51 protein-coding genes, 2 tRNA genes and 1 riboswitch (2 of these 54 running past the window's edge) are annotated in these 54,840 nt (G+C 69.7%); of the genes, 22 read left to right on the top strand and 31 right to left on the bottom strand.

The window, feature by feature from the left end:
* Positions 1-945, bottom strand: partial view of an SPFH domain-containing protein gene (locus ACZ6MZ_RS18945; RefSeq protein ID WP_469353091.1) — the 5' portion only. The gene continues 1,317 nt to the left of window position 1, outside the view; the window shows 945 of its 2,262 coding nt (coding positions 1-945); it begins with the start codon at positions 943-945; its stop codon lies beyond the left edge, outside the window.
* 377 nt (positions 946-1,322) lie between these two features.
* Positions 1,323-2,852: a peptidoglycan-binding protein gene (locus ACZ6MZ_RS18940; protein ID WP_469353089.1), complete on the bottom strand. Its 1,530-nt coding sequence runs from the start codon at positions 2,850-2,852 to the stop codon at positions 1,323-1,325.
* 183 nt (positions 2,853-3,035) lie between these two features.
* Here ACZ6MZ_RS18940 and ACZ6MZ_RS18935 point away from each other — a divergent pair.
* From ACZ6MZ_RS18935 to glxA, 3 genes are all read left to right on the top strand, one after another.
* A tRNA-Lys gene (locus tag ACZ6MZ_RS18935) sits at positions 3,036-3,109 on the top strand.
* 382 nt (positions 3,110-3,491) lie between these two features.
* The gene (locus tag ACZ6MZ_RS18930; RefSeq protein ID WP_469353087.1) at positions 3,492-5,435 is read left to right on the top strand and encodes a glycosyltransferase family 2 protein; all 1,944 of its coding nucleotides are present in this window, start codon (positions 3,492-3,494) and stop codon (positions 5,433-5,435) included.
* Entirely contained in the window at positions 5,432-7,384 is a 1,953-nt protein-coding gene (gene glxA, locus ACZ6MZ_RS18925; protein WP_469353085.1) for a radical copper oxidase GlxA, read from the top strand. The genes ACZ6MZ_RS18930 and glxA overlap by 4 nt, the downstream gene beginning before the upstream one ends.
* 11 nt (positions 7,385-7,395) lie before the next feature.
* Here the strand turns inward: glxA and ACZ6MZ_RS18920 are convergent, their stop codons facing one another.
* From ACZ6MZ_RS18920 to ACZ6MZ_RS18895, 6 genes are all read right to left on the bottom strand, one after another.
* Positions 7,396-8,427, bottom strand: a complete 1,032-nt coding sequence (locus ACZ6MZ_RS18920; RefSeq protein WP_469353083.1) for a glycoside hydrolase family 6 protein — start codon at positions 8,425-8,427, stop codon at positions 7,396-7,398.
* Between the two features lie 163 nt (positions 8,428-8,590).
* Positions 8,591-9,274, bottom strand: coding sequence for a sortase domain-containing protein (locus tag ACZ6MZ_RS18915; RefSeq protein WP_469353337.1), 684 nt, complete (start codon positions 9,272-9,274; stop codon positions 8,591-8,593).
* Position 9,275: 1 nt separating this feature from the next.
* Positions 9,276-9,635, bottom strand: coding sequence for a hypothetical protein (locus ACZ6MZ_RS18910; RefSeq protein ID WP_469353081.1), 360 nt, complete (start codon positions 9,633-9,635; stop codon positions 9,276-9,278).
* A 90-nt stretch (positions 9,636-9,725) separates the two neighbouring features.
* On the bottom strand, positions 9,726-10,505 hold the full coding sequence (locus tag ACZ6MZ_RS18905) for an HAD-IIA family hydrolase (RefSeq protein WP_384332785.1): 780 nt from the start codon (positions 10,503-10,505) through the stop codon (positions 9,726-9,728).
* A gap of 165 nt (positions 10,506-10,670) precedes the next feature.
* Positions 10,671-11,486: a hypothetical protein gene (locus tag ACZ6MZ_RS18900; RefSeq protein ID WP_469353078.1), complete on the bottom strand. Its 816-nt coding sequence runs from the start codon at positions 11,484-11,486 to the stop codon at positions 10,671-10,673.
* 163 nt (positions 11,487-11,649) lie between these two features.
* Complete coding sequence (locus tag ACZ6MZ_RS18895) at positions 11,650-12,834, bottom strand: ROK family transcriptional regulator (RefSeq protein ID WP_469353076.1); 1,185 nt, start codon at positions 12,832-12,834, stop codon at positions 11,650-11,652.
* A 47-nt stretch (positions 12,835-12,881) separates the two neighbouring features.
* Here ACZ6MZ_RS18895 and ACZ6MZ_RS18890 point away from each other — a divergent pair, with 47 nt between their 5' ends.
* Together ACZ6MZ_RS18890 and ACZ6MZ_RS18885 are read left to right on the top strand one after the other, a co-directional pair.
* The gene (locus ACZ6MZ_RS18890) at positions 12,882-13,973 is read left to right on the top strand and encodes a Gfo/Idh/MocA family oxidoreductase (protein WP_469353074.1); all 1,092 of its coding nucleotides are present in this window, start codon (positions 12,882-12,884) and stop codon (positions 13,971-13,973) included.
* Complete coding sequence (locus tag ACZ6MZ_RS18885) at positions 13,970-14,509, top strand: heme-degrading domain-containing protein (RefSeq protein WP_389783250.1); 540 nt, start codon at positions 13,970-13,972, stop codon at positions 14,507-14,509. Before ACZ6MZ_RS18890 ends, ACZ6MZ_RS18885 begins: the two co-directional genes overlap by 4 nt.
* 162 nt (positions 14,510-14,671) lie before the next feature.
* On the opposite strand, the gene ACZ6MZ_RS18880 is transcribed toward ACZ6MZ_RS18885, so the two are convergent.
* The 3 genes from ACZ6MZ_RS18880 to ACZ6MZ_RS18870 all read right to left on the bottom strand — a co-directional run bounded on the left by ACZ6MZ_RS18880 (position 14,672) and on the right by ACZ6MZ_RS18870 (position 16,948).
* Entirely contained in the window at positions 14,672-15,532 is an 861-nt protein-coding gene (locus ACZ6MZ_RS18880; RefSeq protein WP_389783249.1) for a fumarylacetoacetate hydrolase family protein, read from the bottom strand.
* 210 nt (positions 15,533-15,742) lie between these two features.
* Positions 15,743-16,507, bottom strand: a complete 765-nt coding sequence (locus ACZ6MZ_RS18875; RefSeq protein ID WP_469353072.1) for a YidC/Oxa1 family membrane protein insertase — start codon at positions 16,505-16,507, stop codon at positions 15,743-15,745.
* 114 nt (positions 16,508-16,621) lie between these two features.
* Positions 16,622-16,948, bottom strand: a complete 327-nt coding sequence (locus ACZ6MZ_RS18870) for a DUF6412 domain-containing protein (protein WP_384332764.1) — start codon at positions 16,946-16,948, stop codon at positions 16,622-16,624.
* A 298-nt stretch (positions 16,949-17,246) separates the two neighbouring features.
* On the opposite strand from ACZ6MZ_RS18870, the gene ACZ6MZ_RS18865 reads away from it, so the two are divergent.
* Together ACZ6MZ_RS18865 and ACZ6MZ_RS18860 are read left to right on the top strand one after the other, a co-directional pair.
* Positions 17,247-18,245 carry an SEC-C metal-binding domain-containing protein gene (locus ACZ6MZ_RS18865; RefSeq protein ID WP_469353070.1) on the top strand — a complete coding sequence of 333 codons (999 nt, stop codon included), beginning with the start codon at positions 17,247-17,249 and terminating at the stop codon, positions 18,243-18,245.
* A gap of 103 nt (positions 18,246-18,348) precedes the next feature.
* The gene (locus tag ACZ6MZ_RS18860) at positions 18,349-21,486 is read left to right on the top strand and encodes a DEAD/DEAH box helicase (protein WP_469353068.1); all 3,138 of its coding nucleotides are present in this window, start codon (positions 18,349-18,351) and stop codon (positions 21,484-21,486) included.
* Here the strand turns inward: ACZ6MZ_RS18860 and ACZ6MZ_RS18855 are convergent.
* A complete protein-coding gene (locus ACZ6MZ_RS18855; protein ID WP_389783239.1) occupies positions 21,483-22,424 on the bottom strand; it encodes a YDG/SRA domain-containing protein in 942 nt (313 codons plus the stop codon). The genes ACZ6MZ_RS18860 and ACZ6MZ_RS18855 overlap by 4 nt on opposite strands.
* A gap of 95 nt (positions 22,425-22,519) precedes the next feature.
* The gene (locus ACZ6MZ_RS18850) at positions 22,520-23,182 is read right to left on the bottom strand and encodes an ATP-binding protein (protein ID WP_469353066.1); all 663 of its coding nucleotides are present in this window, start codon (positions 23,180-23,182) and stop codon (positions 22,520-22,522) included.
* A gap of 200 nt (positions 23,183-23,382) precedes the next feature.
* Between ACZ6MZ_RS18850 and ACZ6MZ_RS18845 the strand changes: the two genes are divergently transcribed.
* Positions 23,383-24,231, top strand: coding sequence for a helix-turn-helix domain-containing protein (locus ACZ6MZ_RS18845; protein WP_389783235.1), 849 nt, complete (start codon positions 23,383-23,385; stop codon positions 24,229-24,231).
* A complete protein-coding gene (locus ACZ6MZ_RS18840; RefSeq protein ID WP_469353063.1) occupies positions 24,228-24,428 on the top strand; it encodes a DUF397 domain-containing protein in 201 nt (66 codons plus the stop codon). The genes ACZ6MZ_RS18845 and ACZ6MZ_RS18840 overlap by 4 nt, the downstream gene beginning before the upstream one ends.
* An 18-nt stretch (positions 24,429-24,446) precedes the next feature.
* On the opposite strand, the gene ACZ6MZ_RS18835 is transcribed toward ACZ6MZ_RS18840, so the two are convergent.
* Positions 24,447-25,430, bottom strand: a complete 984-nt coding sequence (locus ACZ6MZ_RS18835; RefSeq protein ID WP_469353062.1) for a hypothetical protein — start codon at positions 25,428-25,430, stop codon at positions 24,447-24,449.
* Between the two features lie 109 nt (positions 25,431-25,539).
* Positions 25,540-26,412, bottom strand: coding sequence for an alpha/beta fold hydrolase (locus ACZ6MZ_RS18830; protein WP_469353061.1), 873 nt, complete (start codon positions 26,410-26,412; stop codon positions 25,540-25,542).
* Between the two features lie 173 nt (positions 26,413-26,585).
* Here ACZ6MZ_RS18830 and ACZ6MZ_RS18825 point away from each other — a divergent pair, with 173 nt between their 5' ends.
* Positions 26,586-26,891, top strand: a complete 306-nt coding sequence (locus ACZ6MZ_RS18825) for a hypothetical protein (RefSeq protein WP_389783378.1) — start codon at positions 26,586-26,588, stop codon at positions 26,889-26,891.
* Between the two features lie 110 nt (positions 26,892-27,001).
* Here the strand turns inward: ACZ6MZ_RS18825 and ACZ6MZ_RS18820 are convergent, their stop codons facing one another.
* Complete coding sequence (locus ACZ6MZ_RS18820; protein ID WP_469353059.1) at positions 27,002-27,808, bottom strand: class I SAM-dependent methyltransferase; 807 nt, start codon at positions 27,806-27,808, stop codon at positions 27,002-27,004.
* A gap of 259 nt (positions 27,809-28,067) precedes the next feature.
* On the opposite strand from ACZ6MZ_RS18820, the gene ACZ6MZ_RS18815 reads away from it, so the two are divergent.
* Together ACZ6MZ_RS18815 and ACZ6MZ_RS18810 are read left to right on the top strand one after the other, a co-directional pair.
* On the top strand, positions 28,068-30,797 hold the full coding sequence (locus ACZ6MZ_RS18815) for a hypothetical protein (RefSeq protein ID WP_469353056.1): 2,730 nt from the start codon (positions 28,068-28,070) through the stop codon (positions 30,795-30,797).
* A complete protein-coding gene (locus ACZ6MZ_RS18810) occupies positions 30,794-31,450 on the top strand; it encodes a hypothetical protein (protein ID WP_389783224.1) in 657 nt (218 codons plus the stop codon). The genes ACZ6MZ_RS18815 and ACZ6MZ_RS18810 overlap by 4 nt, the downstream gene beginning before the upstream one ends.
* A 65-nt stretch (positions 31,451-31,515) precedes the next feature.
* Here the strand turns inward: ACZ6MZ_RS18810 and ACZ6MZ_RS18805 are convergent, their stop codons facing one another.
* Positions 31,516-32,217: a type 1 glutamine amidotransferase domain-containing protein gene (locus ACZ6MZ_RS18805; RefSeq protein ID WP_469353054.1), complete on the bottom strand. Its 702-nt coding sequence runs from the start codon at positions 32,215-32,217 to the stop codon at positions 31,516-31,518.
* A 155-nt stretch (positions 32,218-32,372) separates the two neighbouring features.
* Here ACZ6MZ_RS18805 and ACZ6MZ_RS18800 point away from each other — a divergent pair, with 155 nt between their 5' ends.
* Positions 32,373-33,278: a LysR family transcriptional regulator gene (locus ACZ6MZ_RS18800; RefSeq protein ID WP_469353052.1), complete on the top strand. Its 906-nt coding sequence runs from the start codon at positions 32,373-32,375 to the stop codon at positions 33,276-33,278.
* A 40-nt stretch (positions 33,279-33,318) separates the two neighbouring features.
* On the opposite strand, the gene ACZ6MZ_RS18795 is transcribed toward ACZ6MZ_RS18800, so the two are convergent.
* Complete coding sequence (locus tag ACZ6MZ_RS18795) at positions 33,319-34,779, bottom strand: DUF445 domain-containing protein (RefSeq protein WP_469353051.1); 1,461 nt, start codon at positions 34,777-34,779, stop codon at positions 33,319-33,321.
* 145 nt (positions 34,780-34,924) lie between these two features.
* Between ACZ6MZ_RS18795 and ACZ6MZ_RS18790 the strand changes: the two genes are divergently transcribed.
* The gene (locus tag ACZ6MZ_RS18790) at positions 34,925-36,334 is read left to right on the top strand and encodes an SGNH/GDSL hydrolase family protein (protein WP_469353049.1); all 1,410 of its coding nucleotides are present in this window, start codon (positions 34,925-34,927) and stop codon (positions 36,332-36,334) included.
* Positions 36,335-36,417: 83 nt separating this feature from the next.
* On the opposite strand, the gene ACZ6MZ_RS18785 is transcribed toward ACZ6MZ_RS18790, so the two are convergent.
* From ACZ6MZ_RS18785 to ACZ6MZ_RS18770, 4 genes are all read right to left on the bottom strand, one after another.
* Positions 36,418-37,092, bottom strand: coding sequence for a DUF1707 SHOCT-like domain-containing protein (locus ACZ6MZ_RS18785; protein WP_469353047.1), 675 nt, complete (start codon positions 37,090-37,092; stop codon positions 36,418-36,420).
* Between the two features lie 31 nt (positions 37,093-37,123).
* Positions 37,124-38,128 carry an ABC transporter ATP-binding protein gene (locus tag ACZ6MZ_RS18780; RefSeq protein ID WP_469353046.1) on the bottom strand — a complete coding sequence of 335 codons (1,005 nt, stop codon included), beginning with the start codon at positions 38,126-38,128 and terminating at the stop codon, positions 37,124-37,126.
* Between the two features lie 100 nt (positions 38,129-38,228).
* Positions 38,229-39,101 (bottom strand): ABC transporter permease, encoded by an 873-nt coding sequence (locus ACZ6MZ_RS18775; RefSeq protein WP_389783212.1) that lies wholly within the window; start codon positions 39,099-39,101, stop codon positions 38,229-38,231.
* A gap of 46 nt (positions 39,102-39,147) precedes the next feature.
* Entirely contained in the window at positions 39,148-39,948 is an 801-nt protein-coding gene (locus ACZ6MZ_RS18770) for an ABC transporter permease (RefSeq protein ID WP_384184977.1), read from the bottom strand.
* 249 nt (positions 39,949-40,197) lie between these two features.
* Between ACZ6MZ_RS18770 and ACZ6MZ_RS18765 the strand changes: the two genes are divergently transcribed.
* Entirely contained in the window at positions 40,198-42,681 is a 2,484-nt protein-coding gene (locus ACZ6MZ_RS18765; protein WP_469353045.1) for a transglycosylase domain-containing protein, read from the top strand.
* 63 nt (positions 42,682-42,744) lie between these two features.
* On the opposite strand, the gene ACZ6MZ_RS18760 is transcribed toward ACZ6MZ_RS18765, so the two are convergent.
* The 3 genes from ACZ6MZ_RS18760 to ACZ6MZ_RS18750 form a co-directional block, all read right to left on the bottom strand.
* A complete protein-coding gene (locus ACZ6MZ_RS18760) occupies positions 42,745-43,065 on the bottom strand; it encodes a DMT family transporter (RefSeq protein ID WP_384184983.1) in 321 nt (106 codons plus the stop codon).
* A gap of 36 nt (positions 43,066-43,101) precedes the next feature.
* A riboswitch (guanidine-III (ykkC-III) riboswitch) is annotated at positions 43,102-43,167 on the bottom strand.
* An 88-nt stretch (positions 43,168-43,255) separates the two neighbouring features.
* Positions 43,256-43,558 carry a GroES family chaperonin gene (locus ACZ6MZ_RS18755; protein WP_384185071.1) on the bottom strand — a complete coding sequence of 101 codons (303 nt, stop codon included), beginning with the start codon at positions 43,556-43,558 and terminating at the stop codon, positions 43,256-43,258.
* A gap of 122 nt (positions 43,559-43,680) precedes the next feature.
* Positions 43,681-44,001, bottom strand: a complete 321-nt coding sequence (locus ACZ6MZ_RS18750) for a DUF3618 domain-containing protein (protein ID WP_384184986.1) — start codon at positions 43,999-44,001, stop codon at positions 43,681-43,683.
* A 139-nt stretch (positions 44,002-44,140) separates the two neighbouring features.
* Between ACZ6MZ_RS18750 and bcp the strand changes: the two genes are divergently transcribed.
* Positions 44,141-44,608 carry a thioredoxin-dependent thiol peroxidase gene (gene bcp, locus ACZ6MZ_RS18745; protein ID WP_389678653.1) on the top strand — a complete coding sequence of 156 codons (468 nt, stop codon included), beginning with the start codon at positions 44,141-44,143 and terminating at the stop codon, positions 44,606-44,608.
* Positions 44,609-44,761: 153 nt separating this feature from the next.
* Entirely contained in the window at positions 44,762-46,177 is a 1,416-nt protein-coding gene (gene proP, locus ACZ6MZ_RS18740; RefSeq protein WP_469353043.1) for a glycine betaine/L-proline transporter ProP, read from the top strand.
* Here the strand turns inward: proP and ACZ6MZ_RS18735 are convergent.
* Positions 46,172-47,005, bottom strand: a complete 834-nt coding sequence (locus ACZ6MZ_RS18735; protein WP_386877673.1) for a helix-turn-helix transcriptional regulator — start codon at positions 47,003-47,005, stop codon at positions 46,172-46,174. The genes proP and ACZ6MZ_RS18735 overlap by 6 nt on opposite strands.
* Before the next feature lie 159 nt (positions 47,006-47,164).
* Here ACZ6MZ_RS18735 and ACZ6MZ_RS18730 point away from each other — a divergent pair, with 159 nt between their 5' ends.
* On the top strand, positions 47,165-47,917 hold the full coding sequence (locus ACZ6MZ_RS18730) for an SDR family oxidoreductase (protein WP_469353041.1): 753 nt from the start codon (positions 47,165-47,167) through the stop codon (positions 47,915-47,917).
* A gap of 67 nt (positions 47,918-47,984) precedes the next feature.
* Positions 47,985-48,068 (top strand) — tRNA-Leu (locus ACZ6MZ_RS18725).
* Positions 48,069-48,164: 96 nt separating this feature from the next.
* On the opposite strand, the gene rdgB is transcribed toward ACZ6MZ_RS18725, so the two are convergent.
* From rdgB to ACZ6MZ_RS18705, 4 genes are all read right to left on the bottom strand, one after another.
* Positions 48,165-48,767 (bottom strand): RdgB/HAM1 family non-canonical purine NTP pyrophosphatase, encoded by a 603-nt coding sequence (gene rdgB / locus ACZ6MZ_RS18720; protein ID WP_384332671.1) that lies wholly within the window; start codon positions 48,765-48,767, stop codon positions 48,165-48,167.
* 32 nt (positions 48,768-48,799) lie between these two features.
* Positions 48,800-49,210, bottom strand: a complete 411-nt coding sequence (locus ACZ6MZ_RS18715) for a hypothetical protein (protein ID WP_389783202.1) — start codon at positions 49,208-49,210, stop codon at positions 48,800-48,802.
* A gap of 96 nt (positions 49,211-49,306) precedes the next feature.
* Positions 49,307-50,044 carry a ribonuclease PH gene (rph, locus tag ACZ6MZ_RS18710; protein WP_384185004.1) on the bottom strand — a complete coding sequence of 246 codons (738 nt, stop codon included), beginning with the start codon at positions 50,042-50,044 and terminating at the stop codon, positions 49,307-49,309.
* A 208-nt stretch (positions 50,045-50,252) separates the two neighbouring features.
* Entirely contained in the window at positions 50,253-50,486 is a 234-nt protein-coding gene (locus tag ACZ6MZ_RS18705; RefSeq protein ID WP_319678156.1) for a PTS sugar transporter subunit IIB, read from the bottom strand.
* 229 nt (positions 50,487-50,715) lie between these two features.
* Between ACZ6MZ_RS18705 and ACZ6MZ_RS18700 the strand changes: the two genes are divergently transcribed.
* Both ACZ6MZ_RS18700 and ACZ6MZ_RS18695 read left to right on the top strand, forming a co-directional pair.
* Complete coding sequence (locus ACZ6MZ_RS18700; protein ID WP_389783199.1) at positions 50,716-52,008, top strand: PTS transporter subunit EIIC; 1,293 nt, start codon at positions 50,716-50,718, stop codon at positions 52,006-52,008.
* A 229-nt stretch (positions 52,009-52,237) separates the two neighbouring features.
* Positions 52,238-53,503: a PTS transporter subunit EIIC gene (locus tag ACZ6MZ_RS18695; RefSeq protein ID WP_384332665.1), complete on the top strand. Its 1,266-nt coding sequence runs from the start codon at positions 52,238-52,240 to the stop codon at positions 53,501-53,503.
* A 100-nt stretch (positions 53,504-53,603) separates the two neighbouring features.
* Here ACZ6MZ_RS18695 and ACZ6MZ_RS18690 read toward each other — a convergent pair whose 3' ends face one another.
* Complete coding sequence (locus ACZ6MZ_RS18690; protein WP_384185012.1) at positions 53,604-54,356, bottom strand: MBL fold metallo-hydrolase; 753 nt, start codon at positions 54,354-54,356, stop codon at positions 53,604-53,606.
* 236 nt (positions 54,357-54,592) lie between these two features.
* Here ACZ6MZ_RS18690 and ACZ6MZ_RS18685 point away from each other — a divergent pair, with 236 nt between their 5' ends.
* On the top strand, positions 54,593-54,840 hold the 5' portion of the coding sequence (locus ACZ6MZ_RS18685; RefSeq protein ID WP_389783196.1) for a type II toxin-antitoxin system PemK/MazF family toxin. Its footprint extends 256 nt past the window's final position; only the first 248 of its 504 coding nucleotides appear in the window; it begins with the start codon at positions 54,593-54,595; the stop codon falls past the right edge of the window.

Raw genomic sequence — 54,840 nt, 5'->3', positions numbered from 1 at the left:
GGGTTCGGGGCGCGCTTCGGGCCTGGCGTGTGCTTCGGACTCGGGACGCGCTACGGGCTCGGGGCGCGCTTCGGGCCTGGCGTGTGCTTCGGACTTGGGACGTACTTTGGGCTCGGGGCGCGCTTCGGGCCTGGCGTGTGCTTCGGACTCGGGACGCGCTTCGGACTTGGGATGGGCTTGGGGCTCGGGCCGCGCTTGGGGCTCGGGCCGCCCTTCGGGCTCGGGGCGTGATTCGGGCCCGGCGTGTGCTTCGGGCTGGGGATGTGCTTCGGGCTTGACGTACGTGTCCGGTTCGACGCGCGCTTCGGGCTCGGCCCGGAGCTCGGCCGCCCGCGTCCCGGAGCCCGGGGCGCCGTCGGTCGCCCGCACCCCGGCGACGACGTCCGCACGCGGCGCGCGGCCGGCGTCCGCGGTGCCGCGGTCCTGGACCACGGGCGCCGCCGCCTGCGAGCCGCCGTGACCGGACGGTTCGGCGCTCACGGGGGCGTCGTTGGCGGGAGTGGGGCGGACGGGGGCGGGGCGTGCCCGCCGACGCGAGGCGGCTTCGCCGTAGAGCTTCGCGGGCTGCGGGTCGTTCACCACACGCACCGGCCGGACGGCGTGCGCGGGGGCGTCGCCCCCGGCGATCAGTACCTCCCGCACGAGGACAGGACCGGCATCGGCCGGGCCGGAGGCAGTCGGCCCGGGATCGGCCGGACCGGGGGAAGCCGTCCCGGCATCAGCGGTCGCTTCGGAACCGGACACCGGATACACCGGCGGCCGCGTGGGCGCGTCGCCGCCCGACGGTTCCGACAGCACCGGGCCGGAATCCGTACGGACCGGTCCCTCCGTGGCCACGGCCGTGGCCGTTACCACGGCCACGGCGACACCCCCGGCCCTCTGCTCGTCCGGCCGGGTCGCGCCCGCCTCGGACCTCTCGTGGCCGGAGACTGGGGGCGTAGCCAACTGATCGAACACCTCTTCGACCGGCAGTTCTGCTGCCTCCGGGCCGGAAGCCGAACCTGTCGGACCAGCTGCCGAAACTGCCGGACCACCTGCTGGACCCGCCGGACTCACCGGGCCCACCGGACTCACCGGGCCCGCAGAACCTGCCGACCGGTCCGCGCCCGCGTCCTCCTCGGACCGCGCCGACACGGGGGCGTCCGGGGCGTCAGTGGAAACGCGAGGGGGTGGGCCGTCGTACGCCTCCGGTCTCTGCCGGGCGTCGTGCGGGGGCCCGTGCTCGTCGTCCGCCGGGGCCGACGCGGGGCGGACCCCGAGGGCGTCCCACCACGCCTTGCCGTCGTCGTTCGATTGCGAGGTCGTCGTCATCCTTGCCTCCGTCATGCGAAGAGTCGCCGCCAGGTTTGTGGCCCGGGGTAGCCGTTGGCCGTGGTGCCGCGCCAGCCCTGGGCGCGTTGGAAGGCCTCGACGTTGCGCCGGTCGGCCTCGGCCCAGCGCCGGCCCGGGCCTGTGACGTAGTACTTGCCGAAGCCCTTTTTCACGAGCTGCTTGCCGAGCTGCTCGACGTACGTGCTGGACCGGCCGGGACGGAAGTACTCGGCGCCGGGGAACGGCGGGGTCTTCGCCGTACCGCCGCCCGTACCGCCACCCGTACCGCTGCCCGCGCTGTTCCCGCCCGCGCCCGTACTGCCCCCGGTCGCAGCCGTGCTGCCTCCGGTCGCAGCCGTACCGCTCCCGGCCTTTCCCGCGGCCGGGATGTCCTTGCCCAGGTGGTTCACCAGATACCGCCAGGTGGCCGGCCCCGGCAGGCCGTTCGCCGCCGTGCCCCGCCAGCCCTGCGCGAGCTGGAACGCCTGGGTGGCCCGCCGGTCCGCGTCGCCCCAGCGCGGTCCGGGGCCCTGGCCGTAGAAGCGTTTGCCGCCCCGGCTCACCAGCATGTCGCCGAGCCGTGTGACGTGCTTGTTGGTGGCGCCGGGCCCGAAGGACCCCGCCCCCGGATACGCCACCGATGCCGCCGACGCGCCCGCCCCCGCCCCCGCCCCTTTCCCTGTCCCCGCCCCTGTCCCCGCCCCCGCCCCAGGGCCCTTGCCGTCGAGCCCCTCGTTCAGCCCCTTGTAGCGGTACGCGACATAGAGGCTGGAGTTGCTCCAGTACGCCAGCGGCGTGGACTGCGAGCGGGTGTGCGGCTGGGTCTGCTCGTACGCCAGGTAGTAGGTGTGCGTGTACTCGGTCCAGCCGCCGAAGATCGTGACGTGCGACCCCTTGTTCGGGTCGGCCTGATTGTGGAAGAGGAGGATGTCGCCGGCCTCCAGATCCTCCCGCGCGATCTTCACGCCGAACTGGGCCAGGCTGCCGGTCCACTCGTTCCCGACGAGATTCCAGGCCATCGAGACGAAGCCGGAGCAGTCCTTGCGGTATCCGTCGGACCAGTACGTGTCCATGCTGTACGGCACCTTCGCGTTCACCCACCGCTTGGCGCGGTTGATGATGTCGGCCCGGGTGGACGGGCGCAGCATCGGCGCCTGGGGGGTCGATCCGGGGCCCGGCAGCGGCTGCCCGTGCAGCGGACCGCTCCCGCCCTGCGGGGTGGCCGGATCCGGATTGACGTCCGGATCCGCGGCCCGGCCGGTGTCCACGTCGGCGACCCGGCCGGCCTCAGGACCGGCGGCCCGGCCGGCCTCCGCGTCCGCGACCCGGCCGGCGACCGTGTCCGCGTGTGCGAAGCCCGTCGCGCCGAGGGCGAACCCGGCGGCGGTGGCCAGGACCAGCGCCCGCCGCGCGCCGTGCGCGGCCGGGTGACCGCCGGCCCGTACCGGCAGTCCCCTGGCCCGCTCGCGTCGCCGCTCGGCACATCCGGCGCAGGGGCAGTCGGGAGCGGGTTCGTACTCCTCGAAGACCGGGACGGTCATGTGATCCCCTCCACACTTATCAAGATCTTTCGACTCGGCCGCACGGGCGCCGGCGCCTCAACTGTCCGGACAAATCACATTTTGACGGATCGAAGGTACGAAAGGACAATCCGACAGGCCGCAACACCCATCAAATGGTCGGGACCATCCACGCCGATCGGGTAGAGTTCTCCAGGTCAGCAGGCGCCGCTAGCTCAGTTGGTTAGAGCAGCTGACTCTTAATCAGCGGGTCCGGGGTTCGAGTCCCTGGCGGCGCACGCACAGTGGAAGCCCCCTCACGCCATGTGAGGGGGCTTCGCTCGTTCCGGCGCCGACGACCCCGCGTTCCGTGCGCTCAAACGGAGCGTGGCGTATGCACGCCAACACACCTATCCTGAGCGCATTGACTCCAATGGGGCACGTGATCCGAACAGTTGGACGCGGCGCGAGGGGATGCCCCGACGGTGGTCCGGTGGGGGCGGGGGAGCCCCGTCCGTGAGTGCCTGGCGCGACCGGCATCATGCAACCGGACGGCCGCCGCTTCCTGTCCATGAGGAAGATGGCCGCAATTGACGCGCCCGGGGTGATGGCCGAGGGGGGCCATTCCGGACGAAACAACCGACCAATCACGCAGCGAACGTGCGTGCGGGGGGATGACCCATGACGTCGACGCCAGACGGCGCCCGGCAGGACGACGACGCGTCCCGGACCACACAGCTCCGGATACCCTCGCACCTCGGAGACGGTGGAGCGAGGCCGCGGCCCAAGAGGCCGGCCCGGCCGGCCCTGCCCACGTACGACTACGAGCACTACAGCAGGCTCGCGGGACCGCTCACGCAGCCCGACCCGGCCGAGCCGTACACCGTGCGGTACCGCTCGCTGCTCTCCCAGGAACCGCACCGTATCCGGGCCGCCCTGCTGCTCGGCGCCGCGCCGCTCCTCTCGCTCGGGCTCTTCGCCTGGCTGATGCAGCCTCAGCACTGGACCGAGCGCGACCCGAACCTCGAGAACGACACCCTTCTCGTCCTCGACATCGTGATGCTGGTCTCCATCGGACTGATCGAGCTGTTCCGGACGCTGAACGTCCTCTCCAACGCGCACGCGACGCTGGTGGCGCGTGACCCCGTCCCGGTGGTGCCGGAGAGCGGCACCCGGGTCGCCTTCCTCACCTCCTTCGTACCGGGCAAGGAACCCCTCGCCATGGTGACGAAGACGCTGGAGGCCGCCGTACGGATCCGGCACCGCGGGCTGATGCACGTCTGGCTGCTCGACGAGGGCGACGACCCCGCCGTCAAGGAGGTCTGTGCCCGCCTCGGCGTACACCACTTCTCCCGCAAGGGCGTCGCGAGGTGGAACCAGGCCAAGGGCGCGCACCGCGCGCGGACGAAGCACGGCAACTACAACGCCTGGCTCGACGCGCACGGCGACGCGTACGACTTCTTCGCCTCCGTCGACACCGACCATGTGCCGATGCCCAACTACCTGGAGCGGATGCTCGGTTACTTCCGCGACCCGGACGTCGGCTTCGTCATCGGCCCGCAGGTGTACGGCAATTACGACTCGTTCGTCACCAAGGCGGCCGAGTCGCAGCAGTTCCTCTTCCACGCGCTGATCCAGCGCGCGGGCAACCGGTACGGCGCCCCGATGTTCGTCGGCACGAGCAACGCCGTCCGCATCACGGCGCTCCAGCAGATCGGCGGCCTGTACGACTCGATCACCGAGGACATGGCGACGGGCTTCGAGATGCACCGCGCCAGGAACCCGCGGTCGGGCAACAAGTGGCGCTCGGTCTACACCCCGGACGTCCTGGCCGTCGGCGAGGGCCCGACCGCCTGGACCGACTTCTTCACGCAGCAACTGCGCTGGTCGCGGGGCACGTACGAGACGATCCTCAAGCAATATTGGAAGGGCTTCTCCTCACTGCCCCCCGGCAAGCTCTTCAACTACACGATGATGATCATCTTTTACCCGATGTCGGCCCTCAACTGGATCCTGGCGGCGCTGAGTTGCGCGCTGTTCCTGGGCATGGGCGCCTCGGGTGTGCAGATCGACCCGGCAATCTGGATGATGCTGTACGGCAATGCCTCGGCCCTCCAGATCGGCCTGTACGTCTGGAACCGCCGCCACAACGTCTCACCGCACGAGCCCGAGGGCTCCGGCGGGCTGGCCGGCATGGCGATGTCCGCGATGTCCGCGCCGCTCTACGCCCGCTCCCTGATGGACGCCGTCCTGCGCCGCAAGAGCAGTTTCGTGGTGACGCCCAAGGGCGACTCCTCCAGCCCGGACACGCTCTTCGGCACGTTCCGGATCCATCTCTTCTTCATCCTGGTCTTCGGTGGATCGCTGGGCTCCTCCTTCTACTTCGGGCACGACCACCCGGCGATGATCACGTGGGCGACGCTGGCCATGCTGATCACGGCGGCGCCGGTCTTCGTCTGGCGCTGGTCCATGCGCCAGGAAAAGAAGAAGAAGCGGGGCGCCCACCGCGGCGACGGCCGGCCGGCACCGGAGGGCGGGGGCCGGGGGCCTGGCGCCGAGGATCACGTACGCCCGGCGACCGACGACCAGACCATGCGGATATCCCTTGGGGGACGTAAGAAATGAGCGCGATTCCCGTCCGGCAGAACCACCGCAGGAACCGCGCCCGCCGCATAGCGATAGGCGCCGCGGTGGCCCTCGTGGTGGCCGGGGTGAACGGGCCGGCGCTCTACCGCTTCGGCTCGGAGCAGTACCACGACTACAAGATCAACCGGCCCGAGTACAAGGCCGCGAACGGCCACTGGGACTTCCTCGACGTACCGGCCCAATTCAAGATCAACAGCATCCACGCCTCCCTGCTGCACACCGGCAAGGTGCTGCTGATCGCGGGCTCCGGCAACAACCAGAAGAACTTCGACGCGGGCAAGTTCGAGTCGGTGCTCTGGGATCCGGACACCAACACGTACAAGATGATCCCGACGCCCAAGGACATGTTCTGCTCCGGGCACACCCAACTGCCCGACGGGAAGCTGCTGGTGGCGGGCGGCACCAAGCGGTACGAGAAGCTCAAGGGCGATGTCACCAAGGCCGGCGGCCTGATGATCGTCCACAACGAGGACCCGGACAAGCCGATCACCCTGCCCGCGGGCACGATGTTCACCGGCAAGGAGAACGGCAAGACGTTCGTCTCCAAGGACCCCGTCCTCGTCGAGAAGGCCGAGAAGATCTTCGACCCGCAGACCGGCGCGTTCCTGCGGACCGAACCCGGCCTGGGCCGGATCTATGTCGAGGCCCGCAAGTCCGGCACGAAGTACGAGACCGGCACCGAGGACAACTACCGGGTGCGGGGCATGAAGGGCACCGACGCCCGCAATGTGTACGGCATCGCGCAGAAGCTCGCGCTCGACAAGAAGGACTTCCAGGGCATCAGGGAGGCCTTCGAGTTCGATCCGGTCGCGGAGAAGTACATCAGCGTCGACCCGATGAAGGAGGCCCGCTGGTACCCGACGCTGACCACGCTCAAGGACGGCAAGGTCCTGGCCCTCTCCGGACTCGACGAGATCGGCCAGATCGTCCCCGGCAAGGACGAGATCTACGACCCGGAGACCAAGTCCTGGGAGTACACCGGGATCATCAGGAAGTTCCCCACCTATCCGGCGATCTTCCTGATGGACAACGGCAAGCTCTTCTACAGCGGCTCCAACGCCGGCTACGGCCCGGCCGAGGTCGGCCGCGCCCCGGGGATCTGGGACCTGAAGACCAATAAGTTCGACAAGATCCCGGGGCTGAGCGACCCGGACCGGATGGAGACCTCCGCGACGGTCATGCTGCCGCCCGCCCAGGACCAGAAGTTCATGGTCATCGGCGGGGGCGGGGTCGGCGAGTCGGACAAGGCCAGCGAGAAGTCCCGGCTGGTCGACCTCAAGGACCCCGAGCCCCGCTTCCAGGACGGCCCTTCACTGGACAAGGGCACCCGCTACCCGAGCGCCTCCCTGATGCCCGACGACTCCGTGCTGGTCACCGGCGGCTCCGCGGACTACCGGGGGCGCGGCGGCTCCGACATCCTCCAGGCGCGGATGTACGACGCGGAGTCGGGGACGTACCAGCGGGTGGCCGACCCCGCGGTGGGACGCAACTACCACTCGGGCTCGGTCCTGCTGCCCGACGGCCGGGTCATGATCTTCGGCTCGGACTCGCTCTACGCCGACCGCGCCAACACCAAGCCGGGCGTCTTCGAGCAGCGGATCGAGATCTACACCCCGCCCTACCTGTTCCGTGACTCGCGCCCGGCGCTCTCGGGCGGCCCGAAGTCCCTGAAGCGCGGCGGCACCGGCGCCTTCGAGACCAAGGACCCCGCCTCGATCAGGACGGCGAAACTGATGCGCCCCAGCGCGGTCACCCATGTCACCGACGTCGAACAGCGCTCGATTGCCCTGGACCTGAAGCGAACCGCGAACGGCATCGAGGTCACCGTCCCGAAAAACTCCGCCCTGGTCCCGCCCGGCTGGTACATGTTGTTCGTCACCGACGCCCAGGGCACCCCGTCCGAGGGCGTGTGGGTCGAGATCCCGTAGACGCGGGCGGGCTACTTGGCGTCGCGGGCCAGGGCCAGGGCGTAATCCGGGTACCAGTCGCCCGCCTTGGGGCCGCCCTTGCAGGCGCCGTCCGACTCTCCCGGGCGCTTGATCCACAGGTAGGCCTTGACCAGGGGGTCGCCGGTCCGGGTGGTGGGCCGCTCGCCGAGGGCGCGGCCCGGGGGGTTGCACCAGTTCTCGTCGCCCCCGCCCCCGCCCCCGGTGTACGGGCCGTTGCCGTTGCGGCTGGTGTCGATCACAAAGGGCTTGCCGCCGACCTTCGCAGAGAGCTGCGTGCCGAAGTCCTTGCTCGTCGCCGTGGCGTAGAAGTTGGACACGTTGACCGAGAAGCCGTCCGCCTCGGCGATGCCCGCCCGCTGGAGCGGTCCGAACAGCGCGTCGGGCGACTGCCAGCCGGCGTTGCCCGCGTCCAGGTAGACCGTCGTGGCGGGCTGCTGCTTGAGCCGCTGGACGGCGCCCTTGAGCAGGTCGTACCGCTCCTCGTGGAACGCGTCGGGGGTGCAGCCGTCCACCAGGTGCAGTACGGCGTCCGGCTCCAGGATCACCGTGGCCCGGCGGTCGCCGATGCCCTTCGCGACCTTGTCGACCCATGTCCGGTACGCGTCGCCGTCCGCGGCGCCGCCCTTGGAGAACTGGCCGCAGTCGCGGTGCGGGATGTTGTAGAGGACCAGCAGGGTGTCCCGGTCGGCCTTCGCGGCCGCTTCCGTGAAGCCCTTGGCCTGCTCCTCCGGGTTGTCGGGGCCTATCCACTCCGCGGCGGGCTGTTCGGCGATCTTCCTGATCAGGCCGGCGTTCTTGTCGTCGCCCTTGCGCGCGTACGCGGCGGCCTCCCGGGCGGCCCTGCCGTCGGGGTTGACCCAGTACGGAACGTCCGCCTTGGGCCGCTGGCTCAACGGCGGCGGCTTCGCGTCATCGCCTTCGTCACCGCCGGAGGAACAGCCCGCCAGCAGCAGCACCGCCCCCGTCGCGGCGGCCCCCACGCTCAGCCCCGCCCGGACACGACCGGAATAACTGCCGTACATCCACTCCCCCTTGGTGCACTGTGTCCGCGGCCGCCCCCCGGCGTCTCGCCCGAACAGGACCGGTCGAAACCAATCCTGGCATACCGGTCCGAGCCGCTCGGGCGGCTCCGGCGGCTCCGGCGGAAAGCGCGGCGTCGGCCGGACGCGCGCGGCCGACGACCCGTCAGCCGGTGCGCGGTTCGCTCACTCCGGTCAGGTACGCCGACACCACGACGTTCACCGAGGAGGACCCGGCCGTCCTACCGTCGCTGCCGGCACGGGTGATCAGCCGCAGTTCGGCACGGGACGTCTGGCCGGAGCCGTAGACCTTCTTCGCGTCGAAGCGGTCCCGGTCGAGAACCCGCACATCGTCGATGGTGAACTCGGCGATCGAGCCGTCGGCCCTGTTCACCCGTACCTTCCCGCCGACCCGCGCCGAGCTCAGCCCGTGGAAGAGGGCCGGTCCGGCATCGGTGTCGGCACGGCCCACGAGGACGGCGGTGCCCACCGCGCCCGGCTCGACGCCGGTCCCGTACCAGCCGATCGTGTCCGGCGTCCCGTGCGCCGGGGGGCCGGCCGCCCCCGCGCCACCGAGCCCGCGGGCCTCGACGGGCGCCGCGATCCCCAGCGCCGGGACGTCCACCCGCTGCGGCTTCGCCGGCCTCAGCGGGGAGCGGGCCGGCGGCAGCGCCGCTCCCAGCGGACGGCCGACGGCCGCCACATCTCCTATGGTCGGGGCGGAGTTTCCGAAGGGGCCCTCGACGGCATCGCGGCCCCAGAACCACAGGGCGAGGAGAAGTACGGCCCAGGTCACACCGGCCGCGAGCCTGCCGGCGCCGGCGAACGCGCGACGCGCCCCGGAGGCCATATCAGTCCGCGTCACGCGCGGCCGTACGCTGCCGTCGCGCGCTCCTCAGGGCCACGGCGACCGCGGCCACACCCGCCAGGACCAGGCCGATCACGGCGTGCGGGGTTCCGGGTCCGGTCTCCAGGATGTCGGCCCGTTCACCCGGCTGTTCGTCCGGCCGGTCGTCGCGCCGTTCGCCCCGCCGTTCATCCGATCGTTCGTCCGCGGCCGGTGTCGCCGTACCGCCGGCCGGTGTGAATGACGGGGTGCCGGTGACCACCTCGGAGTCATGGGCCAGAGCGACGGTGGCGCCGAGGACAGGCGCTGCCGTCAATGCGGCCGCCACCCCTGCGGCACGGAGCGAGAGCGGACCTGAACGCATCGTGAACCTCCTGATCAAGAGACTCACTCGCGCGCCGGCCTTTCGCATCCTCAGCGGGCGACCGCCGGCCCGTGCCCCCCTCTGACGTGCTCAGATGCGATCGACAAGATCGGCGATCGAGTCAACGACCGAGGAGGGCCGGAAGGGATAGCGGTCGATATCCGCCTGGGTCGTCACTCCGGTCAGCACCAGGAACGTCTCCATTCCGGCTTCCAGACCGGCCAGCACATCGGTGTCCATCCGGTCGCCGATCATCGCGCTGGTCTCGGAGTGCGCGCCGATGGCGTTGAGCCCGGTCCGCATCATCAGCGGGTTCGGCTTGCCTGCGAAGTACGGCGCCTTGCCCGTCGCCTTCGTGATCAGCGCGGCCACGGCGCCGGTGGCGGGCAGCGGGCCCTCGGCCGAGGGGCCAGTCTCGTCGGGGTTGGTGCAGATGAACCGCGCGCCGCCGTTGATCAGCCGGATCGCCCTGGTCAGGGCCTCGAAGCTATACGTACGCGTCTCTCCGAGCACCACATAATCCGGCTCGTGGTCCGTGAGGATGTAGCCGATGTCGTGCAGGGCGGTGGTCATCCCGGCCTCGCCGATGACATACGCCGTACCGCCGGGCCGCTGGTCCTCCAGGAACTTGGCAGTGGCGAGCGCCGAGGTCCAGATGTTCTCCACGGGCACGTCGAGGCCCATCCTGGCGAGCCTGGCCTGTAGATCGCGCGGGGTGTAGATGGAGTTGTTGGTGAGGACGAGGAAGGGCTTGCCCGACTCCCGGAGTCGCTTGATGAACTCGGCGGCGCCGGGGATCGGAATCCCTTCGTGAATGAGGACACCGTCCATGTCGGTGAGCCAGGATTCGACCGGCTTGCGCTCTGCCACGGGACTGTTCTCCGCTCTGCGGTGGGCAATGATCCGCTGTCCGACACTGTCCGACACGCCCAGACTAACCAGGGCCCGCGGTGGACGGTACGGCCGTCCATGCAGGGCGACAGGCTAGGGAATACGCGCAGGGGTGAGGGGGCCGGGGCAGGCGGGCGGAGCCGGTCAGGGGTGCTCGGTGCGCAGCTGGCGGAGGACCGTGATCAGGGCGGCGCCGGCCGTCAGCAGGGCACCGGCGGCGATCAGTCGGCCGAGGAGATCGCCGGGGCCGGTGCCGGGGCCGGTGCCGGCGAGTGTGCGGGTGGCGCCTGCGACGGCGCTGCCGCTGCCGCTGGCGACCTCGTTGTCTCTGTCTGCCTTTGCCGCGTTGTCCACAATGGCGAGGCGGTACGCGTTGGACCTCCCGACCCAGTCGCCGTCGTCACCCCGTCGCTGCGCGGTCGCGGCGCTGACCTGGACCTTGTTGGGTGGCGTACGCGCGGCGAAGGCGAGCCGCGCGCGGACGGTGACCGTTCGGCCCGCCGGTACGGCGAAGCCGGGAGAGCCATCGTCGAGGACGCCGATGATCTCGTCCTGCTCGGTCGTCTCCAGCGTCATGGCCCGCCGGCGCCCTTCGCCGTCCGCGATCTCCAACGTGACCTGGGAGGTGGTGAGTTCGTGGTTCCGGTCGACCAGGACGACGACGGGATAGATGGTGCGGCACGGCTCACGGGTGGTGTTGGTGAGATCGAGGTTCCAGTTCCCGGCGTCGCCCCCGGCCAGGTAGGAGGCGGGCCCGCCATGGATACGGGTCTTGATCGGAAAGTTCGGATCCGACGTCTTGCCGCAGGTCGGCTGCCGAGAGGCATCGGGCTCCGACTCGGCTGCGGCACTGTCCGTGCGCGCCACGAACACGGACAGCGGCACCGCCGCAGGCGCCACCGTCGGCGCGATCGTCGCGGCTGCGGCGACTCCGATGGCGAGGGCATGACGCAGGCGCATGGATGGCACGGCCTTTGCTAATCACGAAGCGCGAAGCGGTCGGAACACAGGTGCCTGGCCGACCCGGTCGACCGTCAGCAGACTCCTGACGCTGCCACGCACCGACGGTCTGTGCTGGGCGTTACGACACCGAACGGCCACAAAATCGCATAAACACACTCCATCAGCCCAGCTCCGAACCCCGTCGGTGACCGAACACCGGTGCGAGAACCAGTTGCGCCGCGCCCTCCGCGACCGGGTGCGCGCCGCCCTCGGCCGCGCTCACCGGGACGCCCGCGCCCCGGGCGCGTTCGGCGACGACGGCGCCCACGCCCCGTACGAAACACTGCTCGTTCGCGGCGATCGTCCGGCCGCCGAGCAGGACGCGGTCGATATCGAGCAGCCCGACGAGGTTCGCGGCCCCCTCGCCGAGCACCCGCGCCGCCTCCGTCAGATCGCCACGGGCGACCGCGGCCAGACAGAGCGCCTCGATACAGCCGCGGTTTCCGCAGTCGCACGCGGGCCCGTCGAGCTGGATGACCTGGTGCCCGAACTCGCCCGCTCCGGTGCGCTCACCGCGGTGGAGCGCACCGCCGAGGACGAGACCGGCGCCCAGCCCCGTACCGAGATGGAGATACGCGAAGGAGTCGCCCGGACCGCGCAGGGCGAGGCCGAGGGTGGCGGCGTTGGTGTCCTTGTCGAGTACGACGGGGAGGCCGAGGCGGGCGGCGAGGACGTCGCGCAGCGGGAACCCGGCCCACTGCGGGAAGCCGGTGACGCGCTGCGGCACCCCGGTGGCGTGGTCGAGGGGGCCGGGCATCGCGACGCCGACGCCGAGCACCTCCCCGGCGCCCTGATAGCCGGCCCGCTGCACCCCGTCCTCGCGTACGGCTGCCACCCGCACCCCGTCCCCGCGTACCGCTGCCGCCCGTACCGCTTCCACCTGCTCCGCCGCCGCCTCGACGACCTGCTCCGTGCCCGCGCCGAGGTCGAGCGGAACCCTCCGTACCGCGACCGGCAGACCCGCCAGGTCCACCAGGACCGCGGTCAGTTCGTCGCGGTCCAGATGCAGGCCCACGGCGTGCGCGGCCGCCGGGACCAGCCGCAGCACCGTCCTCGGCTTGCCGCCCGTGGAGGCGCGGCGCCCGGCCGCCGCCGCCAGGCCCTCCGTACGCAGTCGGGCCGTGATCTTGCTGACCGCCTGCGGGGTGAGCCCGGTGCGCTCGGCGAGTTCCAGCCGGCTGATGCCGCCCTCCCCCGCCGTACGCAGCAGGTCGAGCACCAGCGCCGCGTTATGACCGCGCAGCACCGGCAGATTGGCTCCGGCGTGCCCTCCGCTACCCGCGTTACCCCTGTTCACATCGGCCATTGTGCCCCGCTCTTGCACTTTGGCAACAGCGTTGCTTAAGTGGCTCCATGACTGGTACCGGCACCCCTCTGCGCGTCGGACTCGTGGGCTACGGCCTCGCGGGCTCCGTCTTCCACGCCCCGCTGATCGCCGCCACCGAGGGCCTCGCCCTGGACACGGTCGTCACGTCCAACCCGGAGCGCCGGCATCAGGCGCGCGCCGAGTTCCCCGACGTACGGTTCGCGGACGCGCCGGAGGAGCTGTGGGAGCGGGCCGGCGAGCTCGATCTGATCGTCATCGCCTCCCCCAACAAGACGCACGTCCCGATCGCGACGGCCGCCCTGCGGGCCGGTCTTCCGGTGGTCGTGGACAAGCCGCTCGCGGGCAGCGCCGCCGAGGCGCGTGAGCTGGCTGCGCTCGCCGAGGAGCGCGGGCTGCTCCTCTCCGTCTTCCAGAACCGCCGCTGGGACAACGACTTCCTGACGCTCGCCCGCCTCATCGAGGCCGGCGAGCTCGGCGACGTACAGCGCTTCGAATCCCGCTTCGAGCGGTGGCGGCCGCAGCTGAAGGGCGGCTGGCGCGAGTCGGGGGCCGCCGAGGAGATCGGCGGGCTGCTGTACGACCTCGGCAGCCATGTCGTCGACCAGGCACTGGTGCTGTTCGGCCCGGCGGTACGGGTCTACGCGGAGTCCGACGTACGCCGTCCGGGCGCCGCGACCGACGACGACACCTTCATCGCGATCACGCACGCGAGCGGCGTCCGCTCCCATCTGTACGCCAGCGCCACCACCGCGCAGCTCGGCCCGCGTTTTCGCGTGCTCGGCTCGGCGGCCGGTTATGTGAAGTACGGACTGGACCCACAGGAGGCGGATCTGCGCGAGGGCAGGCGGCCGGGCGACGGTGAGCCCTGGGGCGTGGAGCCCGAGTCGCAGTGGGGCCGCGTCGGCGCGGGCGAGTCACCGCTGACGGGGGGCGGCAGCCCGGTGGAGACCGAGCCGGGCGACTACCCGGCGTACTACGCGGGGATCGCCACCGCGCTGCGCGAGGGCACCGCGCCGCCGGTGACGGCGCGCGAGGCGGCGGCAGCGCTGGATGTTCTGGAGGCGGCGCGGCGCTCGGCCCGCGAGGGCATCGCGGTCACGCTGGAGGTCCAGGCATGAGCACTCCGAGCAACCCGAGTGCCCCGGGGATCTCGGGCACCCCGAGCGTCCCGGCCGTCACGGCCGTCACAGGCGCCCCGGCCATCACGGTCGCCGAGCTCGAAGCGCAGGAAGCGCGGCTGGTCCTGAGCCACTTCACGTACGACGACGCCTGGGCGCTGGGCAGTCTGCTGGTGGAGCTGGCGCGCGAGCGCCGGGCGCCGGTGGCGATCGACATCCGCCGGGGCACCCAGCAGCTGTTCCACTGCGCGCTGCCCGGCGCGACGGCGGACAACGACGCCTGGATCGACCGCAAGCGGCGGGTCGTGGAGCGGTACGGCGCCAGCTCGTTCCTGGTCGGCAGCCGCTTCCGCGCCAACGGAACCACCTTCGAGCAGTCGTCCCGCCTCGACCCGGATGTGTACGCGGCTCACGGCGGCTCGTTCCCGATCGCGGTGGAAGGTGCGGGCGTCATCGGCACGGTCACGGTCTCGGGTCTCCCCCAGGCCGAGGACCACGCGATGGTGGTCGAGGCGCTGGAACGACTGCGCGGCTGACGCCCGCCGTTCCCGCCCGGGGCGGCGTACTTCCCGGGGCGGCGGGGCGGCGTACTCGCCGGGGCGGCGGGGCGGCGTACTCGCCGGGGCGGCGGGGCGGTGTACTCCCCGGGCGCCCGGGGAGTACGCCGCCCAGGCGCGTACCACCTCCCGCCGAAGGCGTTACGCGTCCTTGAACTCCTGGCGCTGGCTGCCCAGGCCCTCGATCTCCAGCTCCACCACATCGCCCGCCCGCAGATACGGCTTCGGCTCCGGCTTGCCCAGGGCCACCCCGGCCGGCGTCCCGGTGTTGATGACATCGCCCGGGTACAGCGTCATGAACTGGCTGACGTACCGCACGACCTCCCCCACCCCGAAGATCTGGTCGGCGGTCGTCCCGTCCTGCTTGAGTTCACCGTTGACCTTGAGCCTGAGCGGCAGAGCCTGCGGGTCCGGCACCTCGTCCGAGGTCACCAGCCAGGGGCCCAGCGGGTTGAACGTCTCGCAGTTCTTGCCCTTGTCCCACGTGCCCCCGCGCTCGATCTGGAACTCGCGCTCGGAGACGTCGTGCGAAATGGCGTACCCGCCGACGTGCGCGAGCCCCTCCTCCGCCGAGTCCAGATAGCGGGCGGTGCGCCCGATGACGACCGCGAGTTCGACCTCCCAGTCGGTCTTGCGGCTGCCCCGGGGCACGAGGACGGTGTCAGTAGGTCCGACCACTGTGTCCGGAGCCTTGAAAAAGATGATCGGTTCGGTCGGAATCTCGGCGCCGGTCTCGGCGGCGTGATCGTGGTAGTTCAGCCCGATACACACGATTTTTCCGATCCGGCCGAGCGGCGGCCCGATCCGCAGCCCGGCGGCGTCGAGTACGGGCAGCTCGCCGGACGCGGCGGCCGCCCTGACCCGGTCGAGCGCCGCATCGTCGGCGAGCAGCGCTCCGTCGACGTCCTTGACCAGGGAGGACAGGTCCCGGAGGGTCGTCCCGTCCTGGTCGAGCAGCGCCGGGCGTTCCGCCCCCGCCGTACCGACACGCAGCAGCTTCATGGTCTGTTCTCCCTCTGGTCGAGCGCGGCCCGGCCGATGGGCGCGGCCATCGGGGGATTGGCCGATCGTCCAAGACATCGGATCACTCCGCAAGACCCCGTTCACACCCTGGACCGCACGGGACCTCCTCGGACCGCCGCCCCGGACCGCCCCGGACCGCTCACGACCACCCCTGACCACCCCCGACCGCCTCGCACCGCCCCGTATCCGTCAGACGGCAGGGGCCAGCGCCCCGGCGACGGGCGCGTCCCGGTAGAGGAAGTACCGCTCGGCCGCCGTCCAGGTGGTGCTGGTCACCACGTACAGCGCGGCGGCCAGCGGCACCACGGCGACGGTGAAGAGCGTCGCGAAGGACAGCAGCGGCATCATCTTCGTCATCGCGCCCATGCCCGGGACCTGCTGCCCGTCGGGCCCCGCGGGCAGCACGGGCGCGGTCGCCATCTGCGCCTTCGTACGCCGATAGTTGAAGGTGGCGACGCCTGCGACGATCGCGAAGAGGGCCACGTACACCAGCCCGGCTCCCCCGAGCGCCCCGCCGTGCGTGAGCGCGTCCGTCCAGCGGTCGCCGAGCGGGGCGGCGAAGAGGGAGTGGCCGAGCAGCTCGTTCTGCTCGCCGCCGATCCGGCGGCTGGAGAAGAGGTGGTACATCAGGAAGAACGCGGGCATCTGCAGCAGGCTCGGCAGACAGCCCGACAGCGGCGAGACCTTCTCCTTGGCGTGCAGCTCCACGAGCGCCTTCTGCATCCGCTCGGGGCTCTTGGCGTGCTTCTTGCGCAACTCGGCGATCTGCGGCGCGAGCTTGGTGCGGGCCTTCTGGCCGCGGGCGGTCGCCCGGGAGAGGGGATGGATCGCGAGCCGTACGCAGGCGGTGAAGAGGATGATCGCCGCGGCGGCGGCGCCGGCGTGGAACAGCGGCTGGAGCAGGTCGGCGATGCTTCCGACCAGATGAGCGAAAACAGACATGAACGCGGACAAGGTGAGCCCTCCGTGGGGTCTCGTCGTGCCGGAAGGAGTCAGCTGCGAGGCAGCTCGGCATGACGACCCGCGCGGGGTACGGAGATCAGGCTCCCGGAACCGGGAGGTGTGCCCCTACGCGGCCGTCGGCAGGCGACGGCCGGGTGCTCGGGGCCTGCTGCGGCCCGAGGCGTCGGGATCTCGCTGGGGCAGGAAGGCGGTGCGCTGCTCGCGGTCGCGGATGGCCGTCCGTACCCGTTGGTGCGGTACGGCGGGCACGGAGCGCGCGCTGATGACGGCGCAGACGGCGAGCGCGGAGCCGGCCGCGGCGGTGGCGGCGAGCGCGACGGCGGCGGAGAGGCTGCCGGCGTCGATGAGGAGGACTTCGATGAGCAGGACTTCGGCGAGGAGGAAGAGCAGCAGCCCGACAGGGCGCAGCAGGCGCCGTGCGCTGCCGACCATGTCCTGCCCCTCTCGTCGTCCTGGCTGCCGACACGTTCGTACGACAAAAGCCACTTCAGCCGTTATACACGATCGGCCTCCGACAGCAGAAGGAGTCGCAGGTCCTCGGCAGCGCCACGAGGAACAATAAGAAGGGGATCAGGAGACCAGCGGCCAAAGCAGATGTAGACGGTCGCGAAACACCTGAAGACACCCCTGACCCCTCCCGGCACACCCCGTCTCCGCCGTCCGACCGCGCGGCCTCCGGAGCCGGAACAACCCTCCGCCCAGGCCCCCGTACAGCAGTACGGTGTGCATCATGCGCCCCGACATGCCTGCTGACCACACCACGGAAGCCGAGCGCCTGCTGCGCACCGCGGCCCGGTACCCCGAGGACCATGAGCCCCTCCTCCTCCAGGCCGCGGCCCATCTGGAACTGGCCGGCGCCCGCGACCGCGCCACCGGCCTCTACGACACCCTCCTCGCGGCCTCCCCGGACCGCCCCCACCTGGTGAAGGCGCTCAAGGCCGCCAACCTCTGGGAGTACGGTCACGAGGCCGAAGCACACGCGATCATCGACGGCCTGCGCACCGCGGCCCCGGTGGACCCGGCCCCGTGGGAGATCGTCGCGGAGACCCTGGAGTCCCACGACGAGCTGGAAGCGGCCCACGACTCCTTCACCACGGCCCTCAACCTGCTGCTCACCCCCGGCGAGGACGTCCCCTACCCGACGCACGCCCTGCTGATCGGCCGCCACCGGGTGCGCAGGATGCTCGGCCTGGAACACGACGACTGGGACGGCCTGGCGGACCGCGTCAACCCCGCGTCCGTCACCCTGGACGAACTCCACGACCCGAAGCGCCTCTGGTCCCTGGGCTCCGACAACCCCGCCGAACTCCAGGCCGAGATCACCCGCCTCCGCGCCGAACTGGGCTCCTACCGCACGGCCCTGTCCCGCCCCTTCCCCGTGGCGGTCCTCCACTGGCCGGAACCGGAACTACGCGAACTCCTCACCGCGTACCCGTCCCTGACCGCCGAGTACCCCTCCCACGAGGCCCACCTCACCCAGCTCGAAACTTCCCTGCGCGAACTCGCCGCCACCGGCACCCCCAACCTCGGCATCGTCACGGGCACGGTCCCCTCCTACGAAGCCTTCGCCGCCTCGGAAGCCACCACCCCGTCCGACCCCAACCTCCTCCCCCAATACGCCACCACCCTCGCCGCCCGAGGCCGAGCCACCCCCTGGCCCCCCTCCCGCAACGCCACCTGCTGGTGCGGCTCCCCCAAGCCCTACCGAGACTGCCACGGCACGGCGTAGGGCAAGGTGACAGGCCCGGCTGTGGTTCCTTCATCGGCGGAATGTCAGTGGATGCTGCTAAAAATCGAAATCGAACATGCGGCTTCGATGAGGGGATTCCTGGATGACGGACGCGCTGGACGGTAAATCTCCGGCAACGGGGCTCTACGAGCAGCTGATTACCTTGCGGCTCGAAGACCGTCTCACGCAGCTGGAGGGCACGGGGTGGCGGGCGATCGACGCCGAAGTGGGCATCGAGTCCACGCCCCATGTTCTGGCTCGGCATGTTGCCGACACCGTTCGGCGCGTCCTAAGCGGGTTGCCTGCCGCCGAGCGTGTCCACGCGGCGAACCACATCCTCGATTCCGTCAGTACCTTGGCTGGCGCACGCGAGTGGGTCGACATGGTTGCCGATGGACCTCGGCAGCTCATGGCCATCGCGGAGCAAAAAGCACCGGGGGTCTACGCCATCCGCCCGGCGACGCCGCTCTCCGATACAGCCCTGCTCACCAACTCTCCGGAGGACCCCAACCTCGGGTTCGAACTCCGCGCAGAGCTGGCCACCGCAGACCGAGTGGACCTGTTGTGTGCCTTCGTAAAATGGCATGGCCTGCGCGTCCTTGAGGGTGCTCTCCGCACAGCTCGCGAGCGGGGGGCGCCCATCCGGGTCATCACCACGACATACATCGGCGCCACCGAGCGACGTGCACTGGATCGCCTGGTCCAGGAGTTCGGCGCTGAGGTGAAGGTGAACTACGAGCTGCGCTCCACCCGCCTGCACGCGAAGGCATGGCTGTTCCGACGCAGTTCTGGGTACGACACTGCGTACGTCGGGAGCTCGAACCTCTCCAAAGCAGCACTCCTCGATGGGCTTGAGTGGAACGTTCGCCTCTCATCGATCGCGACCCCTGATGTCATGAAGAAGTTCGAGGCCACCTTTGACTCCTACTGGAGCGAGGCTGCTTTCGAGTCGTACGACCCTGCTGTCCACGGAGATCGCCTCGATGAAGCGCTCCGACAAGCCAGCGGCGGCGCCACGGCCAGCAACGGTCGGAGCATCACCCTCTCAGGGCTGGAAGTACGCCCCTATCCGCACCAGCAGGACATGCTGGAGCGCCTTGAGGTAGAGCGGGATGTCCATGACCGTCATCGCAATCTCCTGGTTGCGGCCACTGGTACGGGCAAGACAGTCATGGCCGCACTCGACTACAAGAAGCTACGCAGGAAGCTGGGTCGAGACCTGCGTCTCCTCTTCGTCGCTCACCGCAAGGAGATCTTGGAACAGTCGCTCCGCACGTATCAAGGGGTTCTCGATGACGGGAACTTTGGCGAGCTGCTGTTCAGCGGTGAAATCCCCTCTGATTGGAACCACGTCTTCGCTAGCGTCCAATCGCTCAACGCTCGCACCTTGGAAAAGCTGTCCCGTGATCACTTTGATGTTGTCGTCATCGATGAGTTTCACCATGGCACGGCACCGACCTATCGCAAGATCGTCGACCACTTCACACCCGTAGAACTCCTTGGCCTGACGGCTACACCGGAGCGCATGGATGGCTTGAACATTCAGGACGAGTTCTTCGACGGGCGAATCGCCGCCGAGATGCGCCTATGGGAAGCGTTGGAGAACGATCTCCTCTCACCCTTCCACTACTTCGGGATCACCGACACCACTGATCTGACGACGATCCAGTGGAAGCGCGGCTCCTACGATGCCACCGCGCTCAGCAATCTCTTCACAGGCAACGACGCCCGCGCCCGCCTCGTGGCCAAGGCCGTTGAGGACAAGATCACCGATCCAGGCCGTATGCGGGCACTGGGGTTCTGCGTATCCGTGGCGCATGCGCGCTTCATGGCAGAGTTCTTCCAGCAAGCAGGACTCAATGCCGTCGCACTGTCCGGCGAGACGCCAGGAGAGCAACGTAGGTCCGCGCTGAACGCGCTGCGGGCCGGCGAGCTGCAAGTGATCTTCTCCGTGGACCTCTTCAACGAGGGGCTCGACATTCCCGACGTCGATACCTTGCTACTCCTTCGTCCGACGTCGAGCGCCACCGTCTTCTTGCAGCAACTCGGACGCGGCCTCCGCCGCTGCGAGGGGAAGGCTGTCCTCACGGTGCTGGACTTCATCGGGCAGCACCGCAAAGAGTTCCGTTTCGAAGAGCAGTTCCGATCCCTCACCAACCTCACTCGAAATCGCCTAGTCTCCGCCATCGAGCATGACTTCCCCCAGCTGCCATCGGGCTGCCAGATCATTCTTGAGCCAAAGGCCAAGGATTTGATCATTAACAACATTCGCACCCAGATCAGCGTCAACGTGGCCCAACTCGCCAACGAGGTAAGGCAACTTGGCGAGGCGCGCCTTTCTGCCTATCTGACGGAGAGCGGACGCGAGATCAAAGAGCTCTACCGGGGAGTTAATCACTCCTGGACCGCACTACTGCGTCGCGCGAACCTCCTGCCCGAGTCTGCGCCTGAAGGCGAGGCCGCACTGTTGAAGCGGGTTTCGGCTTTCCTCCACGTAGACGATCCAGCCCGAGCCGCTACCTATACGCGCCTCCTGGAAGACGATGCCCCGCCCTACGACGAACTCGCTGAGCTGGATCGCGCTTACGCACGCATGCTGTTCTTCACTCTCTGGCCACTGGGCGGCTTCGACAGCTATGAATCCGGCCTTGCCTCGCTGCGCCGCCAGGACGCCGTGTGTAGCGAGTTGCGCCAGGTACTCGCACACGTCCTCAATCGCCTGGACCATGTCACGCCCGCCCTGTCGGGCGACCACAGCGGCCTCCCGCTTCGCGTGCATGCTTCATACAGCCGTGAGGAGATCCTCGCGGCGCTCGGCGAATCCAGCATCGACGGTCTCATGCCGGGCCACTTCCGTGAAGGCGTGCGCTGGTGCGAGCAGGCCAAGACCGACGCTCTGTTGATCACCCTAGAGAAGGACGACAAGGACTTCTCGCCGCAGACGCGGTACAAGGACTATGCGATGAGCGACACCCTTTTCCACTGGGAGTCACAGAACCAAACATCCGAGTCCTCACCTACAGGCATCCGCTACCAGTCCCACCAAGGCAAGGGCACACACGTGCTGCTTTTCGTCCGCCGCTACAAGAAGACAGATATCGGCGGTCCGCAGCCATGGATGCTTCTCGGCCCTGCCGACTACGTCTCGCACGAGGGCAGCAAACCGATGGGCATCGTCTGGAAGCTGCGCGCGCCACTTCCCGCGGACGTCTGGACCTACTCCGCCATCGCCGCCGGCTAAGAACTCGCGATGCGCCACAAACGGCGGTGGGCTCGTATGAATCTCTGCTCGATGCGGTGCTGCGCTACGGTCCTCAGCGACACCGAACGAGGGGTGGAGCCCTCCGCGTACCGATCAATAACCCTGAGGCCATCGGTCAAATAGAGGGCCCCGCGGTCCAGTCGTACGTGGCAGTTGGGACACAAGCACAGAACGTTCCCGTCAACGTCAGGGCCACCGCCCTGCCCTCCTAGGGCTTGGATGTGTGCCCCCTCCGCGTAGCTGGCACCGTCGGCTCCAACCGTCAATGCCAGTCCACAGATTTGGCACGTGTAGTCGTGCCACCGCTTCACCCTACGAGAGACCGCGGTATCGCGAACTATGCGCTCGACCGTGGTGGTCTGCCTGGGCGGAACACCACACAGGACGTCTTGAACCTGCTCCTCAAGGGGTGTGAGCTCTTGTTCATTGTCCGGGAGGCGATGCAGCTCGAACCTGCAGATCTGGAAGCCTGCCTTGCCCTGCTCAAGCCGCGAGTTCACGATCTGATAGAGCCCGTCATACCGATATCCACCGGCGGGTGAGTAGGTCTTCTCGCCCGTGGATCCGCGGATAACACGAACCGGATAGCCCTTGTTCTGGCTGCGCCGGAGGCCGGCGTTCCCAAAGTTATCCCACGTCTGGTCCTTTACCTGCCGACCGGTGTTCTCGTCCCGCCCGCCAGCGCCCGTGTAGAGCACTTCATCCCATTGGTCTCGATCGTCTTCATAGCCCTTGCTCAACACGATCGCATCGGCTGCGCGCTGATCCTCGCCATCAAGCCCCCATGAGATGCCGTCGCGCTCCGCCTTGTGTAGCCGAGCACCCTTGACGTCCCACCGGGACTCAAAGAGCGCTCCAGGCAGGATGTCTCCCACATGCCCGAAGACAGCTCTATAGACATCTCTGTTCGCAACCATGCGAACATGCTGCCGAACGAGCGATCGATTTTGATCGTTTTCATTGCTGGCCTAGAACGAGCGTCCGAAACTGATCGGTCTTTGACCAAAACAGGTCAGCCGGCTTCTTCCAGCTCCGCTTCGAAGTGCATCTGGGCGCGATCCAGGATCTCGTCCGGGTCGCGGCCGTGGGCGCGGAGCCAGTGGAGGAGGTCGGCGATCATGTCGATCGCCGCTTCCTCAGCCACCGCGACACTCAGTCGCTCGTGCGGGTACGCCTTGAGGGTGCCCCCCAGGCAGTAGACGGTCAGAAGCGCCTCCGCCTTGGCGACCTGCGGTCCCTCGACATGGTCGGTCTGCGAGCGGAGGTTCGTGGCCAGCTCGCACCACACCACCTTGGAGTCTGCCCGGAGGATGACACCCCAGCGGTCGGTCACCGCTTCGACAATCGTCATGCCTCGCCCCGACTCCGCCTCGGCCCCGGGAGCTAGCAGCGTAGGCAGCGCTCGTGCGTCCGGATCGCGCATCTCGATGCGGAGGTATGCGCCGTTCATAGATACGGCAAGTGCCGTCGGCGTCTCGGTACCCACATGCTTGATCACGTTCGCCACCAGCTCCGAGACACAGATCTGAGCTACGTCGATCAGGTCTGGCAGACCCCACAGAGACAGATGCAACCGCATCGCCCGACGCAGCGCGGCGACCTCACGCGGTTCCGCAGAGAACAGCACCTCCCACGGCTTCCGCCGCATGCAGCCGTTCTCGGTGTAGATGGCCATCTCCGTCTCCTCCTTGTCGGGGCGGCCCGCGCAGCCGCATCCGGGGTGAGCGAAGCGTGACGCCTCATCACCCACCGTGAAATAGTGGCACCGCACATCCCTTCATGCAATGTGCACGACGGGATTGCCTCGAATGAGTGATTGGCGGAAGGGTCGCCTTGCGATGGAGTAGAACTTTCGTTACCGCATGAGGAGTTGAAGTGGCCGGATCACCCACTGCACGACGCCGTCGACTGGCGATCGAGCTCAAGAAACTGCGCGACGAGTCCACGCTGACCTGCAATCAGGTGGGCAAGGCACTCGACTGGAGCGGCTCCAAGGTCAACCGCATGGAGACGGGCCAGGGGCGCGTGCAGCCCTCGGACGTGGAAGCTCTGTGCCGCTTCTACGGCACGTCCGACGAGTTGCGTGACTTGCTGAAGTCCCTCGCCAAGGACTCAAAGACGAAGGGCTGGTGGCACGCCCACGGTGACGCCGTTCCCTCCTGGTTCTCGGTGTACGTGGGTCTGGAGCAGGCCGCCTCTGATCTCCGTACCTACCAAGGGGAGTTCATTCCCGGTCTGTTGCAGACAGCCGGGTACGCGGCTGAGTTGAGTCGCGTCTCCGCCGATCAGTCCCAGGACGAGATTCAGCGTCTCGTCGACGTTCGCATGCGGCGTCAGCAACTACTCAACGGTGCCGGGGCACCCGGCTTCTGGGCCGTGATTCACGAGAGCGCGCTCCTCCACCTCATTGGTGGCCGACAGACAATGGCCGAGCAGCTCGAACGTATGCTGGAAATTGGGAAGTTGCGGAACGTGACCGTGCAGGTCTTGCCGTACGACGCCGGCGCCTACCCGGCGACGGGGCCGTTCACCATTCTCGGCTTCCCGGAGCAGGAGGACCCTGACGTCGTGTATCGGGAGGGACTGACCGACTCCGTCTATCTCGAACTCCCGACGGACGTGAGCCTCTACACGAAAGCGTTCGACCACCTCAGGGCGCTCGCTCTGAGCCCTCAGCGATCAGCTTCGCTGATCCGTTCAGCCTTGGAGGAGCACTCCCGATGAACCTGCCTCTTTCCGAGCCCCAGTGGCAGAAGAGCAGCTACAGCAACGGCACCGGTGGCGAGTGCGTCGAGGTTGCCGATCTGCACACGACCGTCGGTGTGCGTGACTCCGCGAGGCCGCACGCGCCCCATATCGACATAGCTCATGGCGCGTGGGCGGGGTTTGTTGTTGCGGTGGGGGAGCGGGGGTTTGGGTGATTGGCTGGTGGTTGGGTGTTAGAGGTAGGGGCGGACGATTACTGGGGGGAGGGTGGGGCGGGATTTGGCCAGGTGGAGTTTGGTGGTGACCGCTGCTACCAGTTCCTGGGGGTGGTCGCGGATCAGGGCGGGGACCGCGCTGATCACGTCTACTCCGTGGGCCTCCAGGAGCAGGCGGCGGCGGAGGGTGGCGCGGTATTCGGTGACGCCCAGGTGGAATTCCTCCGAGTCGATCTCCAGGGCCACGCCGGCGAATGCCCAGTAGGCGTCCGGGCGGGCCAGGAAGGTGCCTGTCGGGGTGAGGAGGGTGGGGTTCCAGAGGGGGTGGGGGACGCCGGCTGCGCGGAGGGTGTCGCGGGCCTGGCCTTCGGCGATGGAGCGGATGCCCGCGCGGAGTTCGTCCAGGACGGCGCGGACCGCCGGGTTGCGCAGGGCGCGGGACGCGCGGAGTTCGGCGCGGAGGTCTTCCGGGTGGCAGCTGCACTTCTGGACGGTCGCCGCGAGGATCGCGCGCACCCGTTCCCGCGAGGGCTCGTGGGCCGCGAAGTCGGAGGCGGCGCGGACCGGGCGTACGCAGGGGATGCCATCGACCAGCAGGGTGACCGGCCAGCGGCTGGTGCGGCGCAGGCGTACGTACGATCTGTCCCGCAGGCCGCGGTGCGCGCCGACCAGTACGTCGGCACGGTCGGTGCCCGCGTCCCGGACCCCGTACAGCGCGAGCGCCGCTTCGCCGGTCAGGACGGACGTCGCTCCGGACAGGGGGCCGGTCTCGGTGTCCGCGTAGAGGACGGCGGCCAGCAGTCGTTGGCGTCGGTCGGGATCGCCCGTCTGTATCAGGACGACGCCGGGCAGCAGGCGCTGCCAGGGGCCGGCCGGTGCGCACCGGCGCGTGGTGGTGCTGGGGGCGAGGCCGGTGGCGCGCAGTTGGCGGGTGGTCGCCAGGCGCGTCTGGGTACGGGACAGATGGGCGATGGCCGCGTCCGCGCGGGTGGTTCGGGGCATGGGGGTTACGTGCCCAGGCCCGGTCGGAAGTGGACACGCGTCGGCGGGCTGTGACGATCTCTTGTCTCCTCGGGTGCGTTCAGGGGTGTTCAGATGTGCTCAGGCGTCTTCAGCCCGCGGTCCGCTGTCCCAGGAACTCTGTGATCGCGTCGTGGAGCGCCCGCGGCTGGTCCAGATGGACATCGTGGCCCGCGGCCGGGACGAGCCGTACCTCCGTGCCCGGATGCCGTACGCGCATCTCGTCGGCCTCCGTCTCCGGCATCCAGCCCGCGTCCCCGCGGACGACGAGGGCGGGGCAGCGCACCCGGTCCCACTCCGCCCAGAACGAGCGGTCGGCGTTCTCCGCGACGCAAGCCACCATCACGTCCCGGTCGATGCGCGGGCGCAGGCCGTCGGGGTGCTCCGCCAGGCCCGCCGCCCAGGCCCGTCCGGCCGGGCCGCCGCCGAAGAACTCGGTCGCCGCGTCGGCGGACGCGAAGGGGACCGGCCAGGAGTCCAGCCAGGCGCCGATCTTGGCGGGGAGTTCCGGGTCCGGACCTCTGGGGCCGGCCTCGACCACCACCAGGGCCTCGGCCAGGTCCGGATGGGCGGCCGCGGCGAGCAGGGCCGTCAGACCGCCGAAGGACTGGCCGACGAGGACGGGGCGATCCAGGGCGAGTTGTCCGACGACGGCGACGACATCCCGTACGTGGGCGGCGCGCGAGACGTCCATGGGGTGGTGGTCGCTCGCGCCGTGGCCGCGCGCGTCGTACGCGACCACGCGGTGGGCGGGGAGGAGCAGCCGGGCGAGGGAGTCCCACTCGGCGGTGTGGCCGGCCAGACCGTGGAGCAGGAGTACGGGCCGTCCCGTACCGCCGTAATCCGTGCAGGCCAGCCGTATGCTGTCGCTGATCACGGTCCTCGTCGTCGCGGTCGCAGCCGTCGCCGCCGCCGCAGTCGCAGCCGCCGTCGCCGTTGTCGCCGCGGTATCCCTCGTCGTCACGCGCCGGACGCTACCGGTGGGATACGGGCGGCGTCCTGGCAACGCCGACCCGCCGGGCCCGGAGGCCGGGGCCCTTGCCACGAAACGTCTCGTTAGGCTCGATCACGTACAGAACGGTAAAGACGGCAAAGGTGGCGGCGATGGCAGCAACGGCGGCGGCAGCGACAGCGGCAATGGCGAAGATTCCGGCGGCGGCCGTGGCGGCGAGCGGGATCATCGGCGGGTACGGGATCGCCCGGTGGACCAAGAAGCGCCCCCTCGGCGGGGTCGCGCTGGCGGCCGCCGGGGCCGTGGCCGCGCGCCAGTGGCAGCGGACCGGCGGGACGAAGGCCGCGGTGGGGCTGAGCGCCGCGTACGTCGCCGCCTTCGCCGGATCGCATCCCCTCGCCAAGAAGCTCGGCGCATGGCCCGCCGTCTTCACGGTGGCGGGCGGGGTCGCCGCGGCGTCCTGGGCCGTCACTCACCGGGCCAAGAGCTGAGCGGTCCGCCGCAAGGGGGATGAGGTCGTACGAGTGGTGCCCGGAGCAACGCCGGGCACATCGCGGCCGTGCGGTCGGCGGTCGGCGGTCGGCGGTCGGCGGTGATCGCGTCAGCGACGCGCGCGTGCCAGCAAGACCGCGTGCGGCAGTGTCAGCACGCCGTCGGAATCGGCGAACCCCAAGCTGATCACGTCGAAATGGCGCTTGATCTCAGCCCGGATCTCGGGCGTCTGGCTCTGTACGAGGTGTCCGGTGTACGCCACACCCGCCGCAGGACCGATCCACCATTCCTCGGCACTGGCACGGTGATCCCACCGGAGCGTCTCGCAGTCCGTGTCCCGCAGCCCCACCGCCCCGAGCAGATCCGTCAGACCGCCCTCGTCTCGGGGGAAGTCCTCTTCAGACGCGAGTGACGGCAGGTGGGGCGGCCGCACCGCGCCCGCGGCCCGAAGGGCGAGGCCGAGCAGTGTCTGCCCCGCTGCGGGCGGGGTCGCCCAGATCGTCAGCGCGATCCATCCGCCGGGCCGCACGACGCGGCGCAACTCGGCCGGCGCGGTCTTGGGCCGGCCCACGTGGTTCAGTACGAAGTGGCCGACGACGGCATCGAACTGCCCGTCGTAAAAAGGAAGTTCCGGCAGGGCGGCAACCTGGACATGAGCCGCGGGCTCCGCCTGCCTGGCCAGCTCAACCATGCTGGGTTCCGCGTCCACCGCTGTCACCGTCGCCCCCCGAGAACGCGCGGCACGGGCGACGGTCCCGGGTCCGGTTCCCACATCGAGCACCCGCACGCCCGGGCCTACCTCGGCGGCGTCCAGCAACCGCGACACGGGATGGGCGCACAGCCTGGCGAAGCTTCCGGCATACGCGGCGGCCCGTCCCGCCCAGATCAGCCGCTCGCTCTCGTCGAAGCCCGTCATCGCCACCTCCCGGCACCGGCCGCAGCCCCGCTATCACATCAACTGCGCCCGCCGTAAAGGGATTTGAGTCCGAATTGGGTCCTCGGGGCCCATGGCACGCCTGTTCATCGGTCGTACGATCGGCCGTGGGGGGTGGAGCGTCGCGCGCCACCATGTACGGCCCTTTCGGCTACGGCAGTTGAGGTCAGGCATGTCTTTTTATGGTGGCGTTCCACTGCCCGGCGGATCGTGGCAGGTCCATGGCGCTCAGCGCCGTTCCATGCCGCAGCCGCTCACGCTGGCCCGATGGCTGCTGTACGTGCTGTTCGGGGCGACCGTACTGGGCGGCCTCGGGCTGTTCCTCACCGCCGCCGCCGTGGACGCGGTGGACGGCACACTGCTGGGGCTGCTGGCGTACGCGGCCGCGCCCGGGGTCATCGGGTGGGTGCTGGCGCGGTGGGTGTGGACCGGCGGGGTCCGGGTGTGGTGGGGCCTGATCGCCCTGCAGGTGTGGCTGATCCTCAGCGGCCTGTCCAACATCCGCGACGGTTCGGTTCAGGGTTTCACCCAGCTCTTCCTGCCCGTCCTGATTCTGGTGTTCCTGTGCCGGGCGGAGAGCCGCGGGTGGTTCCGGCTGGCGGAGTCGGAGCGGGCCGAGCGTCCCCCGTTCTCCCTGCCTCACATGATCACGTGGCGGCGGGACCGCGGGCAGACGGCGGTGGAGTACGTCGGTCTGCTCGCCGTCGTCTCGGCCGTCCTGCTGGCACTCGTCCTGAGCGGAGCCGGCGGTCAGATCGCCGGCAGCATCAAGTCCGGTATCTGCTCGGCCTTCGGCGCGTCCTGCCCCGCCGAGGGGGACGGCGGCGACTCGACGGTTGAGGCGGACGGCGACACGGAGGATCCGTCCGGTGACACCGAGGATCCGCCCGGCTCGACGACGGAGGACGGCTCCGTCGTCGGCGGTACGACCAGCGGCGGCGCAGGCGGCACCGACGGGGACACCGACGGCAGCACCCCCGGGGACGGAGAGGGCGCCGGCACCCCCGGCGGCGGGGACAACGCGGGCTCCACCGGCGGCCCCGGCGGGGCGGCCGACGACCCGGACGGGACCGGCGACCCCGGCGGTACCGGCGACCCCGACACGGCCGGTGACCCCGGCGGGACCGGCGACTCCGGCACAACCGGCGGTCCCGGCGGGGTCGATGACCCCGACGAGGCCGGCGACCCCACCGATCCCTTCGAGCCCATCGTCGCCGTCGAGGACGAGAAGACCGACGCCACGGGCGACGGCACGGACGGCGAGAAGAAAGAGGAGTGCTCCGGCTTCTTCGGGTGCACCGTCGACAAGCTCGGGCAGGTCGGCGAGGGCCTGTTCGTCGACGGTATCTGGGGCGATGTCACCGATCTGTGGGACACCGTCGTCCACCCTCTGGACACCATCTCCGGCATCGCCGACTACGGAAGCTCGCTCGGCGACAAGTGGTCGCAGGACTCCAAGGACGCGTCCGACAAGTGGGCCGACGGCGACTACTTCGACGCGCTGACCGACTGGGGCGGTGCCTCGGTCGACACGGGCGTCAAGGTCCTCGATGACATGTTCGTCGGCGAGGAGGTACGCGAGACCTGGGACCGGGGCGAGGAAACCCAAGCCACCACGACCGTCATCTGGAACATCGGCTCGCTCTTCATCCCCGGTTACGACGTGGCCAAAGTCGTCGGGAAGGGCAGCAAACTCGGCAAGCTGGGCAAGCTCGCCCAGGCCATAGCCGAGGGCGCGGGCAAGGCCAAGGACGCCGCGAGCCGGGCCCGCAAAGCGGCCGGCCTCGGCGACGCCAAGGGCGCCCGCAAGGCGGCCGACGAAGCGCAGCAGCACGCCGACGACGCGGCAAAGAAGGCGGAGGAGTCCGGCAGTTGCAGCATCGCGCTGGGCGGCGTGAGGCTCGTACCGTACGGCGGCGGCGCGGCCTTCACCCCCGCCGGCGTATCCGGCTCCGGTACGGGAATCCTGGCCGCGAGGCTCGCCTCCTCCCCGCTCATCGTCCTCGCGGAAGGCCCCAAGAAATGCGAGGGCGCGGAGGCGGACAACGCGCGCGACGCGCAGAAGGAAGCGGACGACGCCGACCGGGCCGCCGACGGGGCCGAACTCTCCACCGCGGCCGACCGGGCGAAGCAGACCATCCTGGACGCCAACGACAAGCAGAAAACACCCATCAGTGAGCGCTACACCCTCAGCGTAGACAAGATCGACAAGCTCGCCGCGAAGGCTAAGGACGAGCCCGACCTCAGCCGCGGAGAATACGGCAAGGACGAGCTGGCGGCCGCGCTGAACGAACTCACCGACGCGCTCAACGACAAGGCCATCGACAACCAGAGCCGTGGCTCCCTGGGCGGGACCGTCCTCAAGGCCCCCGACCGTCACAAACTGGCCGAAGCCATGGCGGAGGTCCGCGCCGCCAAGCGCGCCGCCGACCTGGAAGCCGCCGAGGGCACCAAGGTGTACGCGGCGGTCGGCGCGGACAAGGGCCGCCAGTCGGTGGACTTCGGAGACGGCACCCCGGTCGACGTCGGCGGCATTGATGACGTCGACGTCATCTACAAGGGCAAGGACGGCACGGTCCATGTCGCGGAGGTCAAGAACACGGCCAACGCGACAAGGTCGCCGAAACTTGCCAATCAAGCCAAGAAACTCGCGGAATGGGCCAAGGAGGACGGGGCGGCACCACCACGAGCGGCCCGCTACCAGATCGAGACGCAGAAGGACTGGGACAAGATCTTCGACGGTTTCCAGAAGGACAGGGCAACCGGCACAACTCCCCCGGGCACGCCCGCCCAGACGATCTCCGATCTCGGCCTCGGGGCCCGTATCGCCGGACAGGACCTCACCCCCAAGCAGTTGAAGGATCTGGACACTGCCTGGAACTCAAAGACCGACGCGGAGAAGCGGGCCGCCCGTGACTCCGGCAAAATGAAGGATCCTAAAAGCGCGATGGAATATCTGGGAGTCTCGTGACGACGGAAGACAACGGGCAGAGGCGACCCACCGACGCGCCGGCGGGCGAGACGTCGCTGCTCCCCGAGGCCGTACGTGCCCTGCCGTACTCCTGGAACTACGGCTTCGTCTGGCCTCCGGACACGGAGCAGAGCGACGAGAACCTCGCCTACGCGCGCGCCGTACTCGAAGCCTGCCTCCCCCCGGCCCCCCTCTCCGCGCCCGAACCTCCCGCCGATGTGAAGGTGAAGTACCTGGACGAGGGCGATCCCGAGCCCGAATGGCCCAAGATCCGGCAGGTGCTGCGGTCACGCATGCCCTACGCCCGCTGCGTGACGCGGGAACGCATGGCCGAGGCCGAAGCGGAGTGCGCGCGCCGGGGCCTCGACACCACGGACTTCGCCGGACGCTGGACCGTCCGTATCTCCGGCTGGATCGCGGAAGAGACCTTGCGCTGGTGCGGGCTCATGGTCGACGACGTCGAAGCGATCACCCCATGGATCATGGACCTCGCCGAGCAGTACGCCGAGCGTGGCATGGCCGCCGAGCAGGCCGTGTGGGCGCTCCGTACCACCAGCGAAGTCCCGAGAAGCCGCGAGGCCCTGGCCCGGCTGGCCATGGATGAGGGGCTGCCACCCGAGATTCGCGAACTGGTGTTGGAAGGGCTCGGCTGAGCGGACAACTCCCCCGTGGTGACCGGGCGCGGGGCCCGGACGACCTGGTCCGGGCCCCGACGCGGTCAGACCTTCAGCGCCGCGAGCACCCGGTTCGCCGTGTCGACACTCGACTGCGGGTTCTGGCCGCTGATGAGGTTGCCGTCAACGACGACCTTGCTCGTCCAGGCCGGCCCCGCGTCGATGACCGCGCCGCGCTCGCGCAGCTTCGCCTCGACGAAGTACGGCGCGGCATCGCCCACGCCGCCCTGGTGCTCCTCCTCGTCGGTGAACGTGGTGAGCGTGCGGCCGGCGAAGACGAAGCTGCCGTCCTCGCGGACCGCGCTGAGCAGACCCGCCGGGCCGTGGCAGAGGGCGGCGACGATCCGGCCGGCCCGGTCGGTCTCGGCGAGCAGCCGGCCGAGGTCGGCGTCGTACGCGAGGTCGGCCATCGGGCCGTGTCCGCCGGGGATGTACACGGCGTCGTAGTCGGCCGCCGAGACCTCGGCCAGGACCAGCGGGTCTGCGAGTACGTCCGCGAGCGAGTCGAGGTACGCGCCGAACCGCTTCGCGTCCGCCTCCGCCACCCCGCCGCGCTCATCGAGGCTGATGGGGTCGACGGTGGGGACAGCACCTCCCGGGGTGGCGATGTCGACCCGCACCCCGGCGTCGGTCAGCACCTGGTGCGAGGCCGCGACCTCCTCCGCCCAGTAGCCGGTGGGGTGAGCCGTGCCGTCGGCCATCGTCAGGCTGTCAGCTGCGGAGATGACCATCAGGATCTTTGCCATGAGGTGTTCCTCGGTTCCTTCTCGGTTCCGGGCGGATTCGGTGACCGCCGCCCCTTCGCGGCTTACCCGCGACAGTGGGGACAACCGCGGCCACCATCGAAATTCATCCGTTAAGATTCCGCGCGTCATAACTTTCCTTATGGAAAGAGGGTTGCGTGCGCGATCTTGATCTGCTGTCGGCCTTCCTGGAGATCCACCGGGGCGGGTCGATCACCGCCGCCGCGTCCAGGCTGGGACTGACACAGCCCGCCGTGAGCGGACGGCTCGCACGGCTGGAGGAGCAGCTCGGCGGGCCCCTGTTCGTACGGTCCCGGCAAGGGGTGAGCCCCACCGCCCGGGGCGACGAACTGGCGCGGCGCGTCGGTGTGCCCCTCGACCAGCTGCGTCACGCGCTCGCCTCCGGCCCGGATCACGCCGCCAACCTGGGCAGCCTCGACATCGGCGGCGCCGCTGAGCTGATGACCGCGCGCGTGCTGCCCGCGCTGGCCCCGCTGACCGGCCGGGGACTTCGGCTGCGCGTCACTCTCGGCCTCGCGGAGGATCTGCTGTCCGCGCTAGTGAACGCGCGCCTCGACCTGGTCGTATCGGCGGTACGCCCGGACGTCAGGAACCTCGTGGCGACGCCGTTCGTCGACGAGGAGTTCCTGCTGGTCGGCCCGCCGGCCCTGGCGCGCACGATCGATGCCGCGCGCCTGGCCGAGGAGCCGGTGAAGGCGCTGGCGCATCTGTCGCTCGTCGCGTACGGCGAGGAGCTGCCGATCATCCGCCGCTACTGGCGCAGCGAGTTCGGCCGCCGCCCGCCCAACGCCGTATCCGTGGTGGTGCCCGACCTGCGCGCCGTACTGGCCTCGGTGATCGCCGGCGCGGGCGTGTCCGTACTCCCCCGCTATCTCGCCGACCCGGCCCTCACCACCGGCTCGGTCGAGGTGCTTCACCAGCCCGAGGCGGCGCCGCTGAACACCCTCTACCTGGCCACCCGGCCGGGCGGTCTCGCCAATCCGGCCGTCGCCCTCGTCCACGACCGGCTCAGGGAGCGCGCACGGAGCTGGGGACCGCTCTAGGAGCCATGAGGGGAAACCGTGGCGGGGAAAGGCCGTGGTCTTACGCGCCCAGCGCGCGGGAGATCGTATAGATCACCAGACCGGCCAGCGCACCGACCACCGTGCCGTTGATACGGATGAACTGGAGGTCGCGGCCGATGTGCGCCTCGATCTTCTTGGAGGTGTCGTCGGCGTCCCAGCTCGCGACCGTGTCCGAGATCAGGGAGGTGATCTCGCCGCGGTACGTGGAGACGACATACGCCGACGCGTCCTCGATCCACCCGTCCAGCTTCGCCTGCAGCCGGTCGTCCGTCGCCAGGCGCGCGCCCAGTGACAGCAGCGAGGCCCGCGCCCGCAGGCGCAGTTCGCTGCGGTCGTCCTCCGCGGCGGACATGATCATGGCGCGTACGGAGGACCAGGCCGAGGCGATGATGTCCTGCACCTCGGGCCGAGCCAGCAGCTCCGACTTCAGGCGTTCGACGCGGGCCCGGGTGTCCGTGTCGGACTGGAGGTCGGCCGCGAAGTCCCGCAGGAAGCGGTCGATGGCGCCGCGCGCCGGATGGGCGGGCATGTCGCGCATCTCCGTGATGAAGCGCAGCAGTTCCTTGTAGACGCGGTCGCCGACCTTCCGGTCGACGAACCGCGGCGTCCAGCCCGGCGCCCCGCCCTGGACCGCGTCCATGACCGAGTCGCCGTGTAGCACCAGCCAGTCGTGCGCGCGGGAGCAGATCAGGTCCACGGCACGGTGGTGGGCACCGTCGGCGACGACCTTGTCCAGGGTCTTGCCGATGCCGGGGGCGACCTCCACCGCGTCCGCGCGGCGGGTGATGGCCTCGCCGACGACCGCCTGGACGTCCGAGTCGCGCAGGACGGTCAGCGCGCCCCGAAGCGCCGTGGACAGCTCGGCGGTGACCCGGTCGGCATGGGCGGGTTCGGCCAGCCAGGAACCGAGCCGGCGACCGATGCCGAGGGCGCGCAGCCGGGCCCTCACGACGTCGGCCGAGAGGAAGTTCTCCCCGACGAACGCGCCGAGCGAGGCGCCCAGCTGGTCCTTCTTGTTCGGGATGATCGCGGTGTGCGGGATGGGCAGGCCGAGGGGGCGCCGGAAGAGCGCCGTCACCGCGAACCAGTCGGCCAGCGCGCCCACCATGCCCGCCTCCGCCGCCGCAGCGACATAGCCGGTCCAGCCCTCGACGCCGGAGTTCCTCGCCCAGGTGGCGAGGACATAGATCAGGGCCACCAGCAGCAGCAGACCGGTGGCGGTGGTCTTCATACGGCGGACACCGCGCCGCTTCTCCTCGTCGGCGGCCGTGTACGAGAACGACGCCAAGGGGGAGCGCTTACCCGAAGAGCCGGACGGGCCGGGCGGGCCTGGCGAGCCGGACGGGCTTGGCGACCCCGACGACCCCGGCGACCCGGACGGCGCAGGCGCCCCCGGAGACCCCGCGCCGCCGCCAACACCGTCACCAGCGCCGCCACCCGCTCCGGCTTCCACCGCTCTGTTCGGATTCGTACGTTCCATCCGCTCCACCCGTCCGCGTACGCGTCGTGCCCAGATCCACCCGTACGCATTGTCTCTCCCTGGGGTACTCCCGGGGCGGACGTCGAGTTCCCGCGCGATGCCGGATGATGTGTTCTGTACATAGGTGGGAGGGGACACGGGGGCCATGACCAGACATCGCGGATTTGCCCTGCTCGGGGCGCTTGTGGGGGTAGTGGCGCTGGTATGCGGCGCAATCATCGCCGGGTACGGCCTGCTGGAGAACGGTCTGAGCACGGCCTCGGGCACAACCTCCGGGCCGGGTACGGGCCGGGGCAGCCCGGCCGACGGCTCGCGGGATGCCCGTGCTCAGGGCCGTACGCCCGTGGGGAGGGCGGCGCCCGCCTCCGCCGACGCCTGGACCGGCACCTGGGCCGCCGCACCCGCCGGGGCCGAACCCGGCGCACCCATCGGTCACCCCGGGCGTTCCATCCGTAACGTCGTCCACACCAGCATCGGCGGCACCAGCGTCCGGATCACCCTCTCCAACCTCTACAGCCCCAGCGCCCTGCTGATCGGCCGCGCCTCGGTCGCGGTCGGCCAGGGAAGCCAGGGAAGCCAGGGAGACCAGGGGCGCCGGGGCAGCCGGGGCGGCGCGAGCAGCGCCGAAGCCGTCGCCGGGACCATGCGGCAGCTCACCTTCGGCCGCGGTCCGGCCGTGACCCTGCCGCCCGGCGGCCAGATCACCAGCGACCCGGTGCCGCTGCGGGTACCGTACGGCGGCGATCTGCTGGTCACGCTCTACACGCCGACGCCCAGCGGGCCCGTCACGTACCACCCGCACGCGCTGCAGACCTCGTACCTCGCGACCGGTGACCGTACGCAGGACCTCGACGGAGCCGCGTACACCGAACCGACCACGGTCTGGCGCTATCTCACGGCCGTCGACGTGCTCAACCGCGAGGCGCGGGGCGCGATCGTCACCTTCGGCGACTCGATCACCGACGGCCTCCGCTCCAGCCAGGACGCGAACCGCCGCTGGCCGGACATCCTGGCGGCCCGGCTGCGCGACCAGCACATCGGTGTGCTCAACGAGGGCATCAGCGGGAACCGTGTCCTGTGGGACGCGGCGGGTCACGGAAACGGCGCGAGCGGTGTCGCGCGCTTCAGGCGCGATGTCCTCGGCCGGGCGGGCGTCAAGACCGTCGTCATCGACCTCGGCATCAACGACATTCTGCGCAGCGGCGAGACCGACCCCGCCAGGATCACGGCCGGGCTCACGGAGCTCACGCGGCAGGCGCACGCCCGCGGGGTGCGCGTCATCGGCTCGACGCTGACGCCGTTCGGCGCGCACCGCGGGTACAACGCGGTCACCGAGTCCGTACGCGACCAGGTCAACGAGGAGATCCGCTCGGGCCGGGTCTTCGACGACGTCGTGGACTTCGACCGGGCGCTGCGCGATCCGTACGCCCCCGACCGGCTCAGGCCGGTGTACGACTCCGGCGACGGCCTGCACCCGAGCGACGCCGGCTACCGGGCGATGGGCCGCTACCTCGACCTCCAGGCCCTGGACGACAAGGCCCCGGCCCAGCTGTAACGCCGCACGTCAGGAGGGGAGTCCGGAGTTCGGAACCGGACGGGAGCTACCCGTCGGCCGGCCCGGCTACTCAGGCGGGCCCGTCAGTCCAGCTCCTTGCGGTCCGCCTTCTTCTCCAGGCGCTGCCGCTTGCGCTCCTCCTTGAGGCGGCGCTTCTCCGACTCCCGCACCTTGCGCTCCACCCCGACCCCGCCCATCAGCGCGAAGCCGGTGATGATCACGCGCGGTGACCCGGGGCTGACCTGCCGCTCGCCCACCTCGCCGAACCCGCCCATCAGACCGAAGCCCCTGACCTCGACCTCCATGTCCGGCGGTACGGTGACATGGACGCCGCCCATGATCGTGAAGCAGCGGATCACGACGTCGCGGTCCTCGAACCGCGCCTCGCGCAGATCGATCTCGCCGCCCGCCTGGAAGACGACCGCCGTGAACTTACGGCCCACCGTCCAGGTGCCCTTGCGTCCGAAGCCGCCCCAGAACGCGAAGGCTCCCTTGGAGGTGGCCTGCTCCCGGCCGATCCGGTCCGCCCAGCCACCCGTTTCGGGGGCGAGCGCCACGTCCGTCGTCGTTCCCGGCGCGGGCAGGTCGCTCACCAGCGGCGCCAACTCGCCATGGGTGCGCGCCTTGAAGGTGGCATCCAGGCGCTCGTCGAACTCCTCCATGTCGAGTCGCCCCTCGGCGACGGCCTCGCGCAGCCGCTCCGCGATCCGTTCACGCTCGGCGTCGGAGGCACGCGTCTCAGACCGTTCACTCGTCATGCGGACAGCCTAGTCAAGGGTGCGGCCTCCGTCACACAGCAGATCGGTCCGCGTACATCTTGGCGATGACGGCCTCGATGTCCGGCTCCCGCAGCGACAGGTCCATGAGTGGGTACTCCGCCGCGATCCGGGCGACCAGCGGCGCCGCGGACTCCGTCGCGGGGAAGGACAGCCACTGCCGCGGCCCCTCCACCTTCACCACACGCGCGCCCGGCAGTTCGATCGGCGGAAGTTCGCGCTCCAGGTCGACGACGAGGGTCCGCTCGCTCTCGCCCACCTCGTGCAGCCCGGCCAGCGCACCGTCGTACAGCAGCTTGCCGTGGTCGATGACCATCACACGCTTGCAGAGCTGCTCGATATCGGTCAGATCGTGCGTCGTCAGGAGCACCGTCGTACCGCGCTCCGCGTTCAGATCCCGCAGGAACTCCCTGACCTTGGCCTTGGAGATCACATCGAGCCCGATGGTCGGCTCGTCCAGATACAGCACCTCGGGGTCGTGCAGCAGCGCCGCCGCGATATCGCCGCGCATCCGCTGACCGAGCGACAGCTGCCGTACGGGAACGTCCAACAGCTCGCCCAGATCGAGGAGTTCGACGCAGCGTTCCAGATTCACCCGGAACCGCGCGTCCGGGACGCGGTACATCCGGTGCATCAGCCGGTACGAGTCGATCAGCGGCAGGTCCCACCACAGCGTGGTGCGCTGCCCGAAGACCACGCCGATGCGCTGCGCCAGCCTCGTACGCTCCCGGGAGGGATCGATGCCCGCGACCCGCAGCCGGCCGCCGCTCGGGGTCAGAATGCCCGTGAGCATCTTGATGGTGGTGGACTTTCCGGCACCGTTGGGGCCGATGTAGCCGACCATCTCGCCGCGCGGCACCCGGAAGCTGATGCCGTCGACGGCCCGCACCTGATGCTTCTCACGGCGCAGCAGGCCCACCCTGCGCCGGACGTCGAAGACCTTCTCGATCCCGTCCAGCTCGATGAAATCCGCGACCCCGCCCGTGGCGTCGGTGACACCTGTGACATCCGTGTTCATGAACGCTCCACTCCATCCGGCTCTCCTACGACCAGCCCGTGCCCTGCCCGTGCCCCTGCCCCCGTGCCCCTGCCGTTGCCCGTGTCTCTGCCGACCCCCGCTAGCTCCCCGTACTGCGGTACGACCGGAGCCCCAGCCGCCACGCGACCCCGGCCAGCGCGCAGCACGCCACCGCGACCACCGGCGGCAGAAACGCGACGAAGTCCGGCAGCCCCAGCGGGTCCTCGCGGCCCAGGACATAGAGCGCCGGCATCCAGTTGACGAAGGCCAGCGGCACCAGGAACGTCACCCCGCGCACCAGGTCCTTCGCGAAGACCGTCGGCGGATACTGCAACAGCGTCGTCCCGCCGTACGTGAACGAGTTCTGCACCTCCGAGGCATCCTGCGCCCAGAACTGGAACGCCGCGCCCGCCACGAACACCGCCGCGAAGATCGCCGCCCCGCTCAGCAGCATCATCGGGACCAGCAGCACCCGCACCGCCGTCCAGTCGATGTCCAGCGCCACCAGGGCGTAGACCAGCACCAGCAGCCCCTGGAGGACCCGGCCGAGCCGCCGCAGCGCGAACCGGTCCGCCGCCACCTGCGCCAGTACGGGCACCGGCCGCAGCAGCAGCGTGTCGAGCGTGCCGTCACGCACCCGGCGGCCCAGCCGGTCCATCGACCCGAGCAGCAGATCGGCGAGCCCGAAGGCGGTGGCGGACGTCCCGTACAGAAAGGCCACCTCGGGCAGCGAGTAGCCGCCCAGGGCGTCGACATGGGAGAACATCAGCAGGATCGTCACAAAGTCGAAGGCGGTCGCCGCGAAGTTCCCGAAGGCCGTCATCGCGAAGGACGCGCGGTACGCCATCGTCGAGCGCATCCACATCGCCACGATGAGGCCGTACGCCCGCAGGCCGTCGCGCAGGGCCTCCCGGCGCGACAGCCGCGGAATCCACAGCTCCGCGGAATCCACAGCCGCCGGCTCTCCAGACATCGGCTCCCCGGACATCGGCCCTTCAGCCATCGGCTCTGACGCCTCCTCAGCCACCCTGGACCACCACCCTCCGTGTCGCGACGGTCTGGAGCGCCCGGCCGGCCGCCAGCAGGGCCACCGCCCAGCCGGCCTGGAACGCGTACGCCCCGGCCAGGCCCCACCCGGTGTGTTTGCCGAAGAAGACATCCGCCGGGACCTGGAGCAGCGAGGACCAGGGCAGCGCCCGCGCGACCTCGCCCAGCAGACCGGGGAAGAGATTGAGAGGCAGCAGCAGCCCGGAGAAGAACATCCCCACCAGCATCGCCATCTGCTGCGCCCCCGCCCCGTCCATCAGCCAGAACGCGGACAGGGCAACCAGGAAGCGGATCGCGAAGCTGACCACGACGCCGAGCGCCACGGAGACCAGGAACGCCACCCAGACCAGCGGATTCGCCGGCAACGCGAGGTCGAAGGCGAACGATCCGAGGACCATCGGGAGGATGCCGCGGCCCAGCAGATGGAAGGCCGCCCGGCCCAGGTCCCCGGCCATCCACCACAGCTGGAGGTCGGCGGGGCGGTAGAGGTCGACGGCGATGGCGCCGGTACGGATCCGCTCGATCAGCTCGTCCTCGAAGCCGCCGCCCAGCATCGCGCACGTCATCAGCAGCGCCTGGCCCAGCCACACATAGGTGACAGCCTGGGAGAGGTCGTAGCCACCGAGCTGCGGACGTTCATCCCAAAGAGCGGTATAGGCGTACGCCACGATGAAGCCGAAAACCGTATTGGTGAACACACCTGCGAATGTGGCCACGCGGTACGTCGCATAGCGACGGAACCCACCTGCGGCCACCACGGCATACAGCCGCACAACAGCCCCCTCCCCTCGCTCGGACCTCACTCGGAACTCACTCGGCGCCCGCTCGGCACCAAAGCGCACGACCCTAGTCCACGGGGGTCAGCCGTCGCGACCGAATATCCAGCTGCCGCCGCTTGCCCGTTCTGGACGTGTTTCCTGGGGTTGCACAGCGTTTCTTGAGGATGTATGGCGAATCGCCTGATACGACACCGTTATGCCGGAGAGCGAACCCCCGGCCGCGGCCGAGGAGTTTCCACACACATGAGCGACGAGCCACAGCAGGGCTGGGCCCCACGGGATCCCTCCGCCACCGGACCCGCGTCCTTTCCGCGGGGCGGGCGGGCCAAGAAGGCCACGAAGGGGAAGAAGGAAACGAGCGGCACGAAGGGCAAGCGTCCCCGCCGTACCGGCTGGCGCAGGCTCCTCCCCACCTGGCGGATACTGCTCGGCGGGTTCCTGTTCTGCGCGCTCGTCCTGACCGGCGTTCTCGTCGCGGGCTACATGCTCGTCGACATCCCGCCCGCCAACGCCGCGGCCACCGCCCAGTCCAATGTGTACCTGTACCAGGACGGCAGCCAGATCGCCCGCGACGGTGAGATCAACCGCGAGAGCATCCGGCTCACCCAGGTGCCCGAGTCCGTGCAGCGGGCGGTACTCGCCGCCGAGGACCGCGGCTTCTACAACGAGCCCGCCGTCGATCTCCAGGGCATGGCCCGCGCCGCCTGGAACACCGTGATCGGCAAGGGCACCCAGGGCGGCTCCACCATCACCCAGCAGTACGTCAAGAATTACTACCTCGGCCAGGAACAGACCATCATCCGCAAGTCCAAGGAATTCTTCATCGCGATCAAACTCAATCGCGAGGAGAGCAAGGAACAGATCCTTCAGGGCTATCTCAACACCAGTTATTTCGGCCGCAACGCGTACGGCATCCAGGCCGCCGCCCAGTCCTACTACGGCAAGGACATCGAGGAGATCACCACCGCCGAGGGCGCCTATCTGGCCTCGCTGCTCAACGCCCCCAGCGAATTCGACGTCGTCGTCCACCCCGAGAACGAGACGGCCGCCCTCGCCCGCTGGAACTACGTCCTCGACGGCATGGTCAAGGAGGAGTGGCTCAGTGAGGACGACCGGTCCGAGATGAGCTTCCCCGTACCCGGCAAGATCAGGCCCTCCACCATCGGGCTCTCCGGACAGCGCGGCTATATCGTCCAGGCCGTCGAGGACTATCTCACCGGCAACAAGATCATCGAGGAGAACACGCTCGCCGCCGGCGGCTACCGGATCACCACCACGCTGCACCGGAAGAAACAGGACGCCTTCGGCAAAGCCGTCAGGGACCAGGTCACCTCCAAGCTCGACAGCAGCCGCGCGGCCGACCGCAACGTGCGCGTCGGCGGCGTCTCCATCGACCCGGAGACCGGCAAGGTCGTCGCCATGTACGGCGGTATCGACTACACCAAGCAGTACGTCAACAACGCCACCCGACGCGATTATCAGGTCGGCTCCACCTTCAAGCCGTTCGTCTTCGCCGCCGCCGTCGAGCACGGCTCCCAGACCCAGGACGGCACGCGCATCACCCCGAACACCCTCTACGACGGCGACAACATGCACATGGTCGAGGGCCCGGAGGGGTCCACCGGCTACGCCCCCTCGAACGAGGACGACGTCGACTACGGTCCCATCCCCGTCAGGACCGCCACGGACAAGTCCGTCAACGCCGTCTACGCGCAGATGGCCCAGGATGTCGGCCCGGCGACGGTCAGGAAGACCGCCATCGCCCTCGGCCTGCCCAAGACCACCCCCGACCTGACGGCCTCCCCGTCCATCGCGCTCGGCCCGTCCACCCCGAGCGCCCTGGACATGGCGGAGGCGTACGCGACCCTCGCCAACCACGGCGCGCACGGCAAGTACGTCATGGTCGAGAAGGTCAGCAAGAACGGCAGGGCCGTGGCGCTGCCGAAGCAGAAGACGAAGCAGGCCATCAGCCGCGCGGCCGCCGACACCACCACGTCCATGCTGACGAGCGTCGTCGAGAGCGGCTCGGGCACCGCCGCCCAGTCCGCCGGCCGCCCCGCGGCGGGCAAGACCGGCACGGCGGAGGACGACAAGGCGGCCTGGTTCGCCGGCTACACGCCCAACCTGGCCACGGTTGTCGCGATCATGGGCGCCGATCCGGAGACCGCGCAGCAGAAATCGCTGTACGGGGCGATGGGCGAGGCCAGGGTCAACGGTGGCGGGGCGCCCGCCGAGATCTGGGGCCAGTTCACGGCAGCCGCCCTCAGCGGCACCGAGGTGCGGGATTTCGACCTGCGGCTGGAGGACGGCGCGGAGGAGGTGGCGCCCGCGGACGAGGAGCAGTCGGAGCAGCCCGACCGGCCCCGGGATTCACCGGGGGCCGACAGCGAGGGCCAGTCACAGGGACAGAGCACGCAGGGGCAGAGCAACGGCGGCCAGAACCAGGGCCGGACGGGTGGCGGCGCCACGGACGGCGGCCAGTCCCGGCCCCCGCCGCAAAGCCAGACCCAGGGTCAGGCGACCCAGGGTCAGTTCCAGGGCAGGACGCAGGGCCAGACGCAAGGTCAGACGGGCGGCGGAGCGGCCACCGGGGGCACCAATACCGGTGGCGGAACGGGCGACGGCGGCGAGGGCGGTACGGGCAACGGATCCCGGTCCGACAACGGCACGCAGGGCCCCGGCTTCGGCTTCGGCCCCGCCGCCGGACCCGCCGGGCCGGAGCACTGATGTCCGTCAAGGGCCGATGTGCGTCAGCGCCCTGATGCCGCCTTCAGCGCCCTGATGCCGCGTTCAGTGCCCTGATGTCGCCTTCAGCCCCACCACGGCCACCAGCAGCAGACAGACGAAGAAGATCCGGGCGGCGGTCGCCGGCTCACCCAGTACCACCATGCCGAGCACCGCCGCACCGGCCGCGCCTATACCGACCCACACGCCGTACGCAGTACCGATCGGCAGCGTCCTCGCGGCCTGTGACAGCAGCAGCATGCTCGCGACGATCCCCGCCCCGGTGAACAGGCTCGGCCACAGCCGGGTGAACCCGTCGGTGTACTTCATCCCGATCGACCAGCCCACTTCGAGCAGACCGGCGACAAGAAGCAGAACCCAAGCCATGACGGCACCTCCGACACGAAATGAACGCGGACAACAGGTGCGTCGTCTTTCCGTTCACCCGGTACGGCGCGTCTCGTCGGGGTCGTTCCACCGTAGCAAAAGGCGCCGGGAGGGCAGCGAAAAGGCTCGGTGACCATGGTCACCGGGCCTCGCCCCACGCGCTGCGGACCAGTCGCCGCAGCCCGCACGGCTACAGATAGAGCCCCGTGGAGTCGTCCGACCCCTCGAAGCGGTCCGCCGCGACCGCGTGCAGATCGCGCTCCCGCATCAGTACGTACGCCACCCCGCGCACCTCGACCTCGGCGCGGTCCTCGGGGTCGTACAGCACCCGGTCCCCCGGCTTCACCGTCCGTACGTTCTGCCCCACGGCCACCACCTCGGCCCAGGCCAGCCGCCGGCCGACCGCCGCCGTCGCGGGGATGAGGATGCCGCCGGAGGAACGCCGCTCGCCCTCCGGGATGTCCGTCCTGACCAGCACACGGTCATGGAGCATCCGGATGGGCAGCTTGTCGTGGGTGTTCTCGCTCACGCCCCAGAACCTACCTGCCCGCGGCCGCGCCGTACGCCACAGGGGTCGTCAGGACGGCGGCCGCACGGGCCCGCGCCAGGCCCGTATCAGGCCCGGCGCCGCCTCATCGACACCGCGAGCAGTCCCACCACACCGGCCACGACCAGCGCCACCGGAACCAGCCGTTCCAGCCGCGGCCCGCCGTCGATCCCGATGAACTGCGCCCGTACACCCGACACCGTTCTGTTCACGGCGACGAACGCGCGCCCTGCTGTGTGATCCACACTGGCAGCCACCCGGGCCTTCGCATCGCCGACCATCGTCTTCGGGTGCACCCGCACCCCGATCTCGTCGAGCGTCTCGGCGAGCTGCCGGCGCCTGCGGACGATGTCCGCCTCGATCTGCGCCGGGGTCCTGGAATCCGACACCGCGCTGCCTCCGTCGTCGTGTCCGGTTGGTCCTTCGTCAATACTTCATCGACAGTCTGTCAGCTCCGCCGCCCCCGCACCCGGCGGCACCCCCGATTACGCTCGGCCACGTACACCCCGACCTCGACCGAGGAGAACCATGAGCGAGCGACTCCAGCCCGGCGACACCGCCCCCGCCTTCACCCTGCCCGACGCGGACGGCAAGGACGTATCGCTCGCGGACCACAAGGGCCGCAAGGTCATCGTCTACTTCTACCCAGCGGCGCTTACCCCCGGCTGCACCAAGCAGGCCTGCGACTTCACCGACAACCTCGACCTGCTCGCCGGCGCCGGCTACGACGTCATCGGTGTGTCACCGGACAAGCCGGAGAAGCTCGCGAAGTTCCGCGAGAAGGAGAACCTCAAGGTCACCCTGGTCGGCGACCCCTCGAAGGCCGTGCTCGAAACGTACGGCGCCTTCGGCGAGAAGAAGATGTACGGCAAGACCGTGACCGGCGTGATCCGCTCGACGATCGTCGTCGACGAGGAGGGCAAGGTCGAGCAGGCCCTCTACAACGTGCGGGCCACCGGCCATGTCGCCAAGATCATCAAGGATCTCGGCATCTAGGCCCTGTCCGACAGGGCCTAAGGGCTGTCCCGTAATCCGTGGCGGGCGCACGACGACGGCTACGGGACAGCCCTTAGCTGGGCCCCACCTTCGGTGGCGACCGAAGTCCCGCTCCGGTGGGGCTTCGGTCTGTCGAGGAAAGGACCGCACGCCATGGCCGGGCAGGAACACACCCCGCAGCTGCGCCGGTCCGACATCACCGTGACCGACGAACGAGCGGTCAGGCGGGCCGTGAAGGCCGCCTCCCTGGGCAACGCCATGGAGTGGTTCGACTTCGGCATCTACAGCTATCTGGCCGTCACCATCGGACGCGTCTTCTTCCCGTCAGGGAACCCGACGATCGAGCTGCTCTCCTCCTTCGCGACCTTCGCCGTCGCCTTCCTCGTACGGCCGGTCGGCGGCATGGTCTTCGGCCCGATGGGGGACAGGATCGGCCGCAAGAAGGTGCTCGCCCTGACGATGATCATGATGGCGATCGGCACCTTCGCCATCGGCCTGATCCCGTCGTACGCGACGATCGGCTTCTGGGCCCCCGTCCTGCTGATCTTCTTCCGGCTGGTCCAGGGCTTCTCCACCGGCGGCGAGTACGGTGGCGCGTCCACGTTCATCGCGGAGTACGCCCCCGACAAGCGCCGGGGCTTCTTCGGCAGCTTCCTGGAGTTCGGCACCCTCGCCGGGTACGTCGGGGCGGCGGGCCTGGTCACCGCGCTCCACGCCGGGCTCGGCGCCGACGCCATGGACGCGTGGGGCTGGCGCGTCCCGTTCCTGGTCGCCGGGCCGCTCGGGCTGGTCGGCCTGTATCTGCGACTGCGGCTCGACGAGACCCCCGCCTTCCAGAGGCTGGAGGCGGACAGCGCGCGCGGCGCCGAGGCGCCGGACCCGGAGGACTCCACCACGAGGGGCGACCTCGCCAGGATCTTCCGGCAGTACTGGCCGGCGCTGATCCTGTGCGTCGCGCTGGTCGGCGCGTACAACATCACCGACTACATGCTGCTGTCGTACATGCCGACGTACCTCTCGGACGAACTCGGCTACAGCGAGACCCACGGGCTGGTCATCCTGCTGGGCGTCATGGTCTTCCTGATGCTGATCATCAACCGGGTCGGCAGGCTCAGCGACCGCTTCGGCCGCAAGCCGTTGCTGATGACCGGCATGCTCGGGTTCCTCTTCCTCTCGCTCCCGGCGTTCCTCCTGATCGGACAGGGCAGCATCCCGGCGATCACGTCGGGCATGCTGATGCTGGGCCTGTCCCTGGTCTGCCTCCTCGGCACCATGTCGGCGGCGCTCCCCGCGCTGTTCCCGACGGAGGTCAGGTACGGCGCGCTCTCGGTCGGCTACAACCTCTCCGCGTCCCTCTTCGGCGGTACGACCCCGCTGGTGATCACGGGCCTGATCAGCCTCACCGGCGACAACCTGATGCCGGCGTACTACGCCATGGCGGCGGCGCTGGCGGGCGTGGCCTCGGTGGCCTGCATGAAGGAAACGGCCCGGCAGCCCCTGGCGGGCTCCCCGCCGTCGGTCGCGACGGAGGCGGAAGCGGCGGAACTGATCAACGCCCGGGCCTCATGACCCGTTCGTCCGCCGCACGGCGCTCAGGGAACCGAGGAGGGCGAGGGAGTCGGCGTCCGCGCTGCCCGGCTCGGCGGTGCCGACCAGCAGGTGCTGTCCTGGCGCACCCTGGACGTCGTAGGACTGGTAGGTGAGCCTGATCCGGCCCACCTCCGGGTGGTTGAAGGTCTTGGACCTGCGGCCGATGCCGCTGACCCCATGGGCTCGCCACAGCGCCTCGAACTCGTCGCTGCAGTCGAGGAGTTCCTCGACGACCACGGCGATCCCGGAGTCGCTCTGGTGGTGTCCCGCGGCCAGCCGCAGGACCTCGGCCGCACACCGCGCGACGGTCTGCCAGTCCGCGTACAGCTCCCGGGCGGCGGGGTCCAGGAAGAGGGAGCGGACCACGCGGTGCGGGTCCACCAGTGAGGAGAGCAGGGCGTCGGCCAGCGCGTTCGACGCGAGGACCTCAAGACGGCGGTTGATGATGTAGGCCGCCGCCGTGGGGAAGGCGTCCATCAGACCGCGGAGGGCGGGGTCGGCCTCGTCCGGCAGGTCGGTGGAGACGGGCTTCGGTACGAGGCCGGCGAGCCGGTAGGCGTGCCAGCGGGCGTCCGAGTCCAGGAGCAGCGCTCGCGCGAGGGCGTCGACGACCTGGCCCGACGGACTGCGTTCCCGGCCCTGTTCCAACCGGGCGTAGTAGTCGGCGCTGACCCCGGCCAGGACGGCGACCTCCTCGCGCCGCAGCCCGGCGACCCGCCGCGGTCCGGAGCCCGGCAGCCCCACGTCCGCGGGCTGCAACCCGGAGCGCCGCGCATTCAGGAACTCGCCCAGTCCGTACCCGCTCATTTCGAAAGCGTACGTCGTCCGTTCCGTCCGTCCCTTCCTAGGTGTGCCGCACCCAGGAAGCCTCGTCCTGCCCCACCGGCGGGATCCGGGCCATGCTCGAAGCCCGCGACGGATCACCACCGCGTCCGGCGTCCGCCGGGGTTTTCGAAGGGGTATTTCATGACTGTCCCGTCCAGCGCCACCGCCACCGTCGACAGCAAGGTCGTCCTGATCACCGGGGCGAGCAGCGGGATCGGCGAGGCCACCGCGCGACGTCTTGCCGCGGCGGGCCACCGGGTGGTCCTCGGCGCCCGCCGCACCGACCGTATCGCCGCCATCGCCGAGGACATCCGGTCGACCGGCGGCAGCGCCGACCACCACGAGCTGGACGTGACCAGCCTGGACAGCGTGCAAGCCTTTGTCCGAGCCGCGCACGAGCGGCACGGGCGCGTCGATGTCCTGGTCAACAACGCGGGCGTCATGCCGCTGTCGACGCTGGACGCGCTGAAGGTCAACGAGTGGAACCGCATGATCGACGTCAACCTCCGCGGCGTCCTGCACGGCATCGCCGCCGTACTCCCCGCCATGCGCGCGCAGGGCACGGGGCACATCGTGAACATCGCTTCCGTCTCGGGACACCGCGTCGACCCCACCGCGGCCGTCTACAGCGCCACCAAGTTCGGCGTCCGCGCCCTGTCCGAGGGGCTCCGGCAGGAGAGCCGCGACCTGCGGGTCACCGTGATCAGCCCCGGTCTGACGCACAGCGAGCTGACCGAGGGCATCAGCGATCCCGGCGCGCGCGAGGCCGCCCGGGACATGATGAAGATCGCGATCCCCGCCGCGGCGATCGGGGAGGCGATCAACTACGCCATCTCCCAGCCTCTGGAGGTCGACGTCAACGAAGTGATCATCCGGCCCACCGCCCAGAGCTGAACCGGCGGGCGGAGTGTGCGGCCCCGTGCCCCGACCGCCTGCTGCCTAGTACCATGGCTGGCGGCGAGCGGCCGTAGCCCAACTGGTATCGGCGGGTGTTTTAGGGGCATCTGGGAGAAATCCTGTGTGGGTTCGAATCCCACCGGCCGCACTGACCGTGGAACCGAAGGCCGGGCACACATCGCGTGTGTGCCCGGCCTTCGCCGTACATACCGAGGTCAGCTCTACCGAGGCCGACTGTACGAGGTCAGCCGAGCAGCTCCCGGATCACCGGGACCAGTGCCCTGAACGCCTTGCCGCGGTGGCTGATCGCGTTCTTCTCCGACGCCGACAGCTCCGCGCACGTCCGTGTCTCGCCCTCCGGCTGGAGGATCGGGTCGTAGCCGAAGCCTCCCGTGCCGACGGGGGATTCGCGGAGCGTGCCGAGGAGGCGGCCTTCCACGACCCGTTCCGTGCCGTCGGGGAGGGCGAGCGCCGCCGCGCAGGCGAAGTGGGCGGAGCGGTGGGGCGGGGCGATGTCCGCGAGTTGGGCCAGCAGCAGAGCGAGGTTGGCCGCGTCGTCGCCGTGCGCGCCGGACCAGCGGGCGGAGAAGATGCCGGGCGCGCCGCCGAGGACGTCGACGCAGAGGCCGGAGTCGTCGGCGATGGCGGGGAGGCCGGTGGCATCGGCGAGGGTGTGCGCCTTGAGCAGGGCGTTCTCGGCGAAGGTGACGCCGGTTTCCTTGACGTCGGGAATGTCGGGGTAGGCGTCCGCGCCGACGAGGTCGTGGGGCAGACCGGCGTCGGCGAGGATGGCCTCGAGTTCGATGATTTTCCCGGCGTTGCGGGTGGCGAGGATCAGGCGGGTCATGCCCCCAGTATCGGCCCCGCCCGCCGCGCCTCTCAGGGGGTGCAGACCTTGCCGATTTCCGACGCGGCGTCGGTGACGGGCGTGAGGTCGGGGGCGGTGTCGCCGTTCTCGATGGACGTACGGACGTTGTCGACGCCCTTGCCGAGGTCGCCGACCGCCTTGCTCAGGTCGGCGTTGTCGGTCGAGTCCTGGAGGGTGCCGAGTTCCTTGTCGATGTCGTCGAGGGCCTCGTCGACCTTGAGCGGGTTGTTCCCCGCGTTGGAGACGGCCTGCTGGAGGCTGTCGACGCTGGTGGCGATGGCGTCGGCGGTCTGTACGCAGTCCAGCGCCTTGTCGAGGGCGCCACAGCCGACGGTGAGGGGCAGGGCCAGGACGGCGGCGGAAAGGGCCAGGGTGACGCGCCGGCGGACAGGCGCGGACGTGGACCGTATGAGCGCGGACATGGCGCGGTTCCTCCCCAGGGGTACGGACGGGCGCACGGTTCGGCCCGTGCGCCCGTGCGGGTAGAGACGCCCCCGGGGGACTTCTTGGTTGCTTCTTTACCCGGCGAGTGTCTGGTCCAGGGCCGTCCGCTGGAGCGCGGCGAGGTCGGTGCAGCCGCCGGTGGCGAGGTCGAGGAGCGCGTTCAGCTCCTTGCGGTCGAAGGGTTCGGCCTCCGCCGTGCCCTGGACCTCCACGAAGCGGCCGTCGCCGGTGCAGACGACGTTCATGTCGGTTTCGGCGCGGACGTCTTCCTCGTAACAGAGGTCGAGGAGCGGCGCGCCGTCGACGATGCCGACGCTGACGGCGGCGACGGTGCCGGTGAGGGGGCGCCGGCCGGCCCTGACGATCTTCTTGCCCTGGGCCCACGCGACGGCGTCGGCGAGGGCGACGTACGCGCCGGTGATGGCCGCGGTCCGGGTGCCGCCGTCGGCCTGGAGGACATCGCAGTCGAGGACGATCGTGTTCTCGCCGAGCGCCTTGTAGTCGATGACGGCGCGCAGGGACCGGCCGATGAGGCGGCTGATCTCGTGGGTGCGGCCGCCGATCTTGCCGCGTACGGATTCGCGGTCGCCGCGGGTGTTGGTGGAGCGGGGAAGCATGGAGTATTCGGCGGTGACCCAGCCTTCGCCGCTGCCTTTGCGCCAGCGGGGGACGCCTTCGGTGACGGAGGCGGTGCAGAAGACTTTGGTGTCACCGAAGGAAATGAGGACGGAGCCCTCGGCGTGCTTGCTCCATCCGCGTTCGATGGTGACGGGACGGAGCTGTTCGGGGGTGCGGCCGTCGATTCGAGACATACCGCGAGCCTATCGGGGCCCGAAGTCCCACCGGGTCGCGGTTCGCCTCCTGCCGACCGCCGGCGAGTGAGCCGAAGGCGCGCGCCGCTGTCGAAAGGGAGAACGCGCACAGGCCCCGAGGAACGAGGGGGCGAGCACGATCGACCGTCGACAGTGGCATAAAGCGCGCCGGAGGCGAACCGAGCCCCTAAAAAAGAGGGGCCCGCCGCTACATCATGTCTTCGATGTCCGCGGCGATCGGGTCGGCGTCCGTGCCGATCACGACCTGGATCGCGGTGCCCATCTTGACCACGCCGTGCGCCCCGGCGGCCTTGAGCGCCGCTTCGTCGACCAGGGAGGCGTCCACGACCTCGGTACGGAGGCGGGTGATGCAGCCTTCGACCTCTTCGATGTTGTCGAGCCCGCCGAGCCCGGCGACGATCTTCTCAGCCTTGGTGGCCATGTCTTTCTCCCTGACTCTCAAACAGCTCTGGCAAACAGCTCTGGTCTGTTTCGTCACGGTAACGCACGGTTGGACCATCTTCTCGGGCGGGTGACCGACGCGTGCCGAATGATGGCGATGACCGGTGTCCGCCCTGCCCGTGGCCGGGTTCCGGAAGCCTACCGCAAGTGGTCTAAACCAGTCGGCGACCGACTGTCGCAGCCGCCTCGTTCCGGACGGGAGGACACGGATGAGCGCCGACGGCACGGCGGCCCCGGGGCCGGAACCGGCGAGGCCGGCCGGGCCGCGGAAGAAATGGTGGAACGGACTGTTCCAGGGGCTCCAGAAGATCGGCCGCAGCCTCCAGCTCCCGGTGGCGGTCCTCCCCGCCGCCGGGCTGCTGGTCAGCCTCGGCAATCTCTTCTCCGCCTATCTGCACGGCCCGTTCTGGGACAGGACCGCGAAGGTGTTCAGCCTGGGCGGCACCGCGATCCTGGACGGGGCGTTCGGCCTGCCGCTGCTCTTCTGCATCGGTGTGGCGATCGGCTTCGCCAAGAAGGCGGACGGTTCCACCGCGCTCGCCGCCGTCGCCGGCTTTCTCGTCTACCACAACGTCCTGGCCGCTTTTCCGGCCGGCGGCTCGGTGACCAAGGCGACCCCCGACGGCGTTCCGCAGAATCCCGGCGTGCTCGGGGGCATTCTGATCGGGCTGCTGACGGCGGTCGTCTGGCAGCGTTTCCACCGGACGAGGCTGGTCGACTGGCTCGGCTTCTTCAACGGCCGCCGCCTCGTACCGATTCTGATGGCCTTCATCTGCCTGGTCCTCGGGGTGCTCTTCGGGCTGCTGTGGGAGCCCGTGGGCGACGGGCTGACCGCGTTCGCCAAGCAGCTGATCAATCTGGGCGCGTGGGGCGCGGGCATCTTCGGCGTCGCCAACCGGCTGCTCATCCCCATCGGCCTGCACCAGTTCCTGAACACCTTCTTCTGGTTCCAGGCCGGCGAGTTCACGACGCCGGACGGCACCGTCGTACGGGGCGACCTGACGCGGTTCTTCGCCGGAGATCCCACGGCAGGACAGTTCATGTCGGGCTTCTTCCCGATCATGATGTTCGGCCTCCCGGCCGCCGCGCTCGCCATCGCGCACTGCGCGCGCCCCGAGCACCGCAAGAGGGTCACCGGGCTGATGATCTCCGTCGCCCTCACGTCGTTCGTCACCGGCGTGACCGAGCCGCTGGAGTTCTCCTTCATGTTCGCGGCGCCCCTGCTGTACGGCGCGCACGCGCTGCTGACGGGAGCGTCGATGGCGATCACCTGGGCGCTGGGGGTGCACGCGGGCTTCAGCTTCTCGGCGGGCCTGATCGACTATGTCGTCAACTGGCACCTCGACACCAAGCCCTGGCTGATCATTCCGATCGGCCTGTGTTTCGCCGTCGTCTATTACGTGGTCTTCCGCATCGCGATCACGCTGTTCAACCTCCCCACGCCCGGGCGTGAGCCCGAGGAACTGGAGGAGGAGGGCGAACAGCAGAACACCAAGCCGTAGGCCCTGTCCGGCGGATCCTCGCGGGCCCATGGGGCTTATGCCGTGCTTGATGGACTATGACCCAGGCCACAGAATGCGGCTGTTCCTTACGCCACGCCTACCGTGTTACAACTGGTCTACACCACTGAGTGGTGTAGACCACGCGGCGTGCGCGCCGCGTTCCTGAGGCGCCGCCGTCCCCCCTTTCTCTCCTGTCCCCTGGCTGCGCCGTGCCCACTGGAGGACGTTGATGACCACGGCCACGGCCGCCCCGACGGCGGACAAGAAGAGGGGCAGCGGCGTGATGGCCGTGATGCAGCGCATCGGCCGCAGCCTGATGCTGCCGGTCGCCGTGCTGCCCGCGGGCGCCCTGCTGGTGCGTCTCGGCAATCCCGACATGCTCGGCCGCGACTCGTTCCCGGCTTTCATCACCAAGATCGCCGGCTTCATGGCCGCGGGTGGCAACGCCATCCTGGACAACATGCCGCTGCTGTTCGCCGTCGGCATCGCGATCGGCTTCGCCAAGAAGTCGGACGGTTCGACCGCTCTCGCCGCCGTCACGGGCTATCTGGTCTTCAAGAATGTGCTGGCGACCTTCACCGACTCCAACCTGCCCAAGGTTTCGACGGTGGTGGACGGCAAGATCGTCATGACCAGCGCGCCTGTCGACGCGAAGGTCCTGGGCGGCGTCGTCATGGGCATCGTGGTCGCCCTGCTCTACCAGAAGTTCTACCGGACGAAGCTGCCGGACTGGGCGGGCTTCTTCGGCGGCCGCCGGCTGGTCCCGATCCTCTCCGCCTTCGCGGGCCTGGTCATCGGCATCGTCTTCGGTTACATCTGGCCGGTCCTCGGCACGGGCCTGCACAACTTCGGTGAGTGGCTGGTCGGTTCCGGCGCTGTCGGCGCGGGCATCTTCGGTGTGGCCAACCGGGCGCTGATCCCCGTCGGCATGCATCACCTGCTGAACTCCTTCCCGTGGTTCCAGGCCGGCACGTTCGAGGGCAAGAGCGGCGACATCAACCGCTTCCTGGCGGGCGACCCGACGGCCGGCCAGTTCATGACCGGCTTCTTCCCGATCATGATGTTCGCCCTCCCGGCCGCCTGCCTCGCCATCACCCACTGCGCCCGGCCCGAGCGTCGCAAGGTCGTCGGCGGCATGATGCTCTCGCTGGCGCTCACCGCGTTCGTCACCGGGGTGACGGAGCCGATCGAGTTCACCTTCATGTTCATCGCGCCGGCTCTGTACGCGATCCACGCCGTGCTGACCGGGGTCTCCATGGCACTGACGTGGGCGCTGGGCATGAAGGACGGCTTCGGCTTCTCGGCCGGTGCGGTCGACTTCGCCCTCAACCTGGGCATCGCGAGCAATCCATGGGGTCTGGCGCTGGTCGGTCTCTGCTTCGCGGTCGTCTACTACGTGGTCTTCCGCTTCGCGATCACCAAGTTCAACATCCCGACGCCGGGCCGCGAGTCCGACGAGGAACTCGCCGAGCTGCAGAAGGCCGAGGCCAAGTAGGCCCCGCGCGCACACCACACACTGCACACCTCACACCGCACACCACCGTGGGCCCGGCCGTTGCTGACAGCGGACGGGCCCACGGTTGCGCGACGGCTGGTCAGATGTCGTAGACCGCACCGGCGGAGGCCAGTTCCGCCGGGCCCGCGTATACCTCGCGGGCGTCCGCCAGGTTCCGCTTGCCGTCCGTCCAGGGCGGGATGTGCGTGAGGACGAGCCGGCGGGCTCGGGCGCGGGCGGCGTGGGCGCCGGCCTCGCGGCCGTTGAGGTGGAGGCCGGGGATGTCTTCCTTGCCGTGGGTGAAGGCGGCCTCGCAGAGGAACAGGTCGGTGTCCTCGGCGAGCTCGACCAGCGGCTCGCAGACTCCGGTGTCACCCGAGTAGGTGAGCGACCGGCCGCCGTGCTCGATCCGGATGGCGAAGGTCTCGACGGGGTGGGCGACCTTCTCCGTACGGACCGAGAAGGGGCCGATGTCGAAGGAGCCCGGCTTGAGCGTGTGGAAGTCGAAGACCTCGCTCATGGACTTGTCCGTCGGGGTGTCCGCGTAGGCGGTGGTGAGGCGCTGCTCGGTGCCTTCGGGGCCGTACACCGGAATGGCATCGCAGCGGCCGCCGTCGAAGCGGTAGTAGCGGGCGACGAAGTACCCGCACATGTCGATGCAGTGGTCCGCGTGGAGATGGCTGAGGAAGATGGCGTCGAGGTCGTAGAGACCACAGTGGCGCTGCATCTCGCCAAGGGCGCCGTTACCCATGTCGAGGAGCAGCCGGAAGCCGTCGGCCTCTACGAGGTAGCTGGAGCAGGCCGATTCCACGGAGGGGAACGAACCCGAACAGCCGACGACGGTGAGCTTCATGGAGCGTGAACCTCCGTGGCATGGATGGGGGGCGACGGGGGTCGTGCGGTTTTTTGTCGAGCGTAAAGCGCGAAAGGGCTGGTCGCTCCTCCACAGTGGCTCGTTGTGTGCGAACTCACCTGCTCTGTCACCGGTTCGGATGGCCGGCGCGCGGGCGGTGTACGTGTGTCGCGGCGGGCGGGGCGGCCGGATGAGGCGGGGGCGCGGCGCGGGCGGCGGGCCGGTACCTTCGGGGGATGGATACGTCCTGGTGGCTCGCGCTGGTCGCGGTGGTGCTGATCGCGCTGATCGCCTCGGTGGTGGACGGACGGGGCCGCGGCCCGCGCCGTCCGGGCGGACGAAGCCGCCCTCCGGGCCGGCCGGCGCGGCGTCCGGCGGGCCGGCCGTCGGGACGTCCCGCGGGGCCCCGGCGGACGCCGAAGGGGAAGCCGCGGCCTCAGCCGGGCGAGATCTGGTGGGCGGACGTGCCGTTCGAGGACGGGCC

The organism is Streptomyces sp. NPDC042201 (assembly GCF_055582185.1).
Note: the sequence above shows the minus strand (reverse complement) of the source record. Positions and strands in the feature narration are given on the sequence as shown.

Excerpts from the sequence above, each read along its gene's own strand:
- ACZ6MZ_RS18735 (WP_386877673.1), bottom strand. The coding sequence starts at position 47,005 with ATGAGCGGGTACGGACTGGGCGAGTTCCTGAATGCGCGGCGCTCCGGG.
- ACZ6MZ_RS18885 (WP_389783250.1), top strand. The coding sequence starts at position 13,970 with ATGAGCACTCCGAGCAACCCGAGTGCCCCGGGGATCTCGGGCACCCCG.
- rdgB (WP_384332671.1), bottom strand. The coding sequence starts at position 48,767 with ATGACCCGCCTGATCCTCGCCACCCGCAACGCCGGGAAAATCATCGAA.
- ACZ6MZ_RS18850 (WP_469353066.1), bottom strand. The coding sequence starts at position 23,182 with ATGGCCATCTACACCGAGAACGGCTGCATGCGGCGGAAGCCGTGGGAG.
- ACZ6MZ_RS18870 (WP_384332764.1), bottom strand. The coding sequence starts at position 16,948 with ATGGTCGGCAGCGCACGGCGCCTGCTGCGCCCTGTCGGGCTGCTGCTC.
- ACZ6MZ_RS18775 (WP_389783212.1), bottom strand. The coding sequence starts at position 39,101 with ATGTCTGGAGAGCCGGCGGCTGTGGATTCCGCGGAGCTGTGGATTCCG.
- ACZ6MZ_RS18930 (WP_469353087.1), top strand. The coding sequence starts at position 3,492 with ATGACGTCGACGCCAGACGGCGCCCGGCAGGACGACGACGCGTCCCGG.
- ACZ6MZ_RS18880 (WP_389783249.1), bottom strand. The coding sequence starts at position 15,532 with ATGAAGCTGCTGCGTGTCGGTACGGCGGGGGCGGAACGCCCGGCGCTG.
- ACZ6MZ_RS18815 (WP_469353056.1), top strand. The coding sequence starts at position 28,068 with ATGCCGCAGCCGCTCACGCTGGCCCGATGGCTGCTGTACGTGCTGTTC.
- ACZ6MZ_RS18715 (WP_389783202.1), bottom strand. The coding sequence starts at position 49,210 with ATGTCCGCGCTCATACGGTCCACGTCCGCGCCTGTCCGCCGGCGCGTC.
- ACZ6MZ_RS18700 (WP_389783199.1), top strand. The coding sequence starts at position 50,716 with ATGAGCGCCGACGGCACGGCGGCCCCGGGGCCGGAACCGGCGAGGCCG.
- rph (WP_384185004.1), bottom strand. The coding sequence starts at position 50,044 with ATGTCTCGAATCGACGGCCGCACCCCCGAACAGCTCCGTCCCGTCACC.
- ACZ6MZ_RS18860 (WP_469353068.1), top strand. The coding sequence starts at position 18,349 with ATGACGGACGCGCTGGACGGTAAATCTCCGGCAACGGGGCTCTACGAG.
- ACZ6MZ_RS18695 (WP_384332665.1), top strand. The coding sequence starts at position 52,238 with ATGACCACGGCCACGGCCGCCCCGACGGCGGACAAGAAGAGGGGCAGC.
- ACZ6MZ_RS18910 (WP_469353081.1), bottom strand. The coding sequence starts at position 9,635 with ATGCGTTCAGGTCCGCTCTCGCTCCGTGCCGCAGGGGTGGCGGCCGCA.
- ACZ6MZ_RS18865 (WP_469353070.1), top strand. The coding sequence starts at position 17,247 with ATGCGCCCCGACATGCCTGCTGACCACACCACGGAAGCCGAGCGCCTG.
- ACZ6MZ_RS18705 (WP_319678156.1), bottom strand. The coding sequence starts at position 50,486 with ATGGCCACCAAGGCTGAGAAGATCGTCGCCGGGCTCGGCGGGCTCGAC.
- ACZ6MZ_RS18940 (WP_469353089.1), bottom strand. The coding sequence starts at position 2,852 with ATGACCGTCCCGGTCTTCGAGGAGTACGAACCCGCTCCCGACTGCCCC.
- ACZ6MZ_RS18855 (WP_389783239.1), bottom strand. The coding sequence starts at position 22,424 with ATGGTTGCGAACAGAGATGTCTATAGAGCTGTCTTCGGGCATGTGGGA.
- ACZ6MZ_RS18820 (WP_469353059.1), bottom strand. The coding sequence starts at position 27,808 with ATGACGGGCTTCGACGAGAGCGAGCGGCTGATCTGGGCGGGACGGGCC.
- ACZ6MZ_RS18895 (WP_469353076.1), bottom strand. The coding sequence starts at position 12,834 with ATGGCCGATGTGAACAGGGGTAACGCGGGTAGCGGAGGGCACGCCGGA.
- ACZ6MZ_RS18825 (WP_389783378.1), top strand. The coding sequence starts at position 26,586 with ATGGCGAAGATTCCGGCGGCGGCCGTGGCGGCGAGCGGGATCATCGGC.
- ACZ6MZ_RS18780 (WP_469353046.1), bottom strand. The coding sequence starts at position 38,128 with ATGAACACGGATGTCACAGGTGTCACCGACGCCACGGGCGGGGTCGCG.
- ACZ6MZ_RS18785 (WP_469353047.1), bottom strand. The coding sequence starts at position 37,092 with ATGACGAGTGAACGGTCTGAGACGCGTGCCTCCGACGCCGAGCGTGAA.
- ACZ6MZ_RS18805 (WP_469353054.1), bottom strand. The coding sequence starts at position 32,217 with ATGGCAAAGATCCTGATGGTCATCTCCGCAGCTGACAGCCTGACGATG.
- ACZ6MZ_RS18755 (WP_384185071.1), bottom strand. The coding sequence starts at position 43,558 with ATGCTCCATGACCGTGTGCTGGTCAGGACGGACATCCCGGAGGGCGAG.
- ACZ6MZ_RS18900 (WP_469353078.1), bottom strand. The coding sequence starts at position 11,486 with ATGCGCCTGCGTCATGCCCTCGCCATCGGAGTCGCCGCAGCCGCGACG.
- ACZ6MZ_RS18840 (WP_469353063.1), top strand. The coding sequence starts at position 24,228 with ATGAACCTGCCTCTTTCCGAGCCCCAGTGGCAGAAGAGCAGCTACAGC.
- ACZ6MZ_RS18915 (WP_469353337.1), bottom strand. The coding sequence starts at position 9,274 with ATGGCCTCCGGGGCGCGTCGCGCGTTCGCCGGCGCCGGCAGGCTCGCG.
- ACZ6MZ_RS18790 (WP_469353049.1), top strand. The coding sequence starts at position 34,925 with ATGACCAGACATCGCGGATTTGCCCTGCTCGGGGCGCTTGTGGGGGTA.
- ACZ6MZ_RS18690 (WP_384185012.1), bottom strand. The coding sequence starts at position 54,356 with ATGAAGCTCACCGTCGTCGGCTGTTCGGGTTCGTTCCCCTCCGTGGAA.
- ACZ6MZ_RS18765 (WP_469353045.1), top strand. The coding sequence starts at position 40,198 with ATGAGCGACGAGCCACAGCAGGGCTGGGCCCCACGGGATCCCTCCGCC.
- ACZ6MZ_RS18795 (WP_469353051.1), bottom strand. The coding sequence starts at position 34,779 with ATGGAACGTACGAATCCGAACAGAGCGGTGGAAGCCGGAGCGGGTGGC.
- ACZ6MZ_RS18730 (WP_469353041.1), top strand. The coding sequence starts at position 47,165 with ATGACTGTCCCGTCCAGCGCCACCGCCACCGTCGACAGCAAGGTCGTC.
- bcp (WP_389678653.1), top strand. The coding sequence starts at position 44,141 with ATGAGCGAGCGACTCCAGCCCGGCGACACCGCCCCCGCCTTCACCCTG.
- ACZ6MZ_RS18920 (WP_469353083.1), bottom strand. The coding sequence starts at position 8,427 with ATGTACGGCAGTTATTCCGGTCGTGTCCGGGCGGGGCTGAGCGTGGGG.
- ACZ6MZ_RS18760 (WP_384184983.1), bottom strand. The coding sequence starts at position 43,065 with ATGGCTTGGGTTCTGCTTCTTGTCGCCGGTCTGCTCGAAGTGGGCTGG.
- glxA (WP_469353085.1), top strand. The coding sequence starts at position 5,432 with ATGAGCGCGATTCCCGTCCGGCAGAACCACCGCAGGAACCGCGCCCGC.
- ACZ6MZ_RS18835 (WP_469353062.1), bottom strand. The coding sequence starts at position 25,430 with ATGCCCCGAACCACCCGCGCGGACGCGGCCATCGCCCATCTGTCCCGT.
- ACZ6MZ_RS18890 (WP_469353074.1), top strand. The coding sequence starts at position 12,882 with ATGACTGGTACCGGCACCCCTCTGCGCGTCGGACTCGTGGGCTACGGC.
- proP (WP_469353043.1), top strand. The coding sequence starts at position 44,762 with ATGGCCGGGCAGGAACACACCCCGCAGCTGCGCCGGTCCGACATCACC.